The organism is Candidatus Methanoperedens sp. (genome assembly GCA_027460525.1).
Taxonomy (GTDB): Archaea; Halobacteriota; Methanosarcinia; order Methanosarcinales; family Methanoperedenaceae; genus Methanoperedens.
The window spans coordinates 1-57,671 of the sequence record JAPZAS010000012.1 but is presented as its reverse complement, the minus strand read 5'-3'; the positions used below and the strand labels follow the sequence as shown (position 1 = coordinate 57,671).

Below are 57,671 nucleotides of genomic sequence, written 5' to 3'. Positions count from 1 at the left end.
GCAGGGGATCCCAAAAGAGTGCTGGGCGACAACTACTTTTGTGCGGGATGTAATCTTCTTTTCAATGTCTTCGGAACCAGAACCAAAGGTCTGGATATCAATGTCTGAAAAAATCGGGGTGGCACCGACACGCCAAACAGCATTCGGCATCACAGAGCAAGTGAACCCAGGAAGGATAACTTCATCTCCTGGCCCAACATTCATAACTTTGAGCAGTGTAAAAAAAGCCATTCTGCACGCTGCAAAACTAATACCGTATCCCTGGCCGATAAGATCAGTCATCCGGCGCTCATAGGTTCGAACGATGCCACCGGTGTCACTAGAATTCAATGTCTTTTTTAACTCCAACAATTGCTGCCCATTCAGATGAGAATGCCCCTTAACAAATCCTATCTGGTAGGGTAACGTTAAGAGCTTCAAAAATTCTGGTATCTTCGTTGCGTAGTTCAGTATTCTGGTTTGCATTTTATATCCTTCTCTATCCCCAGGAAAGGCAATAAGGTATCCTCATTCACAGGTTCAAAGAAAAGATCACGCACTTTTCTGCCCATTTCTTTGTATATAATTTTTTCATTCGGAGATATATTTAGATACTTATCAATAGCTTTAACCAATTCGGGAACTGAGAAGCACTCAGTCACAATATCCATATTTAGGTCGGAAAGTATATTATTATTAAGTACCGTTTGTCTTCCAAGAAAAATAACTGGTATCCCTTTTGCTGCCGCTTCTACCATGGAGCTTGAGTTTGATGATATCACCACAGATGCCCTATTCAAAGCATCCGGCAGAGCACCGTTAAAAATCTCAAATCTGTCCGGCCACTCTCCTTCTCCAAAAGCACGCCTCAATTCTTCGGGAGTATAATCCGGATGTCCTTTGATCATTATCTCATCACTTGTTTGTTCCAGTACTTCCTTTAATGTTACCAATAATTCAACAGCTTCATCGATGATACCTGGCAAGAGCACTAAGATTTTTTGTGATTTTTGATCTAAACTTTGATTCGATATACTTTCATCACTAAAAATATGCGAATATCTCAGTGCAGCGGCAGATTTGCAGGGAATGTCCTTAGTAAATGATTGAGCGATCTGACATCGATATTTGCTTGTTTCAAGTAAAAGATCCGGAACAATATGCGCATCCACTTCTGATTGGGACGGGAACACGCTGATAAAATTATGACTCGCGACAAATATCTGTGCTCCGATAATTTTTGCTTTTGGGAACACCTTGCGAGCACCGATAATTAATGCCTTATCAATAACATGGTTTTCATACCAATCAATGATTATTTTAGGACTTAATTCTGATTTTCCCAGCCGTAAAAACAGATGGTAAATTAAAACAGCTTCCATGCCACAGGTAATCGAGTTTTGTTTTTTTTCTTCCTTTAATATGTCGTAAATATTAAAATTATGAAATAAAACTGGTTTAATCTCCTGCCTTATAACTTTTAACGGATAAATGAGAGCACATAGATAATCTGAAAAATGCAGGAAGTCTTCTTGCACAATAAAACGAGTGTTGCTTTTTCGCATCTTTCTATAAATTGAAAAATAGTTGTACCCGAAACCTGAAAGTACTGGATGAACAATAGTTATCATTCCTTTTTCTGATAAATATTCGTGGAGATGAGGAAAATAACGGTCTTTAAAGGCTCCATCATCTGATAAGCAGTAATCATGAAGAAAGGTGCTCACAATTACAGAGGGATTCTCATTATGTTTGTTTGAATAATATTTTTTCCTTGTGGTGTAAGCTGTTACCCAACGCAATAACAGAACAACAAAAAAATTTCCCCATCTGAGAAAAAAAAATGAATTGGATATAAAAGACTTAAGTCTTGCATAATTATACTGGATAATTTTTATTTCAATGTTTTTATTGGAGGACCATTTCCGGATCGCTTCCGCCAATCCTACGGATTCAACAATTATTAACCCGGGTCGTTTATCCTTGTCTGTCCATAATCTTTCCAGTATCTCCAGATAGCAGCAATACTGAAATATACTGCTGATGTAAGGATTCCTGGAAGAAATGGACCCAAACCACCATTCAAGATTATTTCCATACTGTTCATTCAGGTTATCAATCCACCGAACGTATTCATGCCTTAAATCCCTGGCAACTTGATCATGAAGTCTTGTGATATCGACATACCTGAAACTACTTCCTAATTCTTTTTCCAAGCAATGTTTTTTCGAGAAATTTTGACCCAAATATACCCATGGAGTCAAGTTATCTTTAGGAAACATGTGTTTTAATGTTGAAGTATCTTTATGAGGAAATATCAACACCAAACGATCTTTTTGCATATATTCCATTATCTTTGCCACATTATAATCTATCTTTAATACTTCCTATTATATTACAAGGTGCACTATCTAATCCATCAATCTGCCATGGGAGTACAATCATCATCTCGATACTTTCGCCCGATAGTATATCAATATTCATATCCTCAATCAACAACAAAGGTTTTCCAAGTCCCTTTTGTTCGATGAATGCTGCTCTGTGGGCTTCCCGCCCTTCATTCCTGTGCTGGAATGAAGATATTGAAATGCTATCTATACCGATGCATCGAACCCCTGGATAATATTTCCTAATCCATACAATCGTCTCCGGTGAAATGCCTGGGTTGTGAGTCCGATATTTTTCTTCCCCTCTGAACCGCCCGAACCCTGTACGCAAAAGCAGGCAATCCCCTATTCGAAGCTTTTGTGAAGCATGCCTCAGATCATCCGGATTTATCAGAGTTGCGCTGTCCTTCGGGCAATCGATGATCACCGGATTTTTGAATATGAGTTCATCCAACGAGTACTGTGATATGGTTTTTCCATTGTCAATAAAATGGTTCGGAGCATCGACATGCGTGCCCGTATGATTGTGAACCGAGATCATATAACTATTGCTTATATAACCCTTTGCGATCCGGCTTTGAGGTTTTATACAGGGTTCAGGAGTATCCCCGTACAAAGGCATGCCAGCTTTGATTGGATATGAAAGCATTTTATATTCTGGCGTTGAGTTCATAAAAATCATGGAATTTTGGGACGGCAAGTTTCAGCAATGGATTGTTTGTTAATGTATTTATCCTTGCCATGAACGGCACACCGACCTTGCACGCTTCATTGTAATCCGTTATTGTATCCCCTATAAAAATAGCATCTTTCCTTTCGATATTCTCTCTTTTTAGAATTCCATATATTATTTCCGATTTCGTGGCTGGACTTCCATAAATCCCTTTGAAATATTTGGAAATCCCCCTTGCACTCATAATGGATTGTAATTCATCTTCAGGTGTTCCTGAAGCCACAAATAATTTCATTATTCTGGATTTCTCATGAATGAATTCAAGCGCTCCGGGAACATAGGAACATTTTTTAACCGCTTCCACAACAAGGCTTGAGAATTTTTTGCCAAGCTCCATGCAGGTCTTCTCATCAAGAGGCTTCTTCAGTATCTGGCTATAAATATGCTTGAATTTCTTATACCTTGAGACGCCGCCGTTTTGCTGATGATATTCAACTATTTCATCCACTTCATCGGGATACATCTTAAATAATTCCCTGAATGCTTGCGTCTTTATATCAAAGGATTCTATGATAACTCCGTCAAAATCAAATATTATTGCACTGACCACTTTCATTCATTCCACATTAACAGACCGCTGACCTCTTTATATTTTTTGTTGTTTCTTTGTATGTTTCCTCAGTGCATTGCAATTATTTAAAAAATTCATCTACATATACTTTGCTTAAATGTTCAAACATTTCATTACCCCGTTTATCAAATTTTTCCGCTATTTGTATATCGGGATAGTATTCCTCTGGAAGTTTAATATATAGCGAGAATGTTCTAAACAACCCTTTTATCTCATCGTTTGTAATTTGTGGCATTTTTAGTATTGAGTTTTGAAAAACTGATCCCATAAGTAAATCTGGCTTAACATACCCCTTTTCTATACAATACTGCCTTAACTCTGATCCGCGATATGGCGTATATATAAATAGGCTTGAACTATCCGCATTAATAATCCTATTTAAATTTATTGTATCAAATATCTGTTCGCGTGTTTCGTCTGGAAATCCAATCATGCTATTAACACTAAGTGGTATTTTCGAGTGTTTAAAAACATCCAGAGATTCTATTATTTGTTGATTAGAAATATTACGTTTTAACATCTTTTTTCGTAATTGTTCATTTCCACTTTCTAACCCAACAGAAATACGATTACAATTAATAGTTTCTAGTTTCTTGATTCTTTCTTTTGTTATTGATTCTGGTCGAGTTTGCAACCAAAATGGTAATTTAATTTCACTATACAATTCAACAAAGTTTTCAAACTCATTATCTGGCATAGATAAAAATGATTCTGAAGTAAAATATACGAAATCTAAACCATATTGTTTGCGATAATGTTGGATTTCTTTTATAATTTGCTCAACACTTTTTCTCCTATAATAATTACCCAGATTTGAATATAGTTTTCTTAGAGTTGATGCACTACAATAAGTACAGGTATAAGGACAACCGCGACTTGATTCGATAGGAAGCATTTTATATATTTTACCCTGCATTGGACGATACATACGCCTTTTATCATATATTGAAAAATCAAGGAACGGCAAATCCTTTAATGGCATAAGATCTCTGCGTGGATTTTTGACTGCAACGCCATCTTTTTTAAACCAAATGTTTTTAACCTTATAGTAATCTTCACCATTTTGCATTTTTTGACACAATTCTACTAACGCTTCTTCACCTTCACCAATGCATATCATATCCACATCATCTTGAGCTAAAACTTCCTCTGGTGAAAAAATAGTATGAACTCCCCCAACAATGGTAGGAATATTAAAGTTGCTTTTAATACTTTTTAATAGCGATAAACCTAAAAGATATGTTTCTTCGACGGCTGATAATCCTACTAAATTTGGCTTATACTCTTCAACTAATTTTATTAGATCTTCATGTATATCGGAATCATTTATTTTAATACCATATGATGACAAATCAAATTTTCTAACTTGTAAGTTATTTACTCGTATATCATATACACTTTCATCTTCAGTGCGATAAAATGTGGTATCAAAAAGTTTTACATCAAAACCATGTTGTTTTAATGCTGCAGATAATATTGAAACATTTATCGAAATAAGGTTTTCCATCATTTTATTTGCATAAATTAAAAGAACTTTAAACTTGGAAGATTCATTAGTGTTTGGTTTGTCTTTTAGATTTTTAGTATGCATAATTCCTCAAATTTTATATTTTAGTTTTGCAATTAGATTCAATATATATCCCATATCAAATTAAACCTTCGATATGAACCTGACGGTTTTCATTTTCCCCTTTTCAACCTAAAATCGATCATTGACACTTTCATTCATCCCGCATTAACAGGCCGCTGACCTCTTTATATCTATGTTGTTTCCTGTATGTTTCCTCAATGCATTGTAATAGCCCCTGACCGATATCGAGATAATACTTACTGACATATTTTTTCGCAATTTTCGGGCTGAAAGAGTAGGGTGTTATTTCATAGTGCAGATTTGATTTAGCTGGAAGGTATTCTATTTCCAATCGATTCCCGAGCATTTCATTGATCATTGTCAGGAGATTTCTAATTTTCATCTGCTGATAGCCTGTGAGTATTACATATTCATTTTCAAACTCCTTTGAAAGAATATCAACGCTGCATCTTGCTGCATCCTCGACATGTATATATTCTCTTAATTCCTCGCCGTCTCCGTAGCGCGTAATCTTGCCTTCAGCGATTGCCTGGTTCAATATCCTGTGGATAAAGTTATTTTCATCCGCTCTCGGACCGTACAGTGAACCGTATCTGAGGATAGTATAAGGCAGCCCGTAATCCTCGTGATAGTTTTCTGTTATTAATTCACAAGCCTGTTTACTGCTCCTGTAAAATGAGCCTTCTTTACTATAGACATACAGACTGCTTGCAAAGACAAACCTTTTGATATTGTATTCCCTGCAGGCGTCCAGAATGATTGTGTTGCCCAGTATATTGGTTTCAACAGTCTTGACAGGATTTTCTTTAGCTTTTTCAAGGTCTGCTATACCCGCGAAATTATACACAACATCGCTGCCCTTTACAGCCATTTTTACTTCTTCTCTGTCAAGGATATCCCCAACTATCATTTTCTGTTCTTTTTGCAGGTAGAGAGATGATGTTATGTCAAAAATAGCCACCTTGTATCCCTCCTTCAGCAATGCATCCGCAAGATGACTTCCAAGAAAACCTGACCCGCCAAAGACTACTGCTTTCATATCCCTTTCTCCTTCAATGCGTCGATCAGGTTTTTCACTGTTTCCAATTCCATTTGTTTGCGCGTTTCTATTGCCGATGAACCCATATGACATGTCAAAATAACATTATTGAAATCTGTCAAATCACCCTTATAGGGTTCCTTTTCAAAAGTATCGATAGCGGCACCTTCTATAGATTCATTTTTTAAAGCAATCAATAGGGCTTCTTCATCTATCAGGCCACCACGTGAAGTATTGATTATTACACCGTCCTTTTTCATTAAAGATAGTTCCTTTTTCCCGATCATGTGATACGTCTTATCAGATAGTGGCACATGAAGGGATATTATGTCACTTTTGGACATGACGATATCCAATGATGCCAGAGTAATATTGTGTGATGAGACAAATTCGTTGTCAGGATAAGGATCATACGCATATATTTTCATATTGAATGGCTGGATGAGTTTTACCAATTTTTTTCCTATCCTTCCAAGGCCGATAATACCCAGTGTTTTTCCTGAAAGAAGCCTGCCCATCAACGGTGACCAGTTATTGTTCTTGATATTTCTATCGGCTTCACTCACCCGCCTGTATAGATTCAATATCAACGCAAGAGTAAGTTCAGCTACGGCCTGGGACGGCGCATCAGGTGTATTTCGTACTGTTATTCCCAATTTTTCTGTAGCCTTCATATCAATATTATCCATCCCGACACCGTACCTGGATATGACCTTTAAAATAGGAGCATTTTCGAGCAATTCAGATGTAATCTTTTCGGTCCCTGCGATCAGACCCACAGCATCCTTGATAAGCCTAACAAATTCCCCGAACTCAAGCTTCCTGCCATATGGGTTAAGGACAGGTTCAAATCCAGCGGCTTCGATAGTTTTTATGGATTCTCTGTTGATCTTTCCAAATGAGTCACTTGAAATTAAGATTTTCATATATTCCCCATTATAATATACACATTTATATCACTTACGTATTTAGGTATGCCATATAATGAAATCTTGGGTATTTTTAAGGACTTTGGGATTAGCTAATGCATATTCCCCCTGGCCTCTAAGAGCATTGACAGTATATTGAGCTACTTTCGTTTTCATATCTTGAATTGATGTGTTTGAATAAAAACTGATATGCGGGGTTAAAAGTACATTATCCATTCTCAGGAATGGGTGATTATTTGAAATAGGTTCTTTTTCGGTAACATCCAGTGCAGCCCCTGCGATATAATTGTTTTCCAATGCTTCAATAAGTGCGGTTTCATTCACGATTGCCCCCCGAGCGGTATTTACTAAATATGCTGTCGGCTTCATCTGGGCCAAAACCGTTTTATCAATCATCCCTCTTGTTTCATCTGTCAATGGAGCATGCAAGGTGACTATGTCAGATTTCCTTACCAACTCTTCAAGCGAAACCTTACAAACACCATGAGCGGCAAATATTTCAGGCGGTATATAAGGATCGAATGCAATGACCTTGAACCCAAAACTCATAGCCCGTTTGGCTATCTCTTTTCCTGCCTTGCCAAAGCCAATTATGCCAATTATCTGTTTTGTCGGTCTTTCGACATTCTTCATGTAGCTCAACATATTACCATAGTTCATCCCGCTTTTACCACGATTTGATTTTATTAAATTGTTCATACTGACGATCTGTCTTGCCAAAGCCAATATCAATCCCATTGTATGATCTGCTACTTCCTGGAAACAAAAATAAGGCGTATGAACAATTTTGATCCCAAGGTCTGTGGCAGCTTCAATATCTATATTATCCAGACCAACCCCATAACGACCCACAACCCTGCATTTTGGCATTGATTGCAATACATCTTTATTGATCGGGGCATATTGACATATGATCGCATCTGCATCATGGGCTGCCCGTACAACTTCTTCAGGTGTTTTACACTGAAGAATGTTTAAAATATGTCCGGCTCCTTCGATGACTTTTTTTTCAGGATCAAAGAAACCGTGGTCGCAGTCGGTAATACTAATTTTCATTTACAAGTATCTCCTGGAAAATTGATACATGATTCTATAGTAATTTCCTCACATAATTAATGTATGTTCTCGCAGCGGTCTCGCTGTCCGGGTCTGGAAGGATTTCAGCCGACAAATAACCCTTGTACTTTATATCGCGAAGTGCTTTTATAATGTTGCAAAAGTCGGTATGGCCTTTTCCTGGGGCTAAGCGGTTGCTATCTACTAAATGTATATGGCTCAGTTTATTCCCTGCTGCTTTTAAGCTTTTTGTGAATGATGTCTCTTCTATATTCATATGAAAAGTATCTGCGAGCAACTTGACATTATTATCGTTCAGGTCACACAAAAAGGACAGCCCTTCTTCAATTGTATTAATGAAGTTCGTTTCATACCGGTTGATTGGCTCAACGGTAAGGGTTACACCAAGCTCATTTGCGAACTTGATGCATTCGAGCATAGCGCTTAATGAGCTCTCGTATTCAATCCTCCTGGCTTCATCCGAACTGAACCTCCCCCTTATTCCACCAATCACCACCTGGGCGCCCAAGTATTGCGCCAGATTGATATGATCCTTTAGCCTATTTATTGTTCTAAATCTGATACCCGGATCTGGATTTGCCAGACTCAGGCCGTCCTTGATGTAAGCCTGCCCAGTACCCAGAGCCACCACTTCCAATCCATTTGAGTGCACCGACTGTATGAGTTTATCTTTTTCAATTTGTAGTGGATCCCGGATATTGAGTTCCACACCATCGTAACCAAGTTCTGCTGCCTTTTTAATACCTTTTTCCATATCACCAGCGAAAAGAAGTGGAGCAAAAGTGGTTTTTTCAGGTGTCAGAACCAAGCTCAATTTCATAGAATTGCCTTGTATTATTTCATGGAATAAGTAGCGCTTTGATTGCTTTTTTATTTTCGACAGCATCAAAAGCTTTCTCCCAATTTGCAAGAGGTTCGCGGTGAGTGATAATGGCGCCAATATTTATTTTTCCCTGCCCGATCATGCTGATAGCCCTATTCCAACTTGTGTAGCTTGTGGAAAAATTGAAAAGGACATCACATGCCTTGAAGATGGCTGTATCCCAGAGGACTTCTATCTTTTTCTTGCCGGTCATTCCTATCACTGTAATCCTGCCTTTTTTTCGGACGATATTAACTGCCATATTAATTGCCGGCTCGGCCCCGCTCGCTTCCACGACAAGATCCGCTCCATTGTTATCGGTTAATTCGAGGATCCTGCTTAACGGATCTTCCTCTGCGAGATTGATCACATAATCTATCCCAACATCCTTAGCGATTTTGAGGCGCAAGTTTTCATCTTCAGGAGTTCCCACAATGGCAACTTCCCTTGCACCCTGAGCTTTGGCGGCCATGGCGGCGAGAAGGCCTATCGGGCCTGGACCCAGGACCACGACGAAATCCTGCGGTTCAATCTTCCCCCGCTCCAGTACATCATGGACAACATTGGCTGTGGGTTCAACTACAGCAGCATTTTCATAAGAGATATTATCGGGTATTCTGTGCAACAATCTCTCAGGCATCTTGATATATTCTGCAAAAGCACCATCAATCCCCCAGCCGATGGATCTCTTGGATGAACATATCTGTATGTTCCCGGTTCTGCAATAATAACATTTACCGCATGCTAGCGTGTGCGGCTCGGCAACAACCCGGTCATTTATCCGGTAATCTTTGACATCGGAACCTATCTCAATAATATTTCCGGAAAATTCATGCCCAAGGATTACCGGTGGCCAGTATGGAAATTCATCATTTTTTACATGTATATCAGTCCCGCAGATGCCGGCTGCCTGGACTTTTATCAATACCTCGTTCACACCAATCCTTGGGATTTCAACATCTATGAGATCGATGTTACCAGTTCCTTTCTTGGTTTTTACAAGAGCTAACATTTATTTGTACCTGTATTATTCATATATATTTTTCTACCAGTGGGTCATTCTTCATCAATTTTTCCACCTTCATCAAATCCTGGGGAGTATCAACACTAAAAGTCTCGGAGGGTACCTCTACAGCTTTTATCTGATATCCATTTTCTAGAACACGGAGCATATCAACCGATTCAGCTTTTTCAAGTGGTGTTTGGGGTAAATGGTTATAGGTGACCAAAAAATCCTTCCTAAAAGGCATTATGCAGACCTGCTTTAACATAGGAATTTTTCTACCCATTCGAACCATAGTAGGAATCGGCTCACGTGACATAAACATAATGAAACTCTTCTGGTTGCAGACCACTTTTATTTGATTGCGATCATTGAACGTATCAATATCATGAATCTTTACTATTGGATTGCTGCACAAAATAGAATCATCTTCAATAAGCGGCTTTACGCTCATATCAATAATATCGGGATATAGCATGGGTTCATCTCCCTGTATATTTACAACAATGTCTGCTTCAATATTTTCCATTGCTTCAGCAATCCTGTCAGTGCACCTGTCATGAAGGGGTGAAGTCATTATTGCTTCGCCGCCAAAACCCTCCACAATTTCCATGATTTCTTTATCTGGGGTGGCTACGAATAACCCATTTAGTTTCTGGCTCATTTCAGACCTTTTATAAACATGCTCCACCATGGGAATACCGAGTATCTTTTCCAGGGGTTTGCCGGGAAATCTTGAAGAACCCATCCTAGCTGGTATCATACCAATGACTTTCATTTCATTTCCTCCTCTATATTTTTATTTTTCTCCAAATTTTATTATAAGATAATCAACATCATGGCATGAACATACCGCCATTCACAGGTATATTGGCCCCTGTTATATAACTGGCTTCCTCAGAAGCCAAAAATGCCACAACACTTGCTACTTCGCCGGGCTGTCCCATTCTTCCAAGGGGTATGGAATCAATCAAATTTTGCTTCACATTTTCAGGATAGTCCACCGCCATATCTGTCTCAATAAGTCCAGGCGATACGCAATTCACGAGAATCCCGAAAGGTGCTCCGATTTTAGCGAGGGTTTTCGTCAAGCAAATAATACCCGCTTTGGATGCCGAATAGTGGGCACCAATGAAAATCCCGCCGGTTTGCCCTGCCTGGGAAGCGATGCTTATGATCCGCCCTTTGCGCTGTTCCTTCATGTGCTTCAAAACCATCTGTGAACAAAAGAAAGTCCCTTTCAGATTTATGTCCATCATATGATCCCAACTCTCTTCATCAATATCCTCTATGGGCTTAATTTCAGATATTCCTGCATTATTAACTAGAACATCAATATGATCAAACTTATTTAATACCGTCTCTATCATATCTTTCACCTGACGTTTGTCTGATATATCTGCCCTGACGCAATATGTATCAACACCGATTTTGTCGATTTTTTTCTGCGTTTCGACCGCCAGCTCATTATTTCTAAAATAATTGATCGCTATCTTATATCCACGTTTGGCAAGTGCGATCGCACATTCCCGCCCTATTCCTCTTGATCCACCCGTAATTAATGCAACTTTACTTTTTGATGGGGGATATATCATCGATTTACCTCATTTTAATTTAAATGCCATTTCTTATGAAAATAACAGAATTATGTTGACTTATATTTTTTTGCAAATCCATTTATTCGCAATGATCCTAAACACGGTTTAAATGTATAAATACTTATATCTTTATCATTTCATTAGATTGCGATTTGCTGAGAAATATGACAATCCAAGCTAATTTCTCCGAAAAAATCAAAAGGAAAAATTATGACCTTTTGAATGTGAGTATTATCTGTAAAAAAGGAAACTTGTATTTTCGTAAGTTTTGTAATATGTAAGAAGATTCGATGCATTAAATTCAAAGCATTCTGACCTCTTGATCGTATGATATTCTCCCGAATCCGCATCTTTATAAGTAAGAGTAGTATTCGCAGAACTAATGAAAATATTGGAACCTCCATAAATACCATAAATTAACTTGGTTTTTGATAAATTGATGTTCGCTGCCCCAAGCATTAAGATTACTTCTCCGGATTCAAGACCTGGACTATGCATATATGGTGAATATATTCTGTCCTTTTCTTGAGATCGGGTTATCGCATCTTTTTCTGATAACACATAAAGTGGATAATTTGGTTTAACTCTGGTTAAATCAGTCGCATTAATATATATACAATTATATTTATTTAATTCATTCGAATTGTCGAATATTGAATGATTTACACTCTCTTGTATTGCTCCTGATGTTATCCAATTTATATATAATCCCTGGTTTATTATCAGACAAAGAATAATCAGGAAATACATCAAAAGTGGAAAAATACGCTTTTTGGCAACCAAACGAAGGGTTAATATCGCCAAAAGCAGAGAAATGAAAAAATCAATAAAAAGAACGTGGCGTGTAGCGATATAACCCCTTATGGCCATTGGAATGTAACTGAGTACTAATCCTGCAATTGAAATTACCGTTAGATTCATTGTATTTTGATAATTTCCATCAAAATTGTTCCACTTGAACTCTCTTAAAATATATTTAAAAATAAACCATATTATTAATATATCCGTTGCGACTAAGCAGACAAGGAACACCTGATTCAGACTACTTGAACCATAAAAGGAAAATAGGACGTTATTTATGGCTTCACCTATCGAGTGTAATATCATGAGTAAAAAGGTATTCAAAAATTCATGTGGACTTGTCAGATCATTACTGCTTGGCCACAAGCCATATCCAAACCAATTTGTTAAACTGGCAATTCCGAATAATCCCAGAGGTAGACCAAAATACAGTGATTTTTTCAAGTCTTGCTTATTAGTCCAATCATAGATGAAATAAAAAATCGGTAAAAAGATACCTATTTCATATGTAAATATTGCTATTGAAAACAAAAATACTGAAAGGGCTAATTTAATTCTATTCTTTTCAGAAGTTATAAAATAATATAATGACAATAGGTATGATATTAATGCTATATTAATTGAAAAATATAAGCTCCATGCATACATTTCATCCTTATTAAACAGGATAACAAAGATTAGAGCAGTGATAAAGGCGTATGATTCTTTATTATCATTAGAATTGTTTTTTCTAAATAAATGTTCTGCAATTTTAAAAACAAGCAAGAGAATAATTGTCGAAGTAATCAAATTCAATATTTGATATCCTAATGCAAATCCTCCAAATTTATTTGACACAATTTTTAGAATAATGAATAATATGGGTCTTGGTGAGAATGCCAAATCAATTGTGGAGTACTTATTTAACGTTGAATAAACCAGATAATCCCAATCATCAGCTACAAATTTTAAATCTAATATGAAAAGATAATGGGTTATAAAATTTAATAAAATTAATGAGATATAAAATTTATATCGTATTATATTCTCAAATAAATATCTCTTAGTATTATAAAATAAATTCAACATCTTAATACTAAATGGATAATTGTTCACTTTGCTTTTAGATGCGAATTTTCTATATATATCTTTGGAATATAATATACAGATAATACAGTCTACATTAGAGGAGGTTTTAAATATGAAAGTTTCTTAATTAGTTATACGCTAAATGAGATCACTACCGCCAATATTGAATAGAAGAGGAGATATAAATTGATTCAACCTGCTGTTTCAATCATAGTCCCGGTATATAGAGAAGAATCCAATATCAGACCTTTTTTAAAAAGAACGGTAGCTGTAATGGAAAAATTAAATTCACAATATGAAATTATTTTTTGTTTGGATCCATCTCCAGATAACACCGAACGGGTAATTCAGGATGAGATCAAACGCAATCCAAACATCCGTTTAATTATGTTCAGCCGCCGGTTCGGTCAGCCTGCAGCGACTATGGCAGGGATTCATTCTTGTAAAGGAGATGTCTGTGTTGTTATTGATGTGGATTTGCAAGATCCACCAGAGCTAATAGAGCAAATGCTAGAGAAGTGGCGTGAAGGATTTAAAGTTGTTTATGCAAAACGCCGATCACGCAAAGGAGAAACTTTTATTAAGGAGTGGATATCGCATTTTGGTTATCGGGTCATTAATATGATTTCGGATGTTAATATTCCGAAAGACACTGGAGATTTCCGGTTGATGGACGGAAGAGTTGTTGAAGAATTAAAAAAACTTAATGAGACGCATGGCTTTCTTCGGGGTATGGTTGCTTTTGTGGGTTTCAGGCAGACCTTTGTCGAGTATGATCGGGATGAGCGGGCATCAGGTAAAACAAATTATAATAGGTATCTCGGATCCTTAAGAATTGCATTTAATGGGATAGTTGGTTTTTCTATCCGCCCGTTGCAGTTGGCCTCACTGTTTGGGGCGTTGATAGCTGGCGCAGGGTTTCTATTGGGAATGTGGTTTATTTTTCAAAAATTAATATTGCATACTGACCTTACACCCGGGCTCTCATGGACAGTAGCATTGATAACATTCTTTTCTGGTATTCAGCTGCTTTCACTCGGGATTATGGGGGAATACATTGGTCGTATTTATGAGGAAGTGAAGAGACGCCCCCTCTATATTATCGAGAAAATGGAGAACATGTAATGGATTTTTGAACGGCCAAAACCTATGGATATTAGTATGATTAAAAACACTCGAAAAAAATGGCCTAAAAAACTCCCAGAATTCACTCCTGAACAAAAAAGAATTCGCAATGAGTTTATGGAGTGCTGGCATGAGGTTTTACCTGCAAAATACGGTATTGTGGAAAAATTCAATCATGGATTTCCGGTTCAAGAAAGAAATAATACTACAAAAATAAGAACACTAGAAATAGGGTCAGGTTTAGGCGAACATATCAATTACGAAAACTTATCTACTCAGGAGTATTTTGGTGTTGAATTAAGGGGGAACATGGCAAAAAAAATCTTGATAAAATATCCAGATGTGAATGTTATAATTGGTGATGCCCAAAATCTTCCATTTAAGAGTGATTATTTTGACCGAGTTTTAGCAATACATGTATTGGAGCATTTACCAGATTTACCTTCTGCGATACAGGAAGTAAATCGAGTTATGAAGAAAAACGGAAATGCACAATTCTGTGCATTGATACCCGTAGAAGGAGGTTTTTTATATAGCTTTGCTAGAAATATATCTGCTCGTAGAATATTTGAAAAACACTTCAAACAAAGTTATGATTGGGTGATTAAGTCAGAGCACATAAATTTACCCGATGAAATATTCATTGAACTAAAGAAATTTTTTTATTTTAAAAAAATTAAATATTTTCCATTCAACGTCCCTTTAAAAACTATAAATTTATGTATAGGTTTAATTATGTTACCAAAGTAATTTATAAACTTTGTGATTCAAATTATAGAGCATTTTATGATAGATTTTTTGCCAAAGAATATATTAAAATATTGTACAGTAGGCGTGTTGGGTGCGGCAACTGATTTTTTAGTATATGCTTTCTTGATACACAGTTTTAATCTTTATTACCTTGTTTCTAATGTAATATCGTTCATTTTTGCGTTATTGCTTGTGTATTATCTGCAAAAAAATTGGACTTTTCAGTATTTCACTATTAACAATTCAAAAACTTTTAGTAGATATCTACGCATTGTGGTAATTACTTATATTTTAAATAATTTTATATTAATAGTAAGTATAGAATTGGTTGGCACTGGCTTATTAGTTTCAAAAATTATCCAGATATTAATAAGTTTTGCATGGGGATATTATGCCAGTAATTCTTATGTTTTCAATAAAGAATTAATTGATTAAAAGATTATGCCAAGCTACATGAATCAAATTTTGTAACCCGCCCCTTGTGCATCATTATAGAACATTTTCACCGTATCCAGCGACAATTCCTTAAGATCCTTCCCAAGCATTGGGACCTTTTTCAATATATCATTGGTAATTGTAATGATATGGCATCCGCACGATTCAGCCTGCACAAGATTCAGCAATTCCCTTGTACTCGCCCATAATAGTTCCGATTTCGTGTTCGATTTCAATATGTTCACTGCCTCTTTCATTATCGGCATAGGATCCCTGCCAGTATCTGCTATACGCCCCGCAAATACCGAAACTATACTTGGGGTTGCAGGTGAAAGAGCATTAGAAACTTGTTTTACCTGCTCGGTCGTTAAGATGGCAGTTACATTGAGCTTTAACCCATCATATGACAGTTTTTTCACCAGGGAAGCTGTGCTTTTTCCTTTAGTATTTGTAACAGGTATCTTTATGTAAGCTTTTTCGCCCCAGCTTGCGATCTTGCGAGCTTCTCTCTCCATGCCTTCCAAATCATCCGAGAATACTTCAAATGAAATTGGGAGGTCTGGAATTGCTTTTATGGCAGATTTTGCGAATTCTTCATAGTTCTTAACACCAGCTTTTTTCATTAATGTAGGATTTGTTGTGAAACCACTAACAATCCCTTCATTGTAAACCTCTATCATTCCTTTCAGATCTGCGCCGTCTGCATATAGTTTTATTTTAAATTGTTTTGATCCTTTCATAATTTCCTCGTCTCCTTCTGATATTTTAATATTATTTTTTATCCATTTATTTGAATTATTATCTCCACTGCTTCTATCAGATCTTTTACCTTATGGTCAGGCATACTATTCCCGCGTTTATTCATAGATAATGGCTCCTCTATTAATATTGTTTTCGTGCCAGCAGCTTTGCCGCATTCGATATCTATATCCCGATCTCCAATCATCCATGAACTCCCAAGCTCGATATTATAATTTTCTTCTGCTTTAAAAAGGAAGAACGGCTTTGGTTTGCGGCACATACATTCGTAAGAATATTCAGGTATTATCCCTTGAGGATGATGATAGCAGTAATAGTATTCCTTAAAATATATTCCCTTAGAAGTTAACAATTGGTCAAATTTGTTGTGGACTTTTTCTAAGGCTTCAAGTGTAGTTTTCCCTTTAGCATAATCCGGCTGGTTGGAGACGAGAAACAGATCATACCCTGCATTTTGGATTTTTCCAAGGCATTCAAACACATAAGGAAAAAGTTTCATATCCCCTATACGATGTGGAGGCTCATACTCTCCAGTCGCAGGATTTAATACAAGCTCGTTAAGCACGCCATCCCTATCCAGGAAAACAGCATCTGCCATTCGTGCCGCCTGTTACCTTGTACTCTCCCATTTCATTTCATATTTCTTCATATCAGGACTGGAAACCAGTAAATGCCAGACGACTGCCTGGAATGCTTCAGTTTGAGGCGTGATGGTTTCATCGTTCACGGGAGGGATTATGATGCAGGCATCTGCTACCTTTGCAGTGTATCCGCCGTCACGTCCTACGATTCCCATAATACTTGCACCAGCATCTTTGGCATATTGTAATGCTTTGACAAGGTTAACGCTCACGTTTTTTTCAGCATTCCCTCCGCCGACTGAGAATACAAGGATACCATCTTTGGTGTTCAATCGGCTGCCTTTGAGCCAGTTAACAAATATCGTCTCCCAGCCGTCATCATTAACCCTTGCTGTAAGTTCAGAAACGTTGTCTGTGGGAGCATAGGATTCTATACCTGCAATTTTACGAAAATCATTAACAGCATGTGATGCATTGCCTGCGCTTCCGCCTACACCAAGGATGAACAGCCTGCCCTGTCTTAGTTGGATTTTCTTAAGGATCGCAGAAATTTTTATTATTTGTTCCCTGTCAATCCGATTTATAATTTCAACACAATCTTTGAAATAAGTTTCAATATAATCTTCCTGTTCCATATCTATCACATATTTTGACAAATTTGATGCTTGGTATTTAAATATTCCTCGGTTTCTTTTATACCCTGGATAGACCCAATTTCGTAAAAGCGTTTGAAAACTTCAAACGCCGACACTTCGCCTTTTTCTATGAGTTTAATAAATACCTCTGAAAGATCAAAGGGTATCCCATCCGGCCACTCATTGAAAATAGATTTTCTCAAGATATTTATTCCATAGTCAAGATGCTCCATCTGGGGCATTGGATTTTTTTTGTCGTATTTTACAACTCGACCATTCTTGAATAAAATGTTGCTTTTAGCCCATTTATTTTTATTATGATAAACAGTCATCAAAGCTGGTTTTCCTTCACATTCAAACCTCTCCAGAATTGGCTTCAGGTCAACATCGAGATAGGAATCGCCATATAGAACCAAAAATACTTCTGGAAGAAGTGGATTTGCCTTTTTGATCGCCCCGCCAGTTCCAAGCAGTGTTTCGCCGTCATAAGAATATTGCACTTTTAAACCCCATTCATGCCCATCGCCAACGTAATCCTGTATCATCTCTCCAAACTTGCTGACACATAATATGACATTACAAACACCCTGCCGCTTCAAAAGAGCTAATTGGTGAAAAATGAACGGTTTGTCTGCCACCTTGATGAGGGATTTTGGGAGTTTTAAGGTCGCTGGATAAAGTCGTGTTGCCAATCCACCTGTAAGAATAACCACAGGCAGCATCATGATTGTGCCACCACCTTGCTTCCCTCGAAATCAAACTTAAAGCGGACTTCTTTCAAACCTTCGTGCGCCATCGCGTGCCTTATCTTCATATTATCGTTGGCATAAAACATGAGAAATCCCCCTCCACCTGCACCGATGAGTTTACCGCCAAGCGCCCCATTTTTCAATGCTATGTCATACCATTCATTGATCTTATTATTGCTCATCGAACTGGAACGATTTTTCTTATGTTCCCAGTGGATATTCATTAAACTGGCAAATTCTTCAAGATCCCCTGATTCAAGAGCCTGCTGGCTCTTATAACCCATTTCCTTAATAAAATGCAAATTATCTATCATTGATGTGTCTTTTTGTTTGCTTTTATCGTCCTGTTCTTTAAGTATAGCAGAAGCTGATCTTGAATATCCTGTGAAAAAAAGTAACAGGTTGTCTTCAAGACTATAAAGCGTCTCATCGGATATCTTGAGAGGTTTTGCTTCGACTGTATCATTTTTGCAGAACTTGAAACAATTGACACCTCCATAAGCTGATATGTACTGGTCCTGTTTTCCGATTGGTTCTTTTAGCAAATCAATCTCGATGTGACATGCCTGCTCTGCAAGCTCTTTCGGATGTATCAGGTTTTTCGTGTATGCATGTAGCGCCTTCAATAAAGAGCATGTGAAGCTTCCAGATGACCCTAAACCGGTGCCTGCCGGGATATCCGCCATGCTCGCTAATTCGATGTTAAGGTTTTGTATCCCTACTAACCTCAAAGCCTCGCGTATGATGGGATGCTGGATTTCATCGATTGCAGATACACGCTCTATCTTTGAATATTTTATGATAAGCTCATTTACAAATGTTTGATGTAAAGTGATGTACACATACTTATCAATAGCCGCAGCTATCAGAAACCCTTCGTGTTCCCGGTAGTACGATGGTAGATCTGTACCTCCACCGCCAAGTGAAATTCGAAGTGGACTGCGTGTAATTATCATTTTTTCGAGGCCTCATATATTTTCGATACTATCTCTAAAGCTGCACGGGCATCTTTAAGACCCGGTTGCGGCTCACTATTACTCTCTATTGTTTTTATAAATTCCTCAAACTCTATTTTCCATGACGTATCATTGAATGGATACTCCCAAATTGTTGTCTCCGGCGGCCCCATCTGAGGTAACATATGATAAAATGTTAGCCTTTCTGTTCCATAGCTTCCTCCAAGCCCATCAATTTGCAACTTTCCACCTTCACCATATATTTCAAACGAAAACATGTTTTTCCATTCTGTACAACTCACCTGCAACCATGCTACATTTCCCGAAGAGTTTTCAAGATGAAGGAAACCGTTATCTTCCACAGGCATATTCCAGAAATAAGTATGCGCAGAACCCGAAACGCGTGAGAAATCCCCAAGAAACCATCGTGAAAGATCTATAATGTGTACCCCCTGATCTATCAATTCTCCACCTCCAGAAATGGCTGAATTTGCACGCCATTCTTTTTCATAGCCTGAGCGTCCACCATGACCGTAGCGTCCCCGAATAAACATCAATTTCCCAAGAATCCCGGAATTGACTATTTCACGAGCCTTTATAAATGAAGGATGGCAGCGTAGATTAAAACCCACTTTGACTTTGACCATGTTTTTTCTTGCAGCTTGTATTACTGGATCAAGTTGCTTAAAATGACAGGCGCCTGGTTTTTCTACAAGAACATGCTTACCTGATTCGACCGCCTCGAGGGTTATAGGCGCGAGCCAGTTATTTGTTGTTGATACAATCACCAGGTCAATATCATTAAGTTCAACAAGTTCTCTCCAATCCGAAAATGACTTTACATCTTTATAACAACAAGCCAATTTTTGTGCACGATCAAGCGAAACATCTGCAACCGCCTTTAATAGATTATTACCTAAAGATGCTGCTCTTTTTTGACCAATTAAACCACAGCCTACAATTCCAATATTCAAATTAAACGTCCCCCCAGTCAATACCCCGATCTTTTGGTACGATACGCCTTAACGTGTACACATCGCTATTTTTCAAATCTTCAAGATGTTCTGGAAGCTCATCCCATGGGTCCCAAACAGCGCTGATCAACTTGCCTGTGATGCCGTTGCTCTTATCTGATGCTAAAAATACGCACAATTCAGCACCTTTAACCAGCGGCGTTCCACCTTGTTGTTTTTGAACGAGAGAACGTTCGTAAAAAGTTTTTCCAACTTTTTCCAGACCTGCTTCTAAAACCTCATCGAGTAACCTTGTATTTAGAGCACCCGGAGCAATGCAATTAACTTCCACACCAGTGTCTTTTAATTCTTCAGCAATTGTTTCAGTGAATCTAACGACGGCAGCCTTAGAGGCAGCGTAAGCACTTATACGGGGCAGCGGGGCAGTAGCTCCCCCACCTGAGAGATTGATTATTTTGCCATGCCCATTGTTTTTAAAATGCGGAATAAAAATTTTGCACGCCAGAACAGTACCTAATAGGTTAATGTTTATTGCTTCTACCCATTCATCCCAATCTATTTCTTCAATAACGCCTTTTGGACCATAAACCCCGGCGTTATTTACCAGAATATCAATCTTGCCAAATTTTTTCAAAGCCGTTTTATAAAGCCGATTTAAACTTTCACGATCCGCTACGTCAACCTGGCACCCATATACTTTCTGAAATCCTGCAGCTTTTTTTGAAAGTTCTAATCTCGTAGATTCAAGAAGTTGCTCATTACGTGCGCAAATCAAAACATTTGCTCCCTGAGCTATAAACTCTTCCGCGATAGCTTTTCCAAATCCTTGATTTGACCCAGTTATTACCGCGTTCTTACTTTTTAATTGCATTTTGGATATCCCTCTGTTTTTAGTGGGCGACCAACCGCAAAATAACAGATTCGTTGATCCTCTCCTAAGTTTTTATCCAAAAACCTGTTTGCGTCGATTACAATGGGTTTACGCATATTTTGTAGAATATCATCAATAGATAATGTTTTATAATCTGGCCATTCTGTTGCAACGACCAATGCCTCAGCCCCTTTTAGAGTATCTGTAATTGATGAAGAAAAATTGAATTTTTCTTCATAGTCCTTTGGAAGTTTTTTAAGAGATGGATCGTGGCACTTTATAATTACACCATATTTAACAAGATTTTCACAGAGTTCAATTGAACTTGACCTTCTTAAGGTGTTCGTTCCAGGTTTATAAGTTAAGCCAAGAACTGCGACAGTTTTATCATTTAAATTACCCAGTTCTGTTCTTAACTTGTTTAAAGACCACATCTTATGTTCTTGATTACTTACGTTGACTGCCGTGATTAGTGGTGTTGATATAGATAGTAATCTACCTATTGTGTCCAGAAAAACAACATCTCTTGCAAGAGTCCCTCCTGCAAAAGCGGCGCCTGCTTTAAGATATGATTTTATACCTATACGCGGATCGCTCTTCAAGCCTCTCTCCACTTCGCGTGCATCAGCACCTACTTTTTCACACAGGATTGCAAGTTCATTGATAAAAGATATAGATGTTGCCAGAAATGCATTTAAACCATGCTTGGTCATTTCAGCAGACTCCACCGACATCCATTCGATATTGTTACAATAAAGCTTGAATATCGCTTCGAGTTTTTCCTTTCCCTGATTATTCCGTAAACCGACCACGATTCGTTCAGGTTTTGTGAAAGATTCAATCGCTCTGCCCAGTCTTAAATTCTCTGGGGAATATGCAAAAATTAATTTTTTCTTCGGATATTGTTTAAAAAAGTCATCCTGCAGTTGCCTAGTGGATCTGACAGGTAATTGTGATGAAATCAATACTATCATTCCTGATTCCAGATGTACGAATAATTTCTTGACTCGATCTATTACATAATCAACGTCTGCTCTGTCTGCTTCATCCACTGGTGTGTCAAATGCTACCCATACTATATTGGTTTTATCTAAAGCAATTTTCTCATCTGTAGTAAAAACAAGTTTTTTATTTGCCAAGCTTTTTTTAATTAAATCCTCTAATCCCGGTTCAAATATTGGCGGAATCCCCTTCTGCAAATCCTTGATTCTATTTGAATCTGAGTCAAGCCCAACGACTTCAAACCCTTTCTCAGCCAGGCACGAAGCAATTACAGAACCAAGGTGCCATAAACCAAATACGCAAATTTTCATTGTCTGCCCAGTACCCATTTATTTTCTTCGAGGTAAGTTAATGTTTTTATTATACCCTCTTTTATTGTATATTTAGGTTTCCAACCGAGTCTTCGTATCTTCGAACAATCCAAGAAAATGAAAGGATTGTCGCCAATCCATCCCCGGTCTCCTCCTGAGTAAACCAATTGGGGAGAGACATTAAGATGACTACATATCCATTCGATGGAGTTATTGACTTCGCAATACTCGTCTGTTCCTAAATTGAATATGTTGACCTTTTCACCTGATTTTTCGATTACAAGTAACATCGCATCTATACAATCCTGAACATATAAATAAGATTTTTTCTGCTTGCCATTCCCAAGAATATCAAGCCTATCAGGGTTCTCCAATAATTTCCTATAAAAATCAAACACATGCCCATGAGTATATCGTTCTCCCAATATCGAGACAAAACGGAAAATCCATGATTGAAAACCAAATCCTTCGCAATACGCCTGTATCAAACCTTCGCAAGCCAATTTTGAAGCGCCATAAAAGGATGTCTGGATAGGGAATGGGGCATCTTCAGGTGTTGGAATAACTGTAGCCTCTCCATAGACAGAACCAGTTGAAGAGAAAGCAATTTTTTTAATACCGTTTAACCGCATTGCTTCAAGCACATTAAAAGTGGCAATTATGTTTTGCTTTAAATCTTTATCTGGATGTAATGTTCCGAAGCGAACATCTGCGTTTGCTGCCAGATGGAAAACAAAATCACAACCAGACATAGATTTTCTTAGAACTTCCAAATCTAAAAGGTCTCCACGAACCAATTTAAAATTATTATGTTTTACAGCATCGCTCAAAAACTTTTGAAAACCAGTAGAAAAATTTTCGTATGCAATTACATGGTGCCCGGTGCTCAATAATCGATCTACTAGATTACTTCCGATGAATCCGGCTCCGCCAGTCACCATGCATTTCATACCTGTATAATTGAACTTACATTACTTAAATTAGGTGGAGTTAAGTGTTAATATGTAACCGATATAATTATGGAACAAAAAACAATCAAAACCATATCCCTGCGCCCTTACCAGCCCGACGCCGCGTGAACCGAGCGGCGGATATTTTACTGCAGCTTCAGTCTGATCTCTGGGGGGGCGATGACGCCGTTTGCCATATCCTATTATTTTTTAATATACTTACGGTATGCAGGATAGAATAAGGTAAATGCTATTTTAAACGGAACAAGAAAAATCGAGATTATGTTTTGATGAATAATATCGAAAAGTAATTTCCCTGCAATTCGTTCGCAAAAGACAGAAAGATTTCGATCAGCACCAAGGCTTGCTTTACAAAATATAATAAACAATTTGAATTTATACTTTTCAACTGGATACCCTTTATGCATTAATAAGTATTCGAATCTATTTATAAATTCATAAACCTGATAATGCATCTGAACCCATGATAAGAAATAAACATTAATATTTCTTTCATCAAAATGTTCCGTATGATACCTCCTTATAACTGAGGGTTCATTTATGAAACCAATATTCTCTGTATATAATAGCATCTCAGCCTGAAAATATGCATCCATATTGAGGTAATTTCCAATATCTATTCTATTGCATAATACATAATCTGTCCTGAACAAAATGCCGTCTATACTGAACATCCAGCAGCGGCGACGGCCAAGGAACCTGTCAAGTTCGGGTCTTACCGAGACTATGGATTCCTGGGGGTAAACTAGAGGCGGCGTAGTTATATTATTATTTTTATCAATTACCTGGTTGGTACCGGCCACCAGGGGTATATCAGGGTGTTCAATTAAGAAATCGACCTGCTTCTCAAGATTGCCAGGAGGCATCATATCATCGCTGCATAGCCAACAGAAATACTCGCCTTTAATGTAATTAAATGATTTTCGAAAATTGGCATTCACCCCGATGTTCATTTCGTTCTCGACAAGGACGACCCTTTTGTCTGTATCCATGAAGTGCTTGACTATTTGCCCGGTCTCATCCATGGAAGCATTATCAAGTATTACAAGCTGCAAATTCTTATACGACTGACTCAATACGCTTTCAATTGCCTGTTTGAGCAATTCAGTCCTTTTATATGTGGGTATTAATATTGTGACGAGAGGATTTCTGTTAGCCATAACATCTCTTAAATTCCCAAAATACCATATTCATCAACTCTTTTAATCTGCGAGATCCCAACACTTGTGAAAATATTTGTCATCTGATATCGAAAAACCTTACCTTACGCGTTTCAGATATGCGCTGGGGCAATAAGTCACTCTAAAATCTACAACACCTTCATTGAAAGGAAATTCTGGCTCTTCGATTTTGAAATCGTTATTTTTTGATACAAATTCAACAGCAGCTTCCTTTGGATTATTCCATCCCCAATCAGGTTCCGTTCTCGGTGCACCAACAATTTTCCCCATTATGCCATCCATAACAATTATGTACGAATCTTTGGATACAAAATTTGAATAAGCCTCAAGTTCTTTTAAAACATGTTCTTTTGTATGGCAGGAATCAAGTATAACTAGTACCTTTTCACCAGTTTTTATAATTTTTCTAATTTGCTCTACGACAGATAATTCAACAGAACTACCTTCAACAAGTTTAATATACGAAAAAAGTTCGTGTTGTTCTATGGCTTTTCTATTATGTGGACGAATTTCTATATCTATACCAATAACACGACCTTTTCCAATTGCTTTACAAAGACTTGCATAGAATATTAGTGACCCACCATGTGCAACACCAGTTTCAATGATAACATCTGGTTTTACAGAATATATGACTTCCTGTATTCTTATCATATCTTCAGGAAGTTGGATAATCGGGCGACCCAGCCATGTGAAACTATAAACATACTTAGTGTCCCATCCACAACGCAGCCAAATGTCTGAAATAATTTTAAAAGCTTCTGGTGTATCCAAATTGTATCCTTTAATATCGTTTTCCTTCTGAATGTAAACAATTCCTTCTTCTAAATCGACCTTAGTTATTTCTTTCATAGAGATTCCCATAAACTTTAATTAAATCTAAAATATCATCAAGAATTATTTTAGGTTCGAATTTAAATTCTTCTTGAATTCTGTCAATTGAAATTAAAGGAAATTTCAAATCTTTCGGGTTATTAATAATTTCCAACTTAAACGGTATGTACTTGTTTATCACTTGTAATATTTCTTCATTTTTAACATTAATTCCACTAGCAATATTGTATATATTATACTTACTATTCAACGATATTTTAACTAATAAATCTACAACATCTTGAACATTGATATAATCTTTTTCTGATGATAGTGATGTCCTAAGAAAAAGACTTTTTGTTTTTAAAATATCTCTTAAAATATCTGTAACAAAATTCGATGAATTGAAATCATTTCCATACACGTTGGATAATCTTACTACTTTTACATTCTTTTTATTACAATTTAAGCATAAAGATTCACCCATTATTTTTGAAATATTGTATAAATCACTAGGATAAAGTGGGTTAATCTTTAAAGGCATTTCTTCACTAACTATCGTTTCTTGGGACTCATTACCATATACTCTAGTTGATGAAAGATAAATAAAAGAATCAAAAGAACAATTCTCAAGTATTTTAGCTAAGTAAGAAACATGAGCTTCAACCGTTTCAAATGGTTTATTTCTAAAATCTGCTGTTAGCCCTATGCAATATATTACATTATTAAGATGGGTACTGAAAATAGAATCGTCATTTCTTTCTGGTGCAAAAAATTCAATCTGTTTTTTTTTCAAATATTCTATCAAATTTGAACCAATAAAACCTGATGAACCCAGTACTGTAATTCTGTCTTTTATTTTAACACATCCATAGAAAACTTGTAGTATAATTTTTTTATTATATCATAATCTCCTGTTTGCATAAGTATTACATTATCCGTCTTTAAATAGTTATCCTCCGCCTTAATGATGTCGTTTTTTTAAATTAAAAACAAATTAGATTAGTTTGTTTATATATATTTCAATGATGTTTTACTAAGCTCTCTGGTAATGAGTGGAAAAAAGTATAAATGTGATTATTAAGATTATTTAATATGTCATATATTCCAGGATAAAGAAACGAGTTCATTAAACAACTTTTTATAGCTTTCATAATCTTTTTCACATAATTCAATTTCTGGGAAATATTTCTGTGGTAATTTTGTATATAGCCTATATGTTCGCCGCAGATTTTGGATTTCTTCCGGAGACATCGGTTGATTTTTCAAAATTGACCTATCTGTAAACGTTTTTGCTTTTTCATCTCCATTTATATATCCTTTATCGATGCAAAATTGTCTAAGTGGAACTCCTTTAAACGGATAAAAAACAGACATTATAGAAATATCAGGATTAATTTCTCTTATCAAATTTATTGTATCAAATACATCTTTGCGTGTCTCAGTTGGAAAACCTATCATCGTGTATGCATTCGAACGTAATCCGTATTTGTGGATTATTCCAAATGCTTTTTTTATTTGTTCCAATGTTACTTTACGATTACAAATCTTACGTAAAATTCTTTCACTTCCTGTTTCTACACCACAAGAAATTTGAACAGGTACACCCATATCAGAAATAAGTTTTATCTTTTCATCTGTTACTGATTCTGGACGAGTCTGTACTAATAAAGGTAACCTAACTTCTTTTCCATACCAGCTACAAAATTCCTTCAAATAATCATATGAAGCACTTAAAAAACATTCGTCTTGAAATTGCAACATTTCAAACCCACTTTCTACAAGATTTATAATTCTTTTCTTTAGATTTGGATATGGCCTGAAAACTACAAACTTCCCCTGTCCTCTATAAATGTTTTTAAAAGCAGTGTTAACACAATAGCTACAACTATAAGGACATCCTCTTGATAATTCAACTAATCCTCGCTTGTATATCCTTCCATCAAAAGGTTTTAGATAATGCCGTTCATCAAAAAAAATTTCATCCAATTCTACTTCCCAAAGTTTATCCTCACTTAATAAAGGTCTTACACCATTCTTTATAACTTTTCCGACTGTTTTTATCCATAAATTTTTGGTATCTGTAAAATCAAGTCCATTTTTAAATTTAATTAAAAATTCTTGCCAAGCCTCTTCACCTTGGCCGATACATATGGCGTCAACGAATTTATTTTCAATTACTTCTTGTGGAGATATTGTTGCATGTACCCCACCAACTAATATAAATGGTTTTTTTTCTCCAAAGTTAATGTTTTTTATCAAATCACAAAACAAATCATATTCAAGTGAATTAGCGCTAACTGCAAGAATATCAGGTTGATAATTGGAAAGAACCGTATTTAAATCTTCAGCCATAAATTTAAATGGACGCAAGTGTACAAAACTTTCTCTATTGACCGATTTAAATTCACCTGTTTGTTCTCGCTCTTCCCCAGCTGTACTTTTTTTCTTATAAAAGGATGTTTCAAAATATCTTACATCAAATCCACTTTTCTTTGCAATCGTCGATAAGATACTTATTGCAAGTGGTGCAACACCATCATTGCTTGTATTAGGAAACAATAACAATATTTTAAGTTGATTCATAAAATAACTGCATGGTAAATATACTATCCAAAGTTCTTATATTCCTGATCTCTTTTTGATAAGATCATTTTTTCTTTAATGGGCCAATCAATTCCAATATAAGGATCATCCCATCTTATACCACTTGCACATTCTGGATGATATAACTCAAACATCTGGTAAAAAACCACTGTGTTCTTTTCCAAGGTCTGAAAGCCATGAGCAAAACCTTCGGGAATATACACCATCTTATAATTTCCAGCACTTAGCTCCGAAGCAAACCACTGGCAGTAATTCGGAGAATCCTGTCTTAGGTCTATTAACACATCATATATTCCTCCTCTTGTACAACTTACCAGTTTAGCTTCTTCGTATGGAGCCGCCTGATAATGCATTCCGCGCAGTGTACCTTTTTTTTTATTAAAAGATACATTGCATTGAACAATACGGGTTTTTAAGCCGTATCTTTCAAATTCATTCTCACAGAATGAGCGGGCAAAAAAACCTCTCCCATCATATTCTGGTTCCAGTTCAATAATATAAGCACCTTTCAATTTTGTCTCAATGAATTTCAACTATAGCACCTGAACCTCGGGGATAGGGACAACAAATCTCCCACCCCATTCTCTGATATAACCCATCTGTTCTATAATCTCGTCCTTGAGATTCCATGCAAGGATCAAAACATAATCTGGCATATCTTCCCGTATCTTGTCCGGATCTTTGACAGGTATATGGGTACCAGGCAAATACTTGTTTTGCTTGAATGGGCTTCTGTCCACGACATAATCCAGAAAGTCTGTCCGAATCCCGCAATAATTAAGAAGCGTGTTACCTTTGGCTGCAGCACCATATCCGATAATTTTCTTGCCATCGTTTTTTGTCTTGATTAAAAACTGGAGCAATTTTCTCTTTGTTGATTCCACATTCCTTCCGAAATTATAATATGTTTTTAAATTTAATAGCCCAGCAGCTTTCTCCTTATCTAATAAATCTGCCACATTACTGGCAATGGTTTTTGAGGTGTCGTTCTTGTGTTTACCATATATACGCAGTGATCCTCCCTGGGTTGGAAGTTCCTCGACATCAAAAAGTACAAGGTCATGAGAAGCAAATAATTTTTCTACAGAATGGAAAGAAAAATAAGAGAAATGTTCATGATATATTGTATCAAATTGATTACCTTCCATTTGACTTAGTAAAGAAGGGAATTCCATTGTTATAACACCTTCTGGTTTTAATGCGATCCTTAATCCTTCAACGAAATCGTTCAAATTGGGATTATGAGCCAGGACATTATTGCCCAGAATTAAATCTGCAAGTTTATTTGCTTGCTTCATTTTCTTGGCATACGATGTACTAAAAAAAGCAATATCAGTTGGGACCCCGATTTTTCTTGCGGCTTCCGCCGTATTTGATGCAGGTTCTATCCCGAGGATGGGTATACACTGTTGTTTAAAATACTGTAACAGATATCCATCATTGCTTCCGATCTCAATCACAAAGGAGTTCTTATCCAGAGAAAAGCGCTGCACCATCATCATGGAATAATTCTTACAGTGTTGCAGCCAGCTTTCTGAAAAAGAAGAGAAATATGCATAATTTGATGAAAAAATATTTTCTGGGGCTTCAAATTCATCTATCTGTACAAGAAAACATTTTTCACATACATATAAATCAAGAGGATAGTAGGGTTCCATTTTTTTCAGATTATCTTTAGTTAAAAATGAATTAGAAAGAGGAGAATTACCGAGTGTCAAAAAACACTCTTTTAATTCGTTATTGCATGATCTGCATTTGAACATAAATTATAACCGATTTATAATTTCCAGAAAGCTTTGTTCTCATTCCATAGCTTATTCAAATAATCCATATCTCGTATGGTATCCATGCATGCCCATGAGCCTTTATGCTTATATACCATTAGCTGCCTTTCGTGCGCGATCTTTTCAAGAGGCCCGATTTCTAGGTCGCAATTATCTTCAGCACAGAGATAATCAAATATGCCTCTGTTGAATACAAAGAAACCACCATTTATGAGACTAGACCCAGTCTTGGGTTTTTCATTGAATGCCTCTACCTGGTCTCCTTTGTATTTCAGTTCGCCAAAACGTGAAGCAGGATTAATTCCTGTAACGGTCGCCAGCTTTCTGTGGCTTTGATGAAAATGCAGCAGATCGTTAATATTCACATCCGATAATCCATCCCCGTAAGTCATCATAAAAACATCATCATCTTTTAGATATTTTTCAACTTTTTTTAAACGAGCTCCTTTTAAGGCCTTCTCCCCCGTATCAACCAGAGTGACCGACCAACCATTTTCTTCATGACCCTCGTGAATAATGGTATTTGCTGGATTCCCAAGTTCAATAGTCACATCATTGTTCATAAGTTCATAATGATAAAAATATTCCTTAATCATTTCTCCTTTATAACCCAAGCTGAGGATGAATTCTTTATGGCCATAGTAAGCATAAATTTTCATAATGTGCCACAGGATAGGCCGGTTACCGATAAGTACCATTGGCTTGGGACGGAATTCTGTTTCTTCTCTAAGACGTGTGCCTAGACCTCCACAAAGTATTACAACTTTCATAAATAATCTCCGGTATGCATTTACACTTTTATTGATAGTCAAACAGTAATATAATAATATGGGTCGAGAGGCGTCTTTATGATTTTTGTTAATACTATCAAGCTATAACCATTTCGGCCAAATTAATCCTGCTGATTGTATGATGTCTTGAAGTTCATCGTGTATAGCTTTATCCATTTTAAGTAATAATACAAAATATATCAGTGCACCAAATATCACTGGTATCATAAATAAAAGATTGTCTAAGGGCATTAAGAAACGATACCCTACGATAAATAAACCCATTACTAGTGAAGCTTTCAGTATATTATTCATGTTATTAACACCCATTTTTACAGACATATACTGAGAAAGTACATGTCTTTCTATAATGACCAAGAGTGTCATGGATATCAGTGTTGCCAATGCTGCCCCAGTAATCCCGAGGATAGGGATAAAAAACCAATCCAGCATTATATTTGTCACCGCAGATAACAGGATAATCCTAAAACCTTCCTTCGGGTGATCCATCGCAAATATATATGTACCTAATAATGATGCAATTATAGTTACCAATCGTACAGGGAACAACAGTATAAGCGCATATGTTCCGGATGAAAACTCTTTTCCATAAAAATAAAGAAGCATTTTATCCCCTAATACCCAGCCACCGACCAGCAAAGGCACAGCTAAAATTAATGAGTAGATGATGGATTTTGTCAATGATTTTTCTAATAAATCAATGTCTCCAATCTTGCTCCCATAGCTGATTTTGGGCCATAGAACCGCTATAAGAGCGTTTGAGACCAGAACAACTAAACCGGTAAACTGGAAAGCAACGTTATATACTCCGACATCTGAATTCTTCAGGAAATGCCCTATCAAAGCAGTATCTGCATAGGCGAATACGAGGCCACCACTACTGGATAAAAACATCCAGAAGGAGAAGGAGAATAGACTTTTTAAATGTTTCCTGTTAAACCGTGCAAAACTCACCTCGAAAAATCGCCACCCAAAAATGCCGCTGACCAGAACTCCCATGATAAATCCTCCGATCAGTCCGCCTGTCCTATAACCAAGTATGACTGCTATAATCTGGACAATAACTCTCGAAACATTGCCAATAAACGTGGAGGTTGAAGTAACCCCTATTTTTCCAAGACCACCATTACCAACAGTAATCGCATCTGAAAAAATATAAACAAATAAAGCCAACGGCAGCCAAAAAATCATAACAGATCTGTCGATATCAACGAACAAATTTCCGAATATTTTCAAACCTAAGATGAGAAATAAGAAAAGTGAGATACGAACTGCAAAATAGGCAGTAAAAAATGCAGACTGGTCTTCCCCTTCGCTGATTCGTTTTATTGTTGCGCTATTTAACCCGCCATCACTAAATATATTTAATATACCTAAATATGTAATGAATAAAAAATATGCACCCAACACTCCTGCTCCCAGTGCATGCGCAAAATACATTGTACTTAAAAAACCGATTACCGTGAATATAAGACTCCATAAAATCGATATCATGCTCTGCCGCTGCACAGGGCTGATATTCATGATTCGGGAGAAGGTCGTGTTTAGCATGATTTATCGAAAATTCAATAATTTAAGAATTCTTGATGCATATAGATATGGAATAATTTCGGATTTTCAAATTTTATATGCTTTTCTTTTTTTATATTCAATCATATTATTAAGATTCCAGGCTGTTTGGAACAAACCTGTCTTGTATGAAATCTTGATGCGATAATGCTTGATAAGAAATCTATAAACTATCAGGGTGTTCATTTGCTATATCTCCAGAGTATAAAGATTATAATTATTTAATATCATCTTACTCCTATGCTTTTTTAGCCAGATTAAGAAGCTCTATCTTCCATTCTTTGAGCCAATCTTTCGAGGTGTGGGCAAACTGCTGGCAGAATTCATCCTTTGCATTTTGAATCTCCTCCTGGCTCCACCATGCCTCAGGATCTCTGTAAATCTCATTGACCCTTGCTGCAGCCGATTCAGGTGTATCGTGGAGAATTCCTGCCCCGCGTAACCCATCGAAATAAGGTTGTGCTGAGGGTCGCAGTTCCCAATGCTTCGGATTCCAGAAAAGAATTGTCGGGAAATTTGCTGAAAAAGTCTCAAGGTATGTGGTTGCATTATTAGTGCCTATGAACAGCCGGCTTTCGTTAAGCTGCCGATACATCGACTTTTTGCCCCTGTATAGCTTGAGAGCGGGATCTACGTCAACCCAACGGTCTCTTTCATTCCAGCCGTATTCGTTCATATACAAACGCAAGAGGAGCTGTTCATGAACTTCTGGTGAAACAGATAATGCAAATCGATACTGCTCATTGAGGTAATCCTGCATCTGCGGTCCTACCGGAACGCTATACATCCAGTACGAATACCGTGGCATCGATGTGACCACCCACAGAATAGAGCCCTTCAAATTAGGTTTTACGGTTTTTTGGATTTTTGCAAATTTCCCAGCAGATAGGGGTACTGTTTTCGGTTCACCATTGGTTTTCCAGCCCCAAGTATAGTATCGATCAGTACTATTAATTTCATGAGCTTCTAAAATTGCCCACAGGCCACTGCCGTAGTGTCCACCATACTGCGTACCTGCCAGTTTAGTTCCATATTCTACCTGATACGCCGCCCAGAACTTAAATTCTTCATTGCCGTAGAAAGCGTTGCCGGTAAAGATTACATTAGGTTTTTTGGGAAACGCATCAAGCGACATCTGATGCATATCCGCATATCCTTCTATGTATGCTTTAGGAATCTGGTCAGCAATAAACCAATCCAGAATGGACTCAAACTCATCTTTACCTTGTTTTAAAACTAATTTTTCCCTCATCAATGGTTTCACGGAAACATCTTCAAGCATAACTGAGGGCATAAACGGATAAGGCATTTGTCCCATGGAGAGCTGCAGCCTTATTAAATCCCAAAAATTGAGATAGCTTGCAACAAGGACAACCTGATTCCAACGTGAAGGAAGATTTTTGGAATAAATCCCAAACAACCTCTTGGCTGCGTTTTTGAAATACGAATTTGACTCTTTGCCCAATGGTGGTGTTATTTCAAAATTTACTAGGTTAAAAGGCATTTCTTTAAGTGTTTCTATTATCCTGCTGTACAAGTATTGATTATACTCATCTGAAACACCCCATCTGCGGACCACTGGAAAGTCTTTGGAAGCCCATTTCTCAAGTTTTCTCGGAATTATCCATGTACCTGTCACCAAACCTGACCTAATGGCTGTCTGGATGGAGAGGTACCTGTCATATAATATTTCAATGAAATAGAATAGCCATGGCCCGATGATAATACGCCAGTAGCGAGCGGAGTAACCACCACCGTGGAGATCGTTGAGCCTTTCAGCCAACAGTTTCAGATACTTCTCATAAACACCATTTAAGTACTGGTAATCCCGATAAAGCCTTCCCCTGTCATCCCAGTGATAGGGAAGCACCTCATGATCCAGATTTGACCAGATATGCCTCTGGTTGTATATTTTACACCATTCGCCGAGGAATAGTATCTTCTCATCCTTCTTCCAGAAACGCTGGTCAGCAGTGTTTATCAAAAACATATAAATCTCACATTTTGGCAATGTTTTCATGCTTGAAATCAGGATGGTCCGAATCGATTCTGCTCAAAGGACGCGCTACAGCACGAAGACACGTACGTTCGCCTCCATATTTGAAATCATCCGAGAGAAATAGATTGGATAGATTGTCTGGAAACATTAATGAATATAGAGCTGTCCCAATTCTTTTTGGAACTGGAATGGGCAATATCCTGTAAATTCTTTTTATCAAATCTAACATACAAGGCTTAACTTGATATTTATGTTTACTTTGAATTGACGATTTGCTTCGGTCCCACCAAGAATTATAATCTGCAGAGCACGTGTTTAAGAATCTAACGTCGAACCCCGCTTTAATCAATGCACTTCTCAGACTATCAACAGTGAAGAAAGACAGATGTGGTGAATCATTTATTCGCATTTTCTCATATTGCCTCCAGTCACAATTGGGAACTTCACATATAAGAATGCCATCTTCAGATAATATTCTACGTATATTTTCCAATATAGCCACAATGTCTCTTCCATTGAAATGCTCTAAGACATGTGACATCAGAATTAAATCAAATTTACATCCTCTGACAATTGAATTTATATTCAGGTTTAATGAAAATAAATATGGGAATACATAAACACCAGTTCGTTGAAGAAATGCCCTGCTACTTTCATCAGGCTCAAATGCAAAATAATTCATACCAGATATCATCTGTGAAATGGTCCGAAAACTCTCCCCCCTACCAGGACCGATGTCCAAAACTTTCTCACCTTCCTGAAAATTTTTAAACATCTTTGCTAGAAGAATTTGTGAAACGAATCTGGCATCTAACGGGGCAAAACCCCTAATTTTTGGCATCATTAATTTTGGTTTTTGATAGCTATAAACAGATTCAAGGCCCCTGTAAACATTTGAATAAAAGTTATTAAGTTGTGCTTGATCAATATAGCGATTTACCCAACCGAATCCACAATTACTGCATACAAAAGTCTCTAAATCTGAGAAAGGATTATCCTTCTTTGGCAAATATTTGAATTCTTCGTCAAGGTATTCTACACGTAATACAGAATCTAACGATGTCAAACAAATCGGGCAGACATGATCTTTTCGATATGTAATATCTTTTGAATCTTTCAATGATACCTTTTCATTAGCAATAGATAGTCTATTCATTATATTCTTCATAAATATCCAATTTTTCAATAAATTTTGCAAAAATCATATATCCTCTACTCTGTTAAAATTCGGCATATTTTTAATGTCAAGATATGCAAGTCCGCAGATTTTACATTTCAAGACGTCATTCTTTTCAAGCCTTGTGTATTCTGCCACAACTTCATATTCGGTTCCTTTACAATAATTGCAAGTCATTTATTAAGTCCTGGCGCCAATTTGTGATAGATTTCATTATATAACGGCTTATTTCCTAAAATAATATCCACTGATTCACGCACTGCGCCTTCCCCGCCTTTTCGTGAAGTTATAAAACTGACAATCTGCTTTACTTCTTCCGATGCATCGTTCGGCGCAAAGCTGATACCTACCATTTTTAAAAGAGGTATATCATTAACATCATCACCTATATATGCAATCTGGTTCATATCCAGTTTTTCTTTTAATGCTATTTCTTCTATTACTCTGGTCTTGTCTTTTATACCCTGGTACACATAATTAATCCCCAGTTTCGCTGCCCGCTTCTCCACAATTTTGGTTTTCTCCTGTGTGATTAATGCAGTCTTAATCCCCACACTTCGGGCCAATTCTATGCCTTTGCCGTCCCGGGTGTTGAATTTTTTTAACTCATTCCCATCTTCAGAATAATACATTCCCGCATCTGTTAGAACCCCATCTACATCCATCGCAATTAGTTTAATATTCTTAAATATACCATTTTGCTTTTTAAGCTCTCTTTTCTCAAGTAATTTTTCTACTATAAAGAAGTCCACTTCATCATCAATTTCAAAATTCTGCTCGTGACTTATGGGTATTTTTACCATATTTTTCCCGGTCCATTTTCCTTCCAGAATAAGCTCTCTTTTAAGAATATAGACATTCCCGTCGTCATAGAAAAAGCCCTTAATATCTTGGCGCCTTAAATTGTCATAGGTGCCATATTCACGCATCTTGCAATAATATCCGGTAGCCAGATTATCGGGTTTTATCTCTAAGAACTTTGAGATGCACATATCAATTAGGTCGTCATCGCGTATCGGTGACGTTGGCTGAAGCACTACTACAATATCGGGATTTAATACATTAACAATATGTTGAATTACGGAGACCGTTGTAGCCTCATCAGTAGCTAATTCTGCCGGCCTGTCTATGACTTTTGCTCCATACCGCCGTGAAATATCTGCGATTTCGCTATCTTCTGTCGAAACAACAAAATCATCCAGGAGTTTTGATTTCCTGGCAGACTCAATAGACCATGCTATAAGAGGTTTTCCGCATATCGTTTTAATATTCTTACGAGGAATGCCTTTACTTCCACCTCGAGCCGGTATCACGCCAAGAATCATTTTTATCGTCTCATTGAAGTTATGATAATATCCTTATATTAATTGTTTCAAGACCTTTTTAGAGTCTTCATAACCAAAAGCAACCGGATTATTATTTAATGCAGGGGCAAGATCCAATCCCCTTTCAGCTAAAAATTCATAATTGGATTCATCAACACCGTAATCCCTTAAATGCGTTTTAAGGTGTTTTAAGGGCGAATAACCCTTTAGTAGTTCGCAGAGTTTATTTGATTTTTCAACAGGGTCTTTGAGATCCTTTTTATTTTCGACAAGATCATATAAAGCGGAATAGAGATAACAACCTTTCTCTATATTAATCCCAATTACTTCAGGCAATAGAAGAGCAACAGCGACCCCGTGAGGAACATTGTGATAGATACCCAGAGGATATGATAAAGCATGACATGCGCCAGTATTTGAATTATAGATGGCATAACCTGCAAGACATGCGCCTAACTGAATATTTTTCCTGGCAGTAAGATCATTCTTATCATCAAATACCTTGATGAGATTATTGAAGACAAGATTAAACGCCTCTTTTGAGTACATGCGGGTAATCTCATTTGCGTTTTTTGCTGTATAGGATTCGATAGCATGTCCTATAGCGTCCATACCTGTCGATGCAGCGACTTTTTCAGGCATCTCGACCGTGAGGGCGGCATTCAGGACTGCGTAATCGGGAACCATGCATTTAGAACTGAGCCCCCTTTTAAAATTCTTCTTTTTATTGATAAGGACTGCTCCTGGTGTTACTTCACTGCCGGTTCCAGCAGTAGTAGGAATCATCATTTTTTTAACTGATTCTTTAATCTCTTTATTTGTCCCATGATACTCCTCCACATTACCCGGATTAACAACCATAGCTGAAGCCGCTTTTGTCAAATCGAGTGTGCTCCCGCCGCCAATTCCAATAAAGAATTCTATCCTCTCTTTCTTGAACCTGGAAGAAACTTCATTAACCATATCCGTTGTAGGTTCTGAGATACCAATAATTTTTGAAACTGTAGTAACCCTAGTTCCGAGGACTTCCATCAGCTCTATTATATTTTTGTTACCCGCCACGTTCCTGTCCACAATTATACCTACTTTTCCCGCCTTTTCTTCCTGGATCACGGACAGGACGTCCCAAGGCAGGTCTTCAGAGATAATTATCTGCGTTCTTGAATCAAATTTGATCATATAGCTACCAGCCTATTTTCTCAGTTCCTTAAGTGCTTTTACTGTAGAATCAATCATGTAATCGAATTGCTGCTCGTTCATCCACAAGTGGAAAGGAAATGAGATCATGTTATCAAAAAATTCATCTGTATTCGGGCAGTTATGCTGTCCAAATCCCATTTTCTTGAACAGTGGATAGCGATATAGAGGGTAGTATTGAACTATAGATTTTATTTTATATTTATATACCATTATTTTTATCAGGTCATGGTTGCTTTTTCCGAATCCCGTACCATCATATTTTGCTGAGAGCAGATGATATACATGTTTTTGGTTTTTTGGAACTTTCTGAAAGGAAAGTTCTGGAAAATCTGAAACAGCTTCCATAAATTTCCTGGCTCTTTTTATCCTGAGTTCATTCATCTGATCTATTCTTTTTAATATCGCGGAACCCAAGGCACACTGAGGTTCACCCAGACAGAAATTATAGGGCCATATCCCTTCCATATCCAGATTGACATCACTCATTGCAGGGATCCAATAATGCTCTCTCTCATAATCGTAAGGTTTCACACCATTGTGCCTGAGCCCTGGCACTAATTTTGCCAGTTCATCAGATTTCACAGTTAACATGCCGCCTTCCCCCAAGGTCGTCAGATTCTTCTGTCCGTGGAAACTGAATGCACCAAAATCACCTATGGAGCCTGCCTTTTTCCCATCGTATTCCGCACCAATCGCCTGCGCACAATCCTCCACGACAAGGCAACCCCTGTCTGTCGCGATATCCATTATTGGGTTCATATCAGCCATAAGCCCGTACAGATGCACCGCGACTATGACCTTCGTACGTGGTGTTATATTCTTTTCTATAGATTCAGCAGATATTACCCGTGTATCGGGGTCTATATCTCCCCAGACGATTTTCGCTCCAGTCCTTCCGAATGGTATCGCACTGGCACAAAAGGTATGGGCCGGGATTATAACTTCATCGTGCTTTTTCAATCCAGTTAAAAGGGCGGCTACGTCCAGAGCATTGGTACAATTTGCCACAGCAAACGAATTTGGAGTGCCGTTATATGTACCGAAATCTTTCTGGAATTGGTTTAAAAACCTGCCCTGAGTTAGAGGATCCGCATGCTTCATTGCATCTACTATTGCGTTAATCTCTTCTTCAGAATAGTCAAAAGCTCTGCCACTCCAGTCTATTATATACCCATTGGACATACGGAATTTCACCAGCTCTTACAATTCCATTTTAATTTTTTTCTCTGTACCTTTTCAATATCGAGGATCTCTTCTGATTTATAAGTCATGGCCGAGGAAACTGATTTAATATCTCTTATCACTCGCCTGAGACCATCAGGTTCCAGTGATGCAGCATGATCCGTTCCTTTCCATGTCCTGTTTAATGTAAAGTGGCGTTCTATATATTCTGCTCCCAGCACAAAAGCAGCTATATCTATCGCTATGCCATTGTGATGTCCAGAGTACCCGATGGCTTTTATATCATCCAGGAATTTTTCCCGTAACCTTTTAATTTCAAGAAGGCAGACACTTTCATCAGGTACCGGGTATCCAGAAGTGCATGCATATAAGACAACATCTTTATTCCTTTTTTGTTCTTTCACCAAATCTACAATATCTTCTTCCTCTTTATGGGTCGTCATTCCAAGTGATAAATGAATATCACCTTGAAAGTTATTGCAGATATATTCTAAAATTTCAAAATTAGTATTGATTGCAGAAGGAATTTTAATGAATTTCGGATTCAAAGATACGATCTCCTTGGCAGAAGTCATATCCCATACGGAAGATGAGTATATTATTCCCATTTGTTCACAATAAGATTTTAGCTCCTTGTGCTGATTTAAATTAAATTCCAGAAATTCTCTATGTTTCCCGTACGTTTTCCCATAAGCATGATATTCCACAGGATGCGGTGCATTATATTCGGCTTCTGTCAAACATTCTTTCGGATTCCTTTTTTGGAATTTGACCACTTCTGCTTTACAGAAATATTTAGCTGTTTCGATCATTTCTTTAGCTATGTTGATATCTCCCATATGGTTGCAACCGATTTCTGCAACTACTGTTGCTGGTTTCATTTATTTACCTCATGTGATACAAATTTACTATATTCAAGAATTTGAAATGCTTTAAGCGTTTTATACTTGATTGCATTTTCGACCCATTCTAATTAACCTGTTTTATTTATTTTAAGCTTGCGCTTGTATTTTTCTGCAACATGTAACCATCATTCAAGATAGTTTGATGGTTAGAATCCTTTCTTTCTATTTCGCTTAAACATAACCTCAGTCCCTTTTCTAAGGTATACCCGGGCTTGTATCCAAATATCCTCTTGGCTTTTGTGATATCCGCATAGCTTTCCCTGATATCTCCTGTCAGTGCCTTTATAAACTCCGGCTCCAATTTCCTGTTTGAAATCTCAATGAGAACTTCTGCCAGCTCCTTAACTTTAGTGGGTTTGCCTGTCCCTATATTAAACACATTTCCAACAGCTTTCTTGTTCTCCAGCGTATTAAATATAACGTCCACCACATCCTCTATATATACAAAGTCCCTGGTCTGGTTCCCATCCCCGAATATCACAGGGTTCTTGTTATATTTTATCCTCTCAATGAACTTCGTGATCACACCCGAATAAGGACTACCTGGATTCTGGCGGGGGCTGAATATGTTAAAAGGGCGCAGACAAACCACCGGAAGCCCATAAAGGCTATGGTAAAGCATTGCGTATCTTTCGCCTGTAAGTTTGCTCAATCCGTAGGGTGAGAGTGGGTTGGTTGGGTGTTCCTCATTGATCGGAAGGGTTATCGGGTCGCCGTACACAGCGGCTGAACTTATATACACGAAACGCTCGATATCCGATTTTCTGGCTGCTTCAAGAAGGTTTAAGGTTCCATTGACATTGTTATCTGCATCATAAATCGGGTCTTCTACGGACTTATTGACACTTGTCTGGGCCGCTGTATGAATGATTGTATCTGCCTTACCGACAAGATCATTTACTATTTTCTGATTGCGTATATCTCCTTTTATTATCTTAATATTTGAAGAGAATTTTATATTATTTAAACTGTTAGAAAAGTTATCTATGATAGTAATCTCATTGTTCTCAGAAAGCCTCTCCCCTGCATATGAACCAACCTGCCCCAGTCCTCCAGTCAGTAATATTTTCATTATTAATCACACCCAAAACATCCTTGAAAGTATTTTATTGTTTCTTTTAATCCCTCCTCAAGTGAAACTTTAGGTTTCAACTTCTTGTCTGCTAACCATCTCCTTACACAGCGGCGCCTCTCCCTGCGGCAGCAGGCGCACATGTTAAAAACCATCGAAGGAGACGCCGTTTTTTGCTGAAACCCTCAAATAAACAGAAGGCTTTTCCACTCCGTACGATAAGATAATAAACCTAATTGACCATAAATAAAGAGCATGAAAGCAGTAATTCTTGCAGCCGGAGAAGGCCTGCGTTGCCGCCCTCTCACTCTGACACGTTCCAAAGTGATGCTGCCAGTTGCGAATAAGCCTTTACTGGAGCACATTATTAACGCGTTAGCCGGGAAAGGTATCAAGGAAATCGTACTTGTAGTAGGGTATAAGAAAGAACGGATAATGGATTATTTTGGCGAAGGAGTGGACTTTGGAGTGAAAATCAGCTACGTCTTCCAGGATGCGCAGCTTGGAACCGCGCATGCGGTGAAGCAGGTGAAGGATTACGTGGATGGCGATTTTCTTGTCCTTAATGGCGATAACCTCATAGACGCCGGCACGATCTCTGACCTCCTGGCTGGCAAAAGCGGCTCTATTACCCTGCTTGCAGTGGAGAGGGAACAGACCACAGGCTACGGGGTTGTAATTTCAGAGCACGGCAGGGTCACAAAGATACTGGAAAAGCCAAAAGAAGTGGTGAGCCACTTTATTAATGCCGGAGCATACATTTTCTCACTTGAAATTTTTGATGAGATTGAAAAAACGCCGCTTTCTGAAACCGGGGAATATGCTATTACAGATACCATACAGTCGATGATTCTTAATGGGAAAAACGTAAGCATGGTAGAATCAAAGTCCATGTGGATGGATGCCGTACATTCCTGGGACTTCCTTAAAGCCAATGCCGTGGTGCTAGAGGAGTACAAGAAAGAGCTGTCAGGGATTATCGAAAAGGGCGCCGTAATAAAAGGAAACGTAGCTATTGGGGAGAACAGCATCATCCGTGCCGGGTGTTATATAGTCGGACCGGTGACCATCGGAAAAAACTGCGATATCGGACCGAATACCGTGATTTTACCCTCAACCGCCATCGGAGATAATACCTCGATCGATTCCTCGGTGGAGATACAGAACAGCATACTCATGAACGACGTGCGGGTTGGCAGCAACTCATACATATCCAGTTCTATCATCGGAGCTAACAACAACATAGGTCCGCATTTCTCAACCGAGGTGGGAAAAGACCTTATGATAGAGATGAAAGGTATATTGCACCATGCAGAATTGCTCGGGACGGTGATAGGAGATGATAATTTCCTTGCTAACCGTGTTTTAATAAAAGCCGGGAAGTTTGTGGCAAATAACTGTAACATCGAGGCAGGGGTGACTGTGCATAAAGACATCCCTCCCGATTCTATTGTGGTCTAGTATGTGCGGAATTGTGGGATATAACGGCAGTAGACAGGCTGTCCCGATACTTATTGATTCCCTTGAAAGACTGGAATACAGGGGCTATGACTCTGCCGGGATTGCTGTTTTTAACAGCAACAAGATTGAAGTGTACAAGGATAAAGGCAGGATAATCGACCTGAAAAAAACTCTTGCAGGTATATCCGGCACCGTCGGGATAGGTCATACAAGATGGGCTACTCACGGCAAACCAAACAAAGTAAATGCCCATCCTCATACCTCAGGGAACATCGCCGTTGTCCATAACGGGATTATTGAGAATTACCAGGAATTGAGGGAAAAACTCTCACGCTCTGGATATGCCTTTGTCTCGGAAACGGACACGGAAGTACTGGCGCATCTCATAAACCACAATTATAAGAATAATCTTAAAGATGCGGTCATATCAGCCCTAAAAGACATAAAAGGCTCTTATGCGATTGCCGTTTTGTGCGGCACTGAACTTGTAGCTGCAAGAAAAGATAGCCCTCTCATAATAGGTATAGGCGATGGCGAGAACTTTATAGCCTCGGATGTTCCCGCCATTCTGAAATACACACGCAGGGTGATATATTTAGACGACATGGAGGTGGCTTCCGTTACCCCGGAGGGTGTTTTGGTTTTTGGTGCCGGAAAAAATCCCATAGAAAAAACCATAACCACTATTGATTGGGACCTGGAAGCCGCTGAAAAATCAGGGTATGAACATTTCATGCTCAAGGAAATACATGAACAGCCTAAAGCACTTCATGAGACTCTTGCCGGCAGGATATCAGAACTGGAAGGGAATATCTTCCTCGACGGTTTGAATCTGACCGAGAAACAGGTCAAAGAGCTGCCCAGGATAAGTATCATCGCATGCGGAACGTCATTCAACGCAGGGCTTCTTGGCAAATACCTGTTCGAGCAGTTCGCGCATATCCATGTCGATGTAGAGATAGCATCAGAGTTCAGGTATGCCCATTCCTCTCCCGGCTCCCTTGTTATCGTGATATCCCAGTCCGGGGAGACAGCCGATACCCTTGCAGCGCTACGCGAAGCCAAAAGTTTCGGGGTAAAAACACTGGCTATCACGAACGTGATGGGCAGTACAATAACAAGGGAAGTTGACGGCGTTATATATACAAGGTCAGGGCCTGAGATCGGCGTCGCCGCGACAAAGACTTTCGTTTCCCAGCTCGGAGTGCTGTATCTTCTCGCCCTGTATTTCGGGAAGAGCAAAGGACTTATCAGTCCCGACCGCATGAAACGCATGCTTGTATCCCTGAAGCAGATACCGGCGCAGATAACACGCATCCTCAGCAATAAAGAACTGATTAAAAAATATGCACAGAAATTTTCGTCATCAAATGACTTTTTCTTTATCGGGCGAACTATTAATTACCCGATTGCACTTGAAGGGGCCCTCAAACTTAAGGAAATCTCCTACATCCATGCGGAAGGCTATCCCGCAGGCGAACTGAAACACGGTCCTCTCGCCCTGATTACTAAAAACACGCCTGTTGTCGCGATAGCAACAAAAGGTTTGACATATGATAAAATGGTCAACAACATCAAGGAAATAAAAGCCAGAGAAGCTCCCGTCCTTGCAATTGCGGGTGAGAGGGACAGCGAGATTGAGAAATACGTGGATGGAGTGTTATGCGTGCCTGAGACAGAGGAAAGCCTCTCCCCCTTCCTGTCCACAGTTGTAGTGCAGCTTTTGTCATATTATATCGCAAAAGACCGCAACTGCGCCATCGACCAGCCCAGGAACCTTGCAAAAAGCGTGACGGTGGAATAAGCCGTGTCGTTATTCGGTTCATCGGGTATCAGGGGACTGGCAAATAAGGAAATAACTCCCGAACTTGCGCTTAAGGTCGGGCATGCGGTAGGATCGGTGCACGGTTCAGCTATAATCGGGCGTGACCCGAGAACCTCTGGCGAAATGATAGAACATGCCATGATCTCGGGGTTGCTTTCTGCTGGGTGCTGCGTGACCCGCGCAGGTATGGTGCCGACCCCGACCCTTGCTTTTGCGGCAAGGCGTCATGACTGCGGTTTGATGGTAACGGCATCGCATAACCCGCCTGAATACGCAGGTATAAAATTCTGGAACAGGGATGGAAGGGCATTTGATACCCGGCAGCAGGATGAGCTTGAATCGCTGATACAAAATGAGGACTGGAAGACCGCATCATGGGATGATATAGGCAAGGTCGAAATCGAAGCCAATATTATTGAAGAGCATTCGGCCTATATACTCAAAAACGTGGGCAAAGCATCGTTGAAGGTCGTGGTTGACTGCGGATGCGGGGCAGCTTCCGTTATCACACCCTTTGTGCTCAGGGAAATGGGATGCAAGGTGGTTTCGCTCAATTGCCAGCCGAACGGTCATTTTCCGGCAAGAAAACCTGAACCCGTTGATGAGACGCTCAGCATTCTGAAAAATACTGTGAAAGCCTCTGGCGCAGACCTGGGCATTGCCCATGACGGGGATGCGGACAGGATGATGGCTGTGGATAATCATGGACGATTCGTCAGCGGGGATAAGATGCTGGCTTTTTTTGCTCTCCGTGAAGCTAAAAAAGCCATCGTGGTTCCGGTCGATACTTCGAGGGTAATTGACGACCTCTTGGGCGGGATAAAAATTTCACGCACAAAGGTCGGGGATGTTTATGTTGCAGAAGAGTTAAATAAAATAGGCGGGGAATTCGGAGGCGAACCCTCAGGTGCATGGATTTTCCCGAAGCTCTCTTTCTGTCCCGACGGGATTTATGCTGCCGCCCGCCTGGTTGAGATAATAGAGAAAGAAGGCGATTTCAGCAAATTACTTGACGCAATACCCGAGTATCCAATCAAACGCGGCGCATTTCCCTGCGCGGATAAAGAGAAGGCTATGGCTAAAATTGCCCGGAAATTGGAGGAGTCCCCGTATTTAAATACTGGGACTTTCAATACCCTTGACGGCATCAGGGTTGACCTCGAAGATGGCTGGATACTTGTCCGCCCCAGCGGCACCGAGCCAAAAATCAGGATAACGGTGGAATCCATGGAGAGGTGCAGCGAGCTGTATAATATGGTTTCTGAGATTGTAAGGGAGGCGATAGCATGAAAGCGGTCATTCTTGCGGCAGGAAAGGGGACTAGAATGGGACCCCTCACTGAGAACAGGCCCAAGGCAATGCTTCCTGTGGCAAATAAACCCATACTTGAGCATATTATCGTTAACCTGAAAGCAGCAGGCATCAGGGAGTTTTTGATAGTTACCGGTTATCATAAAGAAAAGATTACAGATTATTTCAAAGACGGCTCCGGGTTAGGTGTTGATATAGAATATATCGAGCAGAAGGTCCAGAAAGGAACTGCAGATGCCATAGCGGTTGCAAGAGATTCGATAAACGAAAGGTTCCTTGTAACTAACGGTGATGTTTTTACGGGTATTCCGGATATCAAGAGAATCTGCAATGCTAAAGGAGAGGCTGTCCTAACAGCGATGAAAGTGGCAAATCCAGAGGTGTATGGGATTTTGTATGTCAAGGGGAAGAGCGTAGAAAGACTCGTTGAAAAACCCAGAAAATCCGCCTCCGACCTTGCAAACGCCGGCATCTACATCTTTGAGCCTTCGATATTCGATGCCATTGAAAATACAAAGCCATCCCCGCGGGGGGAACTTGAAATAACGGATTCCATCCAGCTCCTGATTGATTCCGGAAGGGAGGTGAACCACACTGAGCTTTCTGAATGGCATGATATTGGATTCCCCTGGCACCTGTTTTCCGCCAATGAAATGATGTTGAAAAACAAAGCCGATTGGGACATTCATGGCGAGATAGAGCCCTATGCAACCCTGAAAGGCAATGTGGCTGTCGGCGAGGGTACCATAATAAGAAACGGCGCTTATATTATCGGACCTGTGGTCATAGGAAAGAACGGCGACATCGGACCAAACTGCTTTATCAGACCTTTTACCAGCATCGGGGACGGGGTACGTATAGGAAATGCCGTTGAGGTGAAGAACAGCATCCTGATGAACAGGACACATATAGGTCATTTGAGTTATGTTGGAGACAGTGTCATCGGAGAAGGCTGCAATTTTGGAGCCGGCACAAAGGTGGCGAACCTGAGGCATGACGGCAGGACGATAATGATGAAACTCTCGGGAAAGAGATTCGATTCGGGCAGGAGGAAATTAGGCGTGATAATGGGGGATAACGTGCACACAGGTATAAACAGTATGATCAACGTGGGCGCAACGGTAGCCAGCGGGGCGTGTATCGATCCTGGGGAGTTTATTAAAGGAGCTTATCCCTGAACAATCCCTCATTTTAAATCCACACTTTCAAATAATTATAAAGCATTATATATCCGGCAAGCAGCAGTGTCAAAAGCAGGCTTTTCTTCCACTCGGTATTCCACCATGCCCCGAAAAACAGCCCGATAAGAAAGCCGATGACATGCGATATATAAGCCACATTTCCCCCGGACCCGACTGACGCTATATTGAAGATGAAATACAAGAGAGCCAATGGTCCCAACGGCGAGAGAAATTGAATCGAATACCCGGGGCGGCGAACCAGCAAAACGGCAGCCATGACCGCAAATATCGCCGCTGAGGCACCAAGCATATCGGCGCCGGGATAGAATGGAATGCTCAGGACGAACGAAAGTATTCCTCCTGTAAAGAACACTGCTGCAGTCCGCCGTGCGCCTACCTCATTCTCAAGGCTGCTTCCGAATACATACAGGAAAAGCATGTTGCCTGCAAGATGGACAAGGCTTGCATGGACGAACAACCCTGTTAAGAGTGTGTAATATCCTCCATGAAATAGCGCATATTCGCTGAAGGCAAGATTGTTTGATGTGTTCCATGCGTATAAGCTGAAAGCTGTGCATAGAAGTATCAGCAGGTTTGTAAGCTTCATTGCGATGTCACAAGTTTTCTTGTATGTTCTGCAACTTCCAGGGGTTCAACGCGCAGCCTTGCCACGCCGCTGTCCATAGCAGCCTGCGCCACGGCTGAAGCAACAGTGGGGGCAACTCTCGGATCAAAAATGCCGGGTATAATCAGTTCCTCCGAAGGCTCGGACACCAGCGAAGCCAGTGCACTTGCCGCTGCCAGTTTCATTTCCTCATTGATATCCTTTGCCCTTACGTCCAGCGCACCCCTGAAGATGCCCGGAAAGCCAAGGGCGTTGTTTATCTGGTTTATGCAGTCTGAACGCCCCGTCCCGACGATGCGCGCCCCAGCTTTCTTTGCTTTTTCAGGCATAATCTCTGGCACAGGGTTTGCAAGCGGGAAAACGATCGCATCATCAGCCATGGAACGCACCATATTCTCAGAAACTATACCGCCTACCGATAAACCAATAAAAACATCGGCTCCTTTCATTGCATCGGCAAGAGACCCGGAGATTTTATTTTTGTTGGTAAGCTTCGCAAGCTCTTCTTTAGCTGGGTTCAAATCACCTCTGCCTTCATAAATTATGCCTCTGGAGTCGCATACAAGAATATCCTTTACCCCTTCATTTATCAGGAGCCTGGCACCTGCAGTGCCCGCAGCTCCCGCTCCGCTTATGACCACTTTTATCTCATTGAATTTTTTCCCTACTACAGCTAAGGCGTTAATCAAGCCTGCAAGCATTACCAGTGCAGCGCCGTGCTGGTCGTCGTGAAACACAGGGATATCGAGCAATTTCTTTAAGCGCGTCTCTATTTCAAAACACCTCGGAGCGCCAATATCTTCAAGGTTGATACCTCCGAAAACAGGCGCAATGTTCTTTACGATATTGATTATCTCATCGGTATCCTTTGTATCAAGGCATATTGGAAACGCGTCCACACCCGCAAAGACCTTGAAAAGCATGGCTTTCCCCTCCATTACCGGCATCGCAGCCAAAGCCCCGAGGTCGCCCAAACCGAGCACGGATGAGCCGTCACTCACAACAGCCACAAAGTTTGCTTTTCCGGTATAGCGGTAGACATCCTCGCTGTTTTTATGAATCCGAAGGCACGGCTCGGCAACCCCGGGTGTATAGGCGAGGCTCATATCTTCTTTTGTTTTTACACTGACTTTGCTTTTCAGGGCTATTTTCCCATGATGGGATTCATGAAACCGAAGCGCCTTTTCATATATTGAATTTTTCATCCATCTCACTCCTCTTGTGCCATTTCCACTGCTTTTTTATGTAACTCTCCTGCCTTATGTATTCCGCCTTTGATGCCCCGAAGAGCCCTGCACGGGTACTGCTGCACAAGAAGCCCTGCTTTTCCCGGCGCACCTTTTATGCTCGCCCCCACAAGCCCCTTCGCCATGTGCCATGTGCTCCCGCAGGGTGCGCCGCGGAGCACCTCCACGTTTGAGATGATGCCACCCTTTGTGGTTATCCTGATCCTGGGTCTTCCGAAACATGAAGCGAATTCGTCAATGACATTATTACCGCATTGTTCTATATCACAGCAGATTTCGTGGATTTCGATATGCATATTATATTTTTCAGAAATCTTTTGAAGCTCGGATAACCCGCCTGCCCTTGCCGCGCCGCCTGCGATAATTACTGCCCGGGCACCGTTCTCTCCTGCGAGGCGCACGATTTCCGGGGTAAGGTCGGGGTGAAGGGTATATGCTATGACAAGGTCATTTGAAAATACGCTCTTATCAAGATTCAGGTCAGCCAAAAAATCAGATGGAGCCTCTATAAAATCGGGAAGTGACTCAGGGATTTGTAAGGAAGAGACCTTGAAATCAGAATTTTTTTTGATATTTTCTATTAAACGCAAACCGTATTTCCCTCGCGTTATTACGCCGATTGTTATCATTGATTTATTATTGTCGCTTTAGTATTTTGGTCTTGCGGAATTTAATCAAAACCTTCTTATCTTTTTACACTGTAAAAGAAAGTGATGAGTGCTCAAATAATCCAGTCCTCAAACTCACTCGAAGGCATGACCATAGTCCTTGGAATCACGGGCAGCATCGCAGCCGTGCGGTGCGTTGAGCTTGCCCGTGAATTGAGAAGGCGTGGCGCAAGTGTGTATGCCGTAATGACGCAGGCTGCGCAGAAAATCCTGAATCCTGAAGCCATGCGCTATGCTACGGGCAATCCGGTGATTACAGAAATAACAGGCGATGTGGAACATGTGGAATTCTGCGGAATCGGTGGAAGGGCTTCTCTTTTGCTGATCGCGCCGTGTACTGCGAACACCATCGGGAAGATGGCACACGGGATAGACGATACGCCGGTCACAACCTTTGCGACAACGGCTTTTGGCTCAGGTATCCCGATAATAATAGTGCCTGCGATGCATGAATCCATGTACGACCACCCGATAGTTATTGAGAACACAGGGAAACTCGTTGAGTTGGGAGTTGAATTCGTGAATCCCATAACCGAAGAAGGCGCGGCTAAGATAGCCACAAATGAAGAAATCGTGCTTCGGGTGGAGAGGGCACTTGGAGGGAAATCGCTGGCGGGCAAACGCATCCTTATCACAGGGGGCGCAACCGCAGAGGCTATTGACCCCATCAGGATACTAACCAACCGCGCCTCCGGAAAGACAGGAATCGAGCTTGCGCTTGAGGCTTTCAGGAGAGGAGCGGATGTCACTCTTGTTCACAGGGGATGCATCGGGTTTCAGGGGATATGCGAATTCGATGTAGAGAGCGCGAGGGATATGACCGATACCGTGCTTGGGGAGCTTGGTAAGGGATACGACCTGCTGATAAGCGCAGCTGCGATATCGGATTTTACAGTTACTCCATCCAAGAATAAGATAAAATCGGGTAAAGAGGTTACGCTGACCCTGAAGCCAGCGCCCAAACTCATCAAAGAGGTGCGTTCAAAATACCCTGAACTGAAAATTATTGGCTTTAAAGCAGAAACTGGCGTAACGGAAGAGGAACTGGTAAGAAGGGCGCGCGAATCGCTGGAAGCCTCCGGGCTCAGCATGGTTGTGGCAAACGATGTATCAAGAGGCGGCATGGGAGCGGATACAAACGATGTTTATATTATCGATGACACGGTTAAGCGGGTTTCGGGAACCAAAAGTGAGATAGCAAAGGAAATCATGGATAAAGTTGAAGATATTCTTGGTATAGAAACCGCAGATAAACGCAGATGAACGCAGATTTGCTAATTTGTTTAAGTTAAAGGCACAGTTTTATGAAAATAATTACCATCGACCCGTGTTTCACAAAAGGAGAGGAGGATTTATTCAGCGGGGAGGCTGAGCTCGGCAGTATAAAAATAACGCAGGATGCAGTTGAAGAGCTTAAAAAACATTTCGATAGCGTGCAGGTTACTCCTGACAACGAGATGCTCATACTTACAAACCCGCCTGTTGAGAAGATCATAGTTTTCGATACAGGGCGCGCCATAATCAGGCGCATTGCAAGCAAGGAGCTTGCGGTGAGCAGGTTTGAGATGCTGGAGAAGGTGCTTGCGTTACAATAAAGGATTATTTTATGAACAATCATAAAAAGAGTCTAATGTTAAAGGATTTGTATAAATATTGTGCAAGTCCGATTGAAGACAAATCCGATCTGAAAAATAAAACTTCTGTTTATGAATATTTAATTAAGAGGCGTTTTGAATTGTATTTTAGCAATAGAGATGGGTGCTCGCTTAACCTATTTCCACTTATTGGAGATTTAACTCCTGATATGGAACTATCCACCTCATTAAACGGGCATGGAATTGTAATTGCTATCGAGATTAAGTTTTATGAAGGTTCGAGTGAAAATAAAAAAAATGCGAGAAGAATTGCTAGGCGTAGAATGGATGATTATATCGCTGCTTATAAAGAAAAATTTCCCTATGAATCTATCATACCGTTATTTATAACTCAAAATCAGGATTTCAATAATAATCCTAACAAGTATCCTTGCGTTATTTTTCCATTGGAAAAACTCGATGATGAAATAGAGTTCGATTTGCATACAATTATTCGAGAAAAAATAGTAGAATATCTAAAAAACAGTTCAGAAATTCAAAACCAGATTTCATAAGAAAAGGCAATGTTATGACCAGCGACTGCATCTTCTGCAAAATCATTAAAGGCGAGGCGCCTGCAAATTTTATTTACAGGGATGAGAACATGGTGGTCTTTCACGATACAAGACCTAAAGCGCCTGTCCATGTGCTTATTCTTCCTGTGGAGCATATTGAAAGCGTAAATTCCCTTGATGAGCGCCACAGCGCCATCATCTCCAGGATGATTCTCAAGGCGAAGGAAATTGCGAGAATACTGGGGATAGACGAGAGCGGCTACAAAGTGATAATAAACGTAGGCAGGGGAGGAGGACAGATAATCTTCCATCTGCACATACATCTCATAGGCGGGTGGGCGAGAAGTGAAATTTAATCTAAATCACCGCAAAGCCGCAGAGGGCGCAAAGATTTTGGGGGTTATCGCATTTTGTGTCGGCGCCGTGGTCTGGGAATAGGATGGCTGAATTATTTTTGACTGTTCGGCGCCGTTCTTGAGTTTTGCAGCGGGATGCTGTGGATTGGGTGTGGGGTGCCGGTAAGACAGAGTCGTTTTGACAGGATTGGTGCAAGAATGAGTCAAAGTTCAAGAAATAAGCTTAAGAATTGACAAGCAAATAGAGAATGATATGCAAGTACAGAAAGTGCTGGGTCGGATGAAGAAATTAGAAAAAGAGATACAGGAATTAAGGAGAGGTCTATATTCTCAGATAGAAGTTCCTATTGTAAAACAAAAAAGAGGGATGCATAAAGCTGCGCTGGATTTTTTAAAGCTGAAAGAGGTTCAGGATAAAATCGAAATAAGTTCCGTTGAACTTGTAAGAAAAGAGCGAAAGCATGCGAGGGGTTATTAATACAAGGGTAACTCTTGATTCTAACGTGCTTATTTCTGCTGTAAAAAATAATGAAGAATATAGCAAAGAATGCAGTGAGATATTGGGTTATGTGGGAACATCATTCCTGCTCTATCAACCCCCAATCTGTATTACAGAGCTATACAATGCAATTGGAAAGACAAAAGGCGAATCTGCGGCAAAGAAGGCATTGAAGGATTTTTATAAAATGGTTTACCATCTGGAAGATTATGGTTCTCGCATTCAGTGCGAAAGGGTCGGAAAAACTGGCTTAAAGTATCGGGTTTATTCAGCCGATGCCTTTTACTTACAGACATCGCTTGATTTTAAGACCATGCTTATATCCCTGGATAAAGAGGATTTTATAGATAGAATCAAAGCAAAGAAAGCCGCCTTTAAAGTTTATCATGTGCGGGATGCTCTTAGCGAATTATTGGCATGATGTGCCAGTGATAAAGACCGGCATACTAATAACTCCGTAACCTTCTATTCTACTCTCATCGACCCGCACCTTGGCATCGGGTGGACGACAATGGATAACAGCGAACTCAAAAAGAACTCTTGGTGAAATTTTTAACAAGCTGCACTTTGCGTTCTTTGTGCGCTTTGTGTTTTTATTCGATGAGGATACCGCAAAGCCGCAGAGGCTCGACTCAGGCTTTGCGCGCCTCCGCGGTGAATCAGTCACTCTTTTTCGCTTAAAAGCGAGACCGTTTCAATTTATCAATACGAATTAAAACGTCTTGGTTCATATCCAATAATTGGTCGTATGAATCGGGAGATGAATTCATTTAGGATATGGTGCAAAAATTTTGATTTTAATTTTATTCTTTGATTCAATCAGAGTCACGGTTTTATGGGGAATATATATATGAAAGAGAATTAATTGTTAATGAACAAGGGTATAGAAAAGATGTGGATAAAATGATAAAAGTATTTATAAGCTCAACTTTTCGAGATATGGAAAAAGAAAGAAAACTCCTTCGTGATAAATTAAAACCTGCTCTCCTTACTGTCGGCATGGAGGATTTTTTTCCTGACGGAAAAACATCCCAAGAAATTGCCATCAAAAAATTGAAAGACAGTGATATTGTGATTTTTCTTATCTCTCCTTATTACGGTTCTTTTTTGAAAGAATGTAAAGTCAAAGATTGTAAAGAAGAATGCACCCTTGGTGAAATATCCTATACTCATTGTGAATATAAAGTAGCTTTGGCAGATAATAAACCTCATCTGGCTTATATAATTGATAAAGGCTGGGATACGATAAGAATTCTAAAGGAATGGAAGGAAATTGATTGGCGACAAGTTAAGGACAGTTCGATTTTAAATGAATTGAATAGTGACGAAATTGAACACTATTTTGAAGTTGCAAAAAAAGTTTGGAGATTTAAAGAAGAAGCAGAAATGGAATTCTGTCCAAGCATAGATATTGATGATATTAAAACAATAACTGGACATTTGGCTACTAATATTGGAAAATGGTATTCTGAAGGAAAGATAAATCTTAAGGATTTTTGCGGGAGAAAAGAAGAACTGAAAGATTTACTTGAAAAAATGGATGAAAGTGTTGAAGTTTATGGTGTTGGAGGGATTGGCAAAACAACTTTGATTCATGTAGCTTTGATCATTCAAAGATTAAACGGGATGAAAATTGTTACAGTGGGTACGAAACAATCTTATATAACTGATTCAGGATATAAATTTTTTAGAGAAAATTTCAAGAAGAATCAATATGAGACCATCGGAAATAAAATAGCACTGGATGATATTATGTATGCTTTATCTGTTCCTGATGGAATAAGAACGAAACAGAAAGACGAAAAGATTAGAATAATTGCAGGTAAAATTGAGAATGAAAATATATTCTTATTTATTGATGATTTTCAATTGGCGGATGATGATGTTAAGGAATTAGTAAAAAATACGCACAGGAACATGGTTCTCGCATCAAAAAAGAAAATGGGTTTGACAAAAAACGAACTCCATCTTACTGGAATTGATGCTGAAGATAGAGGAGAACTTATAGACTTGATAGCTTATCGTTTGGATGAAGAAATCAGTGATGAAGTAAAGGAGAAAATTAAAGATATATCTGAAGGACATCCTGTTTTCACGGAAATACTCGTAAGAAATAATGAGATGATAAATTTTCAGAAACTTAAAGAGTACAAACAGGCGTTTGATTTATCAAATCCTGATCATGTTGCAGAGTTCTTAAGCAGGGTGATAGAGGAAGTCCTTAGCAAAGACGCATTTATTTTATTAAAGAATCTATCGGTCATTAATACAGATTTGGAAACTAATCTTGATGTTGAAGCAATTAAGCGAATTTACCCTACAGATTTTAATAAAATTTTTAGAGAACTGATTGATACTGGTTTCTTAGAAAAAAGAAGGGGAGATGATGGAATATACAGATTCTCGTATAAACATATACAGGAGGCGATGAAAGGAGATGAAAAAGAGATGCATGGAAAGGCGATTGAATATTATAAAAATAAAAGTGAGAAATTCCAAGATTACGATGATGTTGTAGAAATTTTATATCACAGTTCAAAATTAAGCCAAGATGCAAAATTAATTAATATTTTCTTGGGTTTAAGCGAAAATTTAAGACCGGTACACTATGGTTTTAAAAGGCTTATAGATGTTGGCGAGGAACTGAAAAATTACTTTGGAGACGATGAAAAGGCATCTATATTGGGGACACTCGGAATCCTATATAGCAATCTAAATAAGTTCGAGGACGCAGAGAGGTCTTACAAGGAGGCTTTGAAATTTTATAAGAAACTGGCAAAGAAGAGTCCAGATGCTTACCTGCCTTATGTTGCTAGGGCTCAGAACAATCTTGGAATCTTATACAGCGATTTAGAAAGGTTTGAGGATGCGAAGAAGGCACTTATAGAGGCTTTGAAAATAAGTAAGGAACTGGCAAAAAAGAATCCTGATGCTTACCTACCTGAAGTCGCTAGTGTTCAGAACAATCTTGGAACCTTATATGGTGATCTAAAAAAGTTTGAGGATGCGGAGAAGGCATTTACAGAGACTTTGAAATTTTATAAGAAACTGGCAAAAAAGAGTCCAGATGCTTACCTGCGTTATGTCGCAGGAGCTCAGAACAATCTTGGAATCTTATATAGCCACCTAAAAAAGTTTGAGGACGCGGAGAAGGCATACACAGAGGCTTTGAAAATAAGTAAGGAACTGGCAAAAAAGAGTCCAGATGCTTACCTGCCTGAAGTCGCTACAAATCAGAACAATCTTGGAATCTTATATAGGCATCTAAAAAAGTTTGAGGACGCAAGGAGGGTATTCACAGAGGCTTTGAAAATACGTAAGGAACTGGCAAAAAAGAGTCCAGATGCTTATCTTCCTGATGTCGCTGCAACTCAGAACAATCTTGGAACCTTATATAGGCATCTAAATAAGTTTGAGGATGCGAGGAAGGCATACACAGAGGCTTTGAAAATACGTAAGGAACTGGCAAAAAAGAGTCCAGATGCTTACCTTCCTGCAGTCGCTAAGGTTCAGAACAATCTTGGAATCTTATACAGCGATTTAGAAAGGTTTGAGGATGCGAAGAAGGCACTTATAGAGGCTTTGAAAATAAGTAAGGAAGTGGCAAAAAAGAATCCAGATGCTTACCTGCCTGAAGTCGCTAGGGTTCAGAACAATCTTGGAATCTTATATGGCCATCTAAATAAGTTTGAGGATGCGGAGAAGGCATACACAGAGGCTTTGAAAATACGTAAGGAACTGGCAAAAAAGGTTTCCACTAATGATATTGCACATTAGGATAATACCACCACGAATTGAACCTGTTTTTAAAACCGACAAAACTTTAAGCTTAATAGCAGTGTAGATGCGAGAAAGTGATACCATGCAGATACTGCTCATTCATTCAGACTACATAGAATACGAGACCAAAAGAAGCACGCCTGTTGCTGAGAAAATAGACGATACCCTGAAAAAAGGGCGGATGGAGGAAGCCCTCACGGTTTTTGTGGCTGTTGAGAAGAATGATGAAGAAAACATCGAATATGCCGCTCAACAGACAGCAGAGGAAATAAGAAAAGTCACGGAACAGGTAAAGACAAACCGCGTGATGTTATATCCCTACGCACACCTGAGTTCAAGCCTCTCCTCCCCAAAAGCGGCTATTGAAGCCCTGAAAAACCTTGAAGAATTACTTAAGGAGGCAAAATTTGAAGTTAAGCGCGCACCCTTCGGCTGGTATAAATCCTTCACAATAAAGTGCAAGGGGCACCCGCTTTCAGAGCTTTCAAGAACAATAAGGACAGGCGGCGAGGAAAAATGCGTTACGGTCATAAAGGAAACGGCTAAGGAGGAAGTGGTATCTGAAGCCCTGAAATCCGAGGCAAAAGCGACGTCATACTGGCACATACTGACGCCTGAGGGTGAATTACTCAAGCCTGAGAATTTTGATTTTACAGGGCATGACAATCTTAAGAAATTCGTAAATTATGAGATTCACAAGAGCCGCGCCGTTGACAAAATCCCTCCTCACGTAGAACTCATGAGGAGGCTTGAGCTTGCGGATTATGAGCCTGGCTCAGATTCGGGGAATATGCGTTTCTATCCCAAGGGGCGGCTTATGAAGAGCCTTATTGAGACCTATGTGCTGGATGAAACCGCAAAAAAGGGTGCAATGGAAGTTGAGACGCCCCTGATGTATGATATGAACCATCCCACTCTTAAAAAATACCTCGACCGCTTCCCTGCGCGGCAATATTCTATCGAGGCAGACAAGAAGCAGCTTTTCCTTCGCTTCGCCGCATGCTTCGGGCAGTTCCTCATGAACCACGACATGACCATATCGTACAGAAAAGGCGCTTTCAGCGAAGTATTACGTCTCCGTCTGTGTGATTGCAGTTGTGGCTGCCTGCTACCAAGCATGGTTAGACGAGTACAGGCGCGACAACGGGCTCGAAGCCACAGTGGCCGCCCTAAGACACGAAAAAGAGCGTAGTCAGCCTACCCAAAC

53 protein-coding genes and 1 pseudogene (1 of these 54 running past the window's edge) are annotated in these 57,671 nt (G+C 39.3%); 14 read left to right on the top strand and 40 right to left on the bottom strand.

Annotation, left to right across the window (positions count from 1 at the left end):
• The 13 genes from O8C68_03700 to O8C68_03640 form a co-directional block, all read right to left on the bottom strand.
• On the bottom strand, nt 1–465 hold the start of the coding sequence (locus O8C68_03700; GenBank protein MCZ7394911.1) for a DegT/DnrJ/EryC1/StrS family aminotransferase. 864 nt of this gene lie to the left of the window's left edge; 465 of the gene's 1,329 nt are visible here — the first part of the coding sequence; it begins with the start codon at nt 463–465; its stop codon lies off the left edge, out of view.
• The gene (locus tag O8C68_03695) at nt 447–2,330 is read right to left on the bottom strand and encodes a hypothetical protein (protein ID MCZ7394910.1); all 1,884 of its coding nucleotides are present in this window, start codon (nt 2,328–2,330) and stop codon (nt 447–449) included. Before O8C68_03695 ends, O8C68_03700 begins: the two co-directional genes overlap by 19 nt.
• A 13-nt stretch (nt 2,331–2,343) precedes the next feature.
• Nucleotides 2,344–3,015 carry a cyclase family protein gene (locus O8C68_03690; protein MCZ7394909.1) on the bottom strand — a complete coding sequence of 224 codons (672 nt, stop codon included), beginning with the start codon at nt 3,013–3,015 and terminating at the stop codon, nt 2,344–2,346.
• Between the two features lies 1 nt (nt 3,016).
• A complete protein-coding gene (locus O8C68_03685) occupies nt 3,017–3,655 on the bottom strand; it encodes an HAD hydrolase-like protein (GenBank protein MCZ7394908.1) in 639 nt (212 codons plus the stop codon).
• A 76-nt stretch (nt 3,656–3,731) separates the two neighbouring features.
• On the bottom strand, nt 3,732–5,261 hold the full coding sequence (locus O8C68_03680; GenBank protein ID MCZ7394907.1) for a radical SAM protein: 1,530 nt from the start codon (nt 5,259–5,261) through the stop codon (nt 3,732–3,734).
• Nucleotides 5,262–5,391: 130 nt separating this feature from the next.
• Nucleotides 5,392–6,300, bottom strand: coding sequence for an NAD(P)-dependent oxidoreductase (locus O8C68_03675; protein ID MCZ7394906.1), 909 nt, complete (start codon nt 6,298–6,300; stop codon nt 5,392–5,394).
• Entirely contained in the window at nt 6,297–7,226 is a 930-nt protein-coding gene (locus O8C68_03670) for a phosphoglycerate dehydrogenase (protein ID MCZ7394905.1), read from the bottom strand. Before O8C68_03670 ends, O8C68_03675 begins: the two co-directional genes overlap by 4 nt.
• Before the next feature lie 42 nt (nt 7,227–7,268).
• Nucleotides 7,269–8,285 carry a C-terminal binding protein gene (locus O8C68_03665; protein ID MCZ7394904.1) on the bottom strand — a complete coding sequence of 339 codons (1,017 nt, stop codon included), beginning with the start codon at nt 8,283–8,285 and terminating at the stop codon, nt 7,269–7,271.
• 34 nt (nt 8,286–8,319) lie between these two features.
• Nucleotides 8,320–9,126 carry a 5-keto-L-gluconate epimerase gene (gene iolO, locus O8C68_03660; protein MCZ7394903.1) on the bottom strand — a complete coding sequence of 269 codons (807 nt, stop codon included), beginning with the start codon at nt 9,124–9,126 and terminating at the stop codon, nt 8,320–8,322.
• Between the two features lie 19 nt (nt 9,127–9,145).
• On the bottom strand, nt 9,146–10,180 hold the full coding sequence (locus tag O8C68_03655) for a zinc-binding dehydrogenase (GenBank protein ID MCZ7394902.1): 1,035 nt from the start codon (nt 10,178–10,180) through the stop codon (nt 9,146–9,148).
• 19 nt (nt 10,181–10,199) lie between these two features.
• Entirely contained in the window at nt 10,200–10,949 is a 750-nt protein-coding gene (locus tag O8C68_03650; GenBank protein MCZ7394901.1) for a 3-deoxy-manno-octulosonate cytidylyltransferase, read from the bottom strand.
• A 58-nt stretch (nt 10,950–11,007) separates the two neighbouring features.
• Nucleotides 11,008–11,766 (bottom strand): 3-oxoacyl-ACP reductase FabG, encoded by a 759-nt coding sequence (locus tag O8C68_03645; protein MCZ7394900.1) that lies wholly within the window; start codon nt 11,764–11,766, stop codon nt 11,008–11,010.
• Nucleotides 11,767–12,000: 234 nt separating this feature from the next.
• Nucleotides 12,001–13,665 carry a hypothetical protein gene (locus tag O8C68_03640; GenBank protein ID MCZ7394899.1) on the bottom strand — a complete coding sequence of 555 codons (1,665 nt, stop codon included), beginning with the start codon at nt 13,663–13,665 and terminating at the stop codon, nt 12,001–12,003.
• A gap of 159 nt (nt 13,666–13,824) precedes the next feature.
• On the opposite strand from O8C68_03640, the gene O8C68_03635 reads away from it, so the two are divergent.
• Together O8C68_03635 and O8C68_03630 are read left to right on the top strand one after the other, a co-directional pair.
• Nucleotides 13,825–14,763 (top strand): glycosyltransferase family 2 protein, encoded by a 939-nt coding sequence (locus O8C68_03635; protein MCZ7394898.1) that lies wholly within the window; start codon nt 13,825–13,827, stop codon nt 14,761–14,763.
• Between the two features lie 36 nt (nt 14,764–14,799).
• A complete protein-coding gene (locus tag O8C68_03630) occupies nt 14,800–15,513 on the top strand; it encodes a class I SAM-dependent methyltransferase (protein ID MCZ7394897.1) in 714 nt (237 codons plus the stop codon).
• A gap of 458 nt (nt 15,514–15,971) precedes the next feature.
• Here O8C68_03630 and O8C68_03625 read toward each other — a convergent pair whose 3' ends face one another.
• From O8C68_03625 to O8C68_03510, 24 genes are all read right to left on the bottom strand, one after another.
• On the bottom strand, nt 15,972–16,688 hold the full coding sequence (locus O8C68_03625; GenBank protein MCZ7394896.1) for a transaldolase: 717 nt from the start codon (nt 16,686–16,688) through the stop codon (nt 15,972–15,974).
• A gap of 38 nt (nt 16,689–16,726) precedes the next feature.
• The gene (locus O8C68_03620) at nt 16,727–17,305 is read right to left on the bottom strand and encodes an HAD-IIIA family hydrolase (protein MCZ7394895.1); all 579 of its coding nucleotides are present in this window, start codon (nt 17,303–17,305) and stop codon (nt 16,727–16,729) included.
• Nucleotides 17,306–17,317: 12 nt separating this feature from the next.
• Nucleotides 17,318–17,923: an SIS domain-containing protein gene (locus O8C68_03615; protein MCZ7394894.1), complete on the bottom strand. Its 606-nt coding sequence runs from the start codon at nt 17,921–17,923 to the stop codon at nt 17,318–17,320.
• 5 nt (nt 17,924–17,928) lie between these two features.
• The gene (locus tag O8C68_03610) at nt 17,929–18,645 is read right to left on the bottom strand and encodes a nucleotidyltransferase family protein (protein MCZ7394893.1); all 717 of its coding nucleotides are present in this window, start codon (nt 18,643–18,645) and stop codon (nt 17,929–17,931) included.
• Nucleotides 18,645–19,628: a hypothetical protein gene (locus tag O8C68_03605; GenBank protein MCZ7394892.1), complete on the bottom strand. Its 984-nt coding sequence runs from the start codon at nt 19,626–19,628 to the stop codon at nt 18,645–18,647. Before O8C68_03605 ends, O8C68_03610 begins: the two co-directional genes overlap by 1 nt.
• The gene (locus O8C68_03600) at nt 19,625–20,602 is read right to left on the bottom strand and encodes a Gfo/Idh/MocA family oxidoreductase (GenBank protein MCZ7394891.1); all 978 of its coding nucleotides are present in this window, start codon (nt 20,600–20,602) and stop codon (nt 19,625–19,627) included. Before O8C68_03600 ends, O8C68_03605 begins: the two co-directional genes overlap by 4 nt.
• Before the next feature lies 1 nt (nt 20,603).
• Complete coding sequence (locus tag O8C68_03595; GenBank protein ID MCZ7394890.1) at nt 20,604–21,473, bottom strand: SDR family NAD(P)-dependent oxidoreductase; 870 nt, start codon at nt 21,471–21,473, stop codon at nt 20,604–20,606.
• A complete protein-coding gene (locus O8C68_03590) occupies nt 21,464–22,804 on the bottom strand; it encodes a nucleotide sugar dehydrogenase (protein ID MCZ7394889.1) in 1,341 nt (446 codons plus the stop codon). Before O8C68_03590 ends, O8C68_03595 begins: the two co-directional genes overlap by 10 nt.
• Entirely contained in the window at nt 22,783–23,736 is a 954-nt protein-coding gene (locus O8C68_03585) for an NAD-dependent epimerase/dehydratase family protein (protein ID MCZ7394888.1), read from the bottom strand. Before O8C68_03585 ends, O8C68_03590 begins: the two co-directional genes overlap by 22 nt.
• A 203-nt stretch (nt 23,737–23,939) precedes the next feature.
• Nucleotides 23,940–24,917, bottom strand: coding sequence for a glycosyltransferase family 2 protein (locus O8C68_03580; protein ID MCZ7394887.1), 978 nt, complete (start codon nt 24,915–24,917; stop codon nt 23,940–23,942).
• Between the two features lie 99 nt (nt 24,918–25,016).
• The gene (locus tag O8C68_03575) at nt 25,017–25,790 is read right to left on the bottom strand and encodes a CmcI family methyltransferase (protein ID MCZ7394886.1); all 774 of its coding nucleotides are present in this window, start codon (nt 25,788–25,790) and stop codon (nt 25,017–25,019) included.
• The gene (locus O8C68_03570) at nt 25,774–26,589 is read right to left on the bottom strand and encodes an NAD(P)-dependent oxidoreductase (GenBank protein ID MCZ7394885.1); all 816 of its coding nucleotides are present in this window, start codon (nt 26,587–26,589) and stop codon (nt 25,774–25,776) included. Before O8C68_03570 ends, O8C68_03575 begins: the two co-directional genes overlap by 17 nt.
• 260 nt (nt 26,590–26,849) lie before the next feature.
• The gene (locus tag O8C68_03565) at nt 26,850–28,337 is read right to left on the bottom strand and encodes a radical SAM protein (GenBank protein ID MCZ7394884.1); all 1,488 of its coding nucleotides are present in this window, start codon (nt 28,335–28,337) and stop codon (nt 26,850–26,852) included.
• A gap of 23 nt (nt 28,338–28,360) precedes the next feature.
• Entirely contained in the window at nt 28,361–28,891 is a 531-nt protein-coding gene (rfbC, locus tag O8C68_03560; protein ID MCZ7394883.1) for a dTDP-4-dehydrorhamnose 3,5-epimerase, read from the bottom strand.
• A complete protein-coding gene (locus tag O8C68_03555) occupies nt 28,892–30,121 on the bottom strand; it encodes a class I SAM-dependent methyltransferase (protein ID MCZ7394882.1) in 1,230 nt (409 codons plus the stop codon).
• A 14-nt stretch (nt 30,122–30,135) separates the two neighbouring features.
• On the bottom strand, nt 30,136–30,912 hold the full coding sequence (rfbF, locus tag O8C68_03550) for a glucose-1-phosphate cytidylyltransferase (GenBank protein ID MCZ7394881.1): 777 nt from the start codon (nt 30,910–30,912) through the stop codon (nt 30,136–30,138).
• A 102-nt stretch (nt 30,913–31,014) separates the two neighbouring features.
• Entirely contained in the window at nt 31,015–32,484 is a 1,470-nt protein-coding gene (locus tag O8C68_03545) for a flippase (protein ID MCZ7394880.1), read from the bottom strand.
• A gap of 256 nt (nt 32,485–32,740) precedes the next feature.
• The gene (locus O8C68_03540; protein ID MCZ7394879.1) at nt 32,741–34,492 is read right to left on the bottom strand and encodes an LIC12162 family protein; all 1,752 of its coding nucleotides are present in this window, start codon (nt 34,490–34,492) and stop codon (nt 32,741–32,743) included.
• Nucleotides 34,493–34,499: 7 nt separating this feature from the next.
• Nucleotides 34,500–35,669, bottom strand: a complete 1,170-nt coding sequence (locus O8C68_03535; protein ID MCZ7394878.1) for a class I SAM-dependent methyltransferase — start codon at nt 35,667–35,669, stop codon at nt 34,500–34,502.
• A 182-nt stretch (nt 35,670–35,851) separates the two neighbouring features.
• The gene (locus O8C68_03530) at nt 35,852–37,003 is read right to left on the bottom strand and encodes an HAD hydrolase family protein (protein MCZ7394877.1); all 1,152 of its coding nucleotides are present in this window, start codon (nt 37,001–37,003) and stop codon (nt 35,852–35,854) included.
• Nucleotides 37,004–37,036: 33 nt separating this feature from the next.
• Nucleotides 37,037–38,182 carry an iron-containing alcohol dehydrogenase gene (locus O8C68_03525; protein MCZ7394876.1) on the bottom strand — a complete coding sequence of 382 codons (1,146 nt, stop codon included), beginning with the start codon at nt 38,180–38,182 and terminating at the stop codon, nt 37,037–37,039.
• 12 nt (nt 38,183–38,194) lie between these two features.
• On the bottom strand, nt 38,195–39,385 hold the full coding sequence (locus O8C68_03520) for a DegT/DnrJ/EryC1/StrS family aminotransferase (protein MCZ7394875.1): 1,191 nt from the start codon (nt 39,383–39,385) through the stop codon (nt 38,195–38,197).
• A gap of 8 nt (nt 39,386–39,393) precedes the next feature.
• Entirely contained in the window at nt 39,394–40,266 is an 873-nt protein-coding gene (locus tag O8C68_03515) for an N-acetylneuraminate synthase family protein (protein MCZ7394874.1), read from the bottom strand.
• A 106-nt stretch (nt 40,267–40,372) separates the two neighbouring features.
• A complete protein-coding gene (locus O8C68_03510) occupies nt 40,373–41,362 on the bottom strand; it encodes a GDP-mannose 4,6-dehydratase (GenBank protein MCZ7394873.1) in 990 nt (329 codons plus the stop codon).
• A gap of 255 nt (nt 41,363–41,617) precedes the next feature.
• Here O8C68_03510 and O8C68_03505 point away from each other — a divergent pair, with 255 nt between their 5' ends.
• Genes O8C68_03505 through O8C68_03490 form a run of 4 tightly spaced genes read left to right on the top strand, consistent with a single transcriptional unit; the run spans nt 41,618 to nt 47,137 of the window.
• A complete protein-coding gene (locus O8C68_03505) occupies nt 41,618–42,823 on the top strand; it encodes a sugar phosphate nucleotidyltransferase (protein MCZ7394872.1) in 1,206 nt (401 codons plus the stop codon).
• A gap of 1 nt (nt 42,824) precedes the next feature.
• Complete coding sequence (gene glmS / locus O8C68_03500; GenBank protein MCZ7394871.1) at nt 42,825–44,627, top strand: glutamine--fructose-6-phosphate transaminase (isomerizing); 1,803 nt, start codon at nt 42,825–42,827, stop codon at nt 44,625–44,627.
• A gap of 3 nt (nt 44,628–44,630) precedes the next feature.
• The gene (gene glmM, locus O8C68_03495; protein ID MCZ7394870.1) at nt 44,631–45,938 is read left to right on the top strand and encodes a phosphoglucosamine mutase; all 1,308 of its coding nucleotides are present in this window, start codon (nt 44,631–44,633) and stop codon (nt 45,936–45,938) included.
• A complete protein-coding gene (locus tag O8C68_03490) occupies nt 45,935–47,137 on the top strand; it encodes a sugar phosphate nucleotidyltransferase (GenBank protein ID MCZ7394869.1) in 1,203 nt (400 codons plus the stop codon). The genes glmM and O8C68_03490 overlap by 4 nt, the downstream gene beginning before the upstream one ends.
• 13 nt (nt 47,138–47,150) lie before the next feature.
• On the opposite strand, the gene O8C68_03485 is transcribed toward O8C68_03490, so the two are convergent.
• From O8C68_03485 to O8C68_03475, 3 genes are read right to left on the bottom strand one after another with little or no spacing between them, the layout of a single operon-like run.
• Nucleotides 47,151–47,747, bottom strand: a complete 597-nt coding sequence (locus O8C68_03485; protein MCZ7394868.1) for a rhomboid family intramembrane serine protease — start codon at nt 47,745–47,747, stop codon at nt 47,151–47,153.
• The gene (locus O8C68_03480; GenBank protein ID MCZ7394867.1) at nt 47,744–48,970 is read right to left on the bottom strand and encodes an NADP-dependent malic enzyme; all 1,227 of its coding nucleotides are present in this window, start codon (nt 48,968–48,970) and stop codon (nt 47,744–47,746) included. The genes O8C68_03485 and O8C68_03480 overlap by 4 nt, the downstream gene beginning before the upstream one ends.
• A 5-nt stretch (nt 48,971–48,975) precedes the next feature.
• Nucleotides 48,976–49,641 (bottom strand): DUF166 domain-containing protein, encoded by a 666-nt coding sequence (locus O8C68_03475; GenBank protein ID MCZ7394866.1) that lies wholly within the window; start codon nt 49,639–49,641, stop codon nt 48,976–48,978.
• Nucleotides 49,642–49,725: 84 nt separating this feature from the next.
• Here O8C68_03475 and coaBC point away from each other — a divergent pair, with 84 nt between their 5' ends.
• The 8 genes and pseudogenes from coaBC (at nt 49,726) to O8C68_03435 (ending at nt 57,512) form a co-directional block, all read left to right on the top strand.
• Entirely contained in the window at nt 49,726–50,943 is a 1,218-nt protein-coding gene (coaBC, locus tag O8C68_03470) for a bifunctional phosphopantothenoylcysteine decarboxylase/phosphopantothenate--cysteine ligase CoaBC (protein ID MCZ7394865.1), read from the top strand.
• A 41-nt stretch (nt 50,944–50,984) separates the two neighbouring features.
• Entirely contained in the window at nt 50,985–51,275 is a 291-nt protein-coding gene (locus tag O8C68_03465; GenBank protein MCZ7394864.1) for a hypothetical protein, read from the top strand.
• Nucleotides 51,276–51,310: 35 nt separating this feature from the next.
• Nucleotides 51,311–51,829, top strand: a complete 519-nt coding sequence (locus tag O8C68_03460) for a hypothetical protein (GenBank protein MCZ7394863.1) — start codon at nt 51,311–51,313, stop codon at nt 51,827–51,829.
• A gap of 14 nt (nt 51,830–51,843) precedes the next feature.
• Nucleotides 51,844–52,185 carry a histidine triad nucleotide-binding protein gene (locus O8C68_03455; protein MCZ7394862.1) on the top strand — a complete coding sequence of 114 codons (342 nt, stop codon included), beginning with the start codon at nt 51,844–51,846 and terminating at the stop codon, nt 52,183–52,185.
• 253 nt (nt 52,186–52,438) lie between these two features.
• Nucleotides 52,439–52,663, top strand: a complete 225-nt coding sequence (locus O8C68_03450) for a hypothetical protein (GenBank protein MCZ7394861.1) — start codon at nt 52,439–52,441, stop codon at nt 52,661–52,663.
• Complete coding sequence (locus O8C68_03445; protein ID MCZ7394860.1) at nt 52,647–53,105, top strand: PIN domain-containing protein; 459 nt, start codon at nt 52,647–52,649, stop codon at nt 53,103–53,105. The genes O8C68_03450 and O8C68_03445 overlap by 17 nt, the downstream gene beginning before the upstream one ends.
• A 482-nt stretch (nt 53,106–53,587) precedes the next feature.
• Complete coding sequence (locus O8C68_03440; GenBank protein MCZ7394859.1) at nt 53,588–56,461, top strand: tetratricopeptide repeat protein; 2,874 nt, start codon at nt 53,588–53,590, stop codon at nt 56,459–56,461.
• An 85-nt stretch (nt 56,462–56,546) separates the two neighbouring features.
• Nucleotides 56,547–57,512: pseudogene (locus tag O8C68_03435) on the top strand (threonine--tRNA ligase).
• Nucleotides 57,513–57,671: the final 159 nt, after the last annotated feature.

What these genes read in the sequence shown, in the direction of transcription:
- O8C68_03695 (MCZ7394910.1), bottom strand. Translation starts at nt 2,330, where the DNA reads ATGGAATATATGCAAAAAGATCGTTTGGTGTTGATATTTCCTCATAAA.
- O8C68_03690 (MCZ7394909.1), bottom strand. Translation starts at nt 3,015, where the DNA reads ATGCTTTCATATCCAATCAAAGCTGGCATGCCTTTGTACGGGGATACT.
- O8C68_03685 (MCZ7394908.1), bottom strand. Translation starts at nt 3,655, where the DNA reads ATGAAAGTGGTCAGTGCAATAATATTTGATTTTGACGGAGTTATCATA.
- O8C68_03680 (MCZ7394907.1), bottom strand. Translation starts at nt 5,261, where the DNA reads ATGCATACTAAAAATCTAAAAGACAAACCAAACACTAATGAATCTTCC.
- O8C68_03675 (MCZ7394906.1), bottom strand. Translation starts at nt 6,300, where the DNA reads ATGAAAGCAGTAGTCTTTGGCGGGTCAGGTTTTCTTGGAAGTCATCTT.
- O8C68_03670 (MCZ7394905.1), bottom strand. Translation starts at nt 7,226, where the DNA reads ATGAAAATCTTAATTTCAAGTGACTCATTTGGAAAGATCAACAGAGAA.
- O8C68_03665 (MCZ7394904.1), bottom strand. Translation starts at nt 8,285, where the DNA reads ATGAAAATTAGTATTACCGACTGCGACCACGGTTTCTTTGATCCTGAA.
- iolO (MCZ7394903.1), bottom strand. Translation starts at nt 9,126, where the DNA reads ATGAAATTGAGCTTGGTTCTGACACCTGAAAAAACCACTTTTGCTCCA.
- O8C68_03655 (MCZ7394902.1), bottom strand. Translation starts at nt 10,180, where the DNA reads ATGTTAGCTCTTGTAAAAACCAAGAAAGGAACTGGTAACATCGATCTC.
- O8C68_03650 (MCZ7394901.1), bottom strand. Translation starts at nt 10,949, where the DNA reads ATGAAAGTCATTGGTATGATACCAGCTAGGATGGGTTCTTCAAGATTT.
- O8C68_03645 (MCZ7394900.1), bottom strand. Translation starts at nt 11,766, where the DNA reads ATGATATATCCCCCATCAAAAAGTAAAGTTGCATTAATTACGGGTGGA.
- O8C68_03630 (MCZ7394897.1), top strand. Translation starts at nt 14,800, where the DNA reads ATGATTAAAAACACTCGAAAAAAATGGCCTAAAAAACTCCCAGAATTC.
- O8C68_03625 (MCZ7394896.1), bottom strand. Translation starts at nt 16,688, where the DNA reads ATGAAAGGATCAAAACAATTTAAAATAAAACTATATGCAGACGGCGCA.
- O8C68_03620 (MCZ7394895.1), bottom strand. Translation starts at nt 17,305, where the DNA reads ATGGCAGATGCTGTTTTCCTGGATAGGGATGGCGTGCTTAACGAGCTT.
- O8C68_03615 (MCZ7394894.1), bottom strand. Translation starts at nt 17,923, where the DNA reads ATGGAACAGGAAGATTATATTGAAACTTATTTCAAAGATTGTGTTGAA.
- O8C68_03610 (MCZ7394893.1), bottom strand. Translation starts at nt 18,645, where the DNA reads ATGCTGCCTGTGGTTATTCTTACAGGTGGATTGGCAACACGACTTTAT.
- O8C68_03605 (MCZ7394892.1), bottom strand. Translation starts at nt 19,628, where the DNA reads ATGATAATTACACGCAGTCCACTTCGAATTTCACTTGGCGGTGGAGGT.
- O8C68_03595 (MCZ7394890.1), bottom strand. Translation starts at nt 21,473, where the DNA reads ATGCAATTAAAAAGTAAGAACGCGGTAATAACTGGGTCAAATCAAGGA.
- O8C68_03590 (MCZ7394889.1), bottom strand. Translation starts at nt 22,804, where the DNA reads ATGGGTACTGGGCAGACAATGAAAATTTGCGTATTTGGTTTATGGCAC.
- O8C68_03585 (MCZ7394888.1), bottom strand. Translation starts at nt 23,736, where the DNA reads ATGAAATGCATGGTGACTGGCGGAGCCGGATTCATCGGAAGTAATCTA.
- O8C68_03580 (MCZ7394887.1), bottom strand. Translation starts at nt 24,917, where the DNA reads ATGGCTAACAGAAATCCTCTCGTCACAATATTAATACCCACATATAAA.
- O8C68_03575 (MCZ7394886.1), bottom strand. Translation starts at nt 25,790, where the DNA reads ATGAAAGAAATAACTAAGGTCGATTTAGAAGAAGGAATTGTTTACATT.
- O8C68_03565 (MCZ7394884.1), bottom strand. Translation starts at nt 28,337, where the DNA reads ATGAATCAACTTAAAATATTGTTATTGTTTCCTAATACAAGCAATGAT.
- O8C68_03555 (MCZ7394882.1), bottom strand. Translation starts at nt 30,121, where the DNA reads ATGTTCAAATGCAGATCATGCAATAACGAATTAAAAGAGTGTTTTTTG.
- rfbF (MCZ7394881.1), bottom strand. Translation starts at nt 30,912, where the DNA reads ATGAAAGTTGTAATACTTTGTGGAGGTCTAGGCACACGTCTTAGAGAA.
- O8C68_03545 (MCZ7394880.1), bottom strand. Translation starts at nt 32,484, where the DNA reads ATGCTAAACACGACCTTCTCCCGAATCATGAATATCAGCCCTGTGCAG.
- O8C68_03540 (MCZ7394879.1), bottom strand. Translation starts at nt 34,492, where the DNA reads ATGTTTTTGATAAACACTGCTGACCAGCGTTTCTGGAAGAAGGATGAG.
- O8C68_03535 (MCZ7394878.1), bottom strand. Translation starts at nt 35,669, where the DNA reads ATGAAGAATATAATGAATAGACTATCTATTGCTAATGAAAAGGTATCA.
- O8C68_03530 (MCZ7394877.1), bottom strand. Translation starts at nt 37,003, where the DNA reads ATGATTCTTGGCGTGATACCGGCTCGAGGTGGAAGTAAAGGCATTCCT.
- O8C68_03525 (MCZ7394876.1), bottom strand. Translation starts at nt 38,182, where the DNA reads ATGATCAAATTTGATTCAAGAACGCAGATAATTATCTCTGAAGACCTG.
- O8C68_03520 (MCZ7394875.1), bottom strand. Translation starts at nt 39,385, where the DNA reads ATGTCCAATGGGTATATAATAGACTGGAGTGGCAGAGCTTTTGACTAT.
- O8C68_03515 (MCZ7394874.1), bottom strand. Translation starts at nt 40,266, where the DNA reads ATGAAACCAGCAACAGTAGTTGCAGAAATCGGTTGCAACCATATGGGA.
- O8C68_03510 (MCZ7394873.1), bottom strand. Translation starts at nt 41,362, where the DNA reads ATGAAAATATTACTGACTGGAGGACTGGGGCAGGTTGGTTCATATGCA.
- O8C68_03505 (MCZ7394872.1), top strand. Translation starts at nt 41,618, where the DNA reads ATGAAAGCAGTAATTCTTGCAGCCGGAGAAGGCCTGCGTTGCCGCCCT.
- glmS (MCZ7394871.1), top strand. Translation starts at nt 42,825, where the DNA reads ATGTGCGGAATTGTGGGATATAACGGCAGTAGACAGGCTGTCCCGATA.
- O8C68_03490 (MCZ7394869.1), top strand. Translation starts at nt 45,935, where the DNA reads ATGAAAGCGGTCATTCTTGCGGCAGGAAAGGGGACTAGAATGGGACCC.
- O8C68_03485 (MCZ7394868.1), bottom strand. Translation starts at nt 47,747, where the DNA reads ATGAAGCTTACAAACCTGCTGATACTTCTATGCACAGCTTTCAGCTTA.
- O8C68_03480 (MCZ7394867.1), bottom strand. Translation starts at nt 48,970, where the DNA reads ATGAAAAATTCAATATATGAAAAGGCGCTTCGGTTTCATGAATCCCAT.
- O8C68_03475 (MCZ7394866.1), bottom strand. Translation starts at nt 49,641, where the DNA reads ATGATAACAATCGGCGTAATAACGCGAGGGAAATACGGTTTGCGTTTA.
- coaBC (MCZ7394865.1), top strand. Translation starts at nt 49,726, where the DNA reads ATGAGTGCTCAAATAATCCAGTCCTCAAACTCACTCGAAGGCATGACC.
- O8C68_03465 (MCZ7394864.1), top strand. Translation starts at nt 50,985, where the DNA reads ATGAAAATAATTACCATCGACCCGTGTTTCACAAAAGGAGAGGAGGAT.
- O8C68_03460 (MCZ7394863.1), top strand. Translation starts at nt 51,311, where the DNA reads ATGTTAAAGGATTTGTATAAATATTGTGCAAGTCCGATTGAAGACAAA.
- O8C68_03455 (MCZ7394862.1), top strand. Translation starts at nt 51,844, where the DNA reads ATGACCAGCGACTGCATCTTCTGCAAAATCATTAAAGGCGAGGCGCCT.
- O8C68_03450 (MCZ7394861.1), top strand. Translation starts at nt 52,439, where the DNA reads ATGCAAGTACAGAAAGTGCTGGGTCGGATGAAGAAATTAGAAAAAGAG.
- O8C68_03445 (MCZ7394860.1), top strand. Translation starts at nt 52,647, where the DNA reads ATGCGAGGGGTTATTAATACAAGGGTAACTCTTGATTCTAACGTGCTT.
- O8C68_03440 (MCZ7394859.1), top strand. Translation starts at nt 53,588, where the DNA reads ATGATAAAAGTATTTATAAGCTCAACTTTTCGAGATATGGAAAAAGAA.